General features: G+C 48.0%; 47 protein-coding genes (1 of these 47 running past the window's edge). 30 read left to right on the top strand and 17 right to left on the bottom strand.

Annotated features, from left to right (window positions below; all coding sequences use genetic code 11):
- Positions 1-552: the 3' portion of a DNA repair protein RadA gene (gene radA, locus M2404_RS18510; RefSeq protein ID WP_259241307.1), read on the top strand. It extends 810 nt beyond the left edge of the window; only the last 552 of its 1,362 coding nucleotides appear in the window; its start codon lies beyond the left edge, outside the window; its stop codon occupies positions 550-552.
- Between the two features lie 41 nt (positions 553-593).
- On the opposite strand, the gene M2404_RS18505 is transcribed toward radA, so the two are convergent.
- Positions 594-1,343, bottom strand: a complete 750-nt coding sequence (locus tag M2404_RS18505) for an outer membrane protein assembly factor BamD (RefSeq protein WP_259241306.1) — start codon at positions 1,341-1,343, stop codon at positions 594-596.
- Between the two features lie 123 nt (positions 1,344-1,466).
- Between M2404_RS18505 and rluD the strand changes: the two genes are divergently transcribed.
- The 4 genes from rluD to pssA all read left to right on the top strand — a co-directional run bounded on the left by rluD (position 1,467) and on the right by pssA (position 6,918).
- Positions 1,467-2,441, top strand: coding sequence for a 23S rRNA pseudouridine(1911/1915/1917) synthase RluD (gene rluD / locus M2404_RS18500; RefSeq protein ID WP_259241305.1), 975 nt, complete (start codon positions 1,467-1,469; stop codon positions 2,439-2,441).
- A complete protein-coding gene (pgeF, locus tag M2404_RS18495; protein ID WP_259241302.1) occupies positions 2,434-3,171 on the top strand; it encodes a peptidoglycan editing factor PgeF in 738 nt (245 codons plus the stop codon). Before rluD ends, pgeF begins: the two co-directional genes overlap by 8 nt.
- Before the next feature lie 93 nt (positions 3,172-3,264).
- Positions 3,265-5,844, top strand: a complete 2,580-nt coding sequence (gene clpB / locus M2404_RS18490; RefSeq protein ID WP_259241301.1) for an ATP-dependent chaperone ClpB — start codon at positions 3,265-3,267, stop codon at positions 5,842-5,844.
- A 240-nt stretch (positions 5,845-6,084) separates the two neighbouring features.
- Positions 6,085-6,918, top strand: coding sequence for a CDP-diacylglycerol--serine O-phosphatidyltransferase (gene pssA, locus M2404_RS18485; RefSeq protein WP_259241298.1), 834 nt, complete (start codon positions 6,085-6,087; stop codon positions 6,916-6,918).
- Positions 6,919-6,979: 61 nt separating this feature from the next.
- Here the strand turns inward: pssA and M2404_RS18480 are convergent, their stop codons facing one another.
- Complete coding sequence (locus M2404_RS18480; RefSeq protein ID WP_259241296.1) at positions 6,980-8,524, bottom strand: methyl-accepting chemotaxis protein; 1,545 nt, start codon at positions 8,522-8,524, stop codon at positions 6,980-6,982.
- 226 nt (positions 8,525-8,750) lie between these two features.
- Here M2404_RS18480 and gshA point away from each other — a divergent pair, with 226 nt between their 5' ends.
- Both gshA and M2404_RS18470 read left to right on the top strand, forming a co-directional pair.
- A complete protein-coding gene (gshA, locus tag M2404_RS18475) occupies positions 8,751-10,355 on the top strand; it encodes a glutamate--cysteine ligase (protein ID WP_259241293.1) in 1,605 nt (534 codons plus the stop codon).
- Positions 10,356-10,425: 70 nt separating this feature from the next.
- On the top strand, positions 10,426-11,058 hold the full coding sequence (locus M2404_RS18470) for a transglycosylase SLT domain-containing protein (protein ID WP_259241292.1): 633 nt from the start codon (positions 10,426-10,428) through the stop codon (positions 11,056-11,058).
- A gap of 51 nt (positions 11,059-11,109) precedes the next feature.
- Here M2404_RS18470 and M2404_RS18465 read toward each other — a convergent pair whose 3' ends face one another.
- Both M2404_RS18465 and M2404_RS18460 read right to left on the bottom strand, forming a co-directional pair.
- The gene (locus M2404_RS18465) at positions 11,110-12,378 is read right to left on the bottom strand and encodes an HlyC/CorC family transporter (protein ID WP_259241291.1); all 1,269 of its coding nucleotides are present in this window, start codon (positions 12,376-12,378) and stop codon (positions 11,110-11,112) included.
- A 65-nt stretch (positions 12,379-12,443) separates the two neighbouring features.
- Positions 12,444-13,250, bottom strand: a complete 807-nt coding sequence (locus M2404_RS18460; RefSeq protein WP_259241288.1) for a cytochrome C assembly family protein — start codon at positions 13,248-13,250, stop codon at positions 12,444-12,446.
- A 149-nt stretch (positions 13,251-13,399) separates the two neighbouring features.
- Between M2404_RS18460 and ffh the strand changes: the two genes are divergently transcribed.
- The 8 genes from ffh (at position 13,400) to tyrA (ending at position 20,038) form a co-directional block, all read left to right on the top strand.
- Complete coding sequence (ffh, locus tag M2404_RS18455; protein WP_259241287.1) at positions 13,400-14,767, top strand: signal recognition particle protein; 1,368 nt, start codon at positions 13,400-13,402, stop codon at positions 14,765-14,767.
- A 191-nt stretch (positions 14,768-14,958) separates the two neighbouring features.
- Positions 14,959-15,210 (top strand): 30S ribosomal protein S16, encoded by a 252-nt coding sequence (gene rpsP, locus M2404_RS18450; RefSeq protein WP_166835971.1) that lies wholly within the window; start codon positions 14,959-14,961, stop codon positions 15,208-15,210.
- A 30-nt stretch (positions 15,211-15,240) separates the two neighbouring features.
- Positions 15,241-15,768 carry a ribosome maturation factor RimM gene (gene rimM, locus M2404_RS18445; protein WP_259241282.1) on the top strand — a complete coding sequence of 176 codons (528 nt, stop codon included), beginning with the start codon at positions 15,241-15,243 and terminating at the stop codon, positions 15,766-15,768.
- Entirely contained in the window at positions 15,768-16,556 is a 789-nt protein-coding gene (gene trmD, locus M2404_RS18440; RefSeq protein ID WP_405047798.1) for a tRNA (guanosine(37)-N1)-methyltransferase TrmD, read from the top strand. The genes rimM and trmD overlap by 1 nt, the downstream gene beginning before the upstream one ends.
- Positions 16,557-16,578: 22 nt before the next feature.
- Entirely contained in the window at positions 16,579-16,938 is a 360-nt protein-coding gene (gene rplS / locus M2404_RS18435) for a 50S ribosomal protein L19 (RefSeq protein ID WP_259241280.1), read from the top strand.
- A 58-nt stretch (positions 16,939-16,996) separates the two neighbouring features.
- Positions 16,997-17,611: a DNA-J related domain-containing protein gene (locus M2404_RS18430; RefSeq protein WP_259241278.1), complete on the top strand. Its 615-nt coding sequence runs from the start codon at positions 16,997-16,999 to the stop codon at positions 17,609-17,611.
- A 233-nt stretch (positions 17,612-17,844) separates the two neighbouring features.
- Positions 17,845-18,903 (top strand): 3-deoxy-7-phosphoheptulonate synthase, encoded by a 1,059-nt coding sequence (locus M2404_RS18425; RefSeq protein ID WP_259241274.1) that lies wholly within the window; start codon positions 17,845-17,847, stop codon positions 18,901-18,903.
- Between the two features lies 1 nt (position 18,904).
- Positions 18,905-20,038 carry a bifunctional chorismate mutase/prephenate dehydrogenase gene (gene tyrA / locus M2404_RS18420; protein WP_259241273.1) on the top strand — a complete coding sequence of 378 codons (1,134 nt, stop codon included), beginning with the start codon at positions 18,905-18,907 and terminating at the stop codon, positions 20,036-20,038.
- Between the two features lie 19 nt (positions 20,039-20,057).
- Here the strand turns inward: tyrA and M2404_RS18415 are convergent, their stop codons facing one another.
- The 5 genes from M2404_RS18415 to M2404_RS18395 all read right to left on the bottom strand — a co-directional run bounded on the left by M2404_RS18415 (position 20,058) and on the right by M2404_RS18395 (position 25,196).
- Positions 20,058-20,528, bottom strand: a complete 471-nt coding sequence (locus M2404_RS18415) for a spore coat U domain-containing protein (protein ID WP_259241271.1) — start codon at positions 20,526-20,528, stop codon at positions 20,058-20,060.
- Positions 20,525-22,807 carry a fimbria/pilus outer membrane usher protein gene (locus M2404_RS18410; protein WP_259241269.1) on the bottom strand — a complete coding sequence of 761 codons (2,283 nt, stop codon included), beginning with the start codon at positions 22,805-22,807 and terminating at the stop codon, positions 20,525-20,527. Before M2404_RS18410 ends, M2404_RS18415 begins: the two co-directional genes overlap by 4 nt.
- Before the next feature lie 2 nt (positions 22,808-22,809).
- Positions 22,810-23,526: a fimbrial biogenesis chaperone gene (locus M2404_RS18405; protein WP_259241266.1), complete on the bottom strand. Its 717-nt coding sequence runs from the start codon at positions 23,524-23,526 to the stop codon at positions 22,810-22,812.
- 11 nt (positions 23,527-23,537) lie between these two features.
- On the bottom strand, positions 23,538-24,044 hold the full coding sequence (locus M2404_RS18400; RefSeq protein WP_259241264.1) for a Csu type fimbrial protein: 507 nt from the start codon (positions 24,042-24,044) through the stop codon (positions 23,538-23,540).
- 270 nt (positions 24,045-24,314) lie between these two features.
- Positions 24,315-25,196, bottom strand: coding sequence for an LOG family protein (locus tag M2404_RS18395; RefSeq protein ID WP_259241262.1), 882 nt, complete (start codon positions 25,194-25,196; stop codon positions 24,315-24,317).
- Between the two features lie 157 nt (positions 25,197-25,353).
- On the opposite strand from M2404_RS18395, the gene M2404_RS18390 reads away from it, so the two are divergent.
- From M2404_RS18390 to M2404_RS18375, 4 genes are all read left to right on the top strand, one after another.
- Positions 25,354-26,760, top strand: coding sequence for an MBL fold metallo-hydrolase RNA specificity domain-containing protein (locus tag M2404_RS18390; RefSeq protein WP_259241260.1), 1,407 nt, complete (start codon positions 25,354-25,356; stop codon positions 26,758-26,760).
- Positions 26,761-26,864: 104 nt separating this feature from the next.
- The gene (locus M2404_RS18385) at positions 26,865-27,845 is read left to right on the top strand and encodes a tetratricopeptide repeat protein (RefSeq protein WP_259241258.1); all 981 of its coding nucleotides are present in this window, start codon (positions 26,865-26,867) and stop codon (positions 27,843-27,845) included.
- A gap of 47 nt (positions 27,846-27,892) precedes the next feature.
- Positions 27,893-28,288 (top strand): SMU1112c/YaeR family gloxylase I-like metalloprotein, encoded by a 396-nt coding sequence (gene gloA2, locus M2404_RS18380; RefSeq protein WP_259241256.1) that lies wholly within the window; start codon positions 27,893-27,895, stop codon positions 28,286-28,288.
- Between the two features lie 83 nt (positions 28,289-28,371).
- Positions 28,372-29,478, top strand: a complete 1,107-nt coding sequence (locus M2404_RS18375; protein ID WP_259241255.1) for a hypothetical protein — start codon at positions 28,372-28,374, stop codon at positions 29,476-29,478.
- Between the two features lie 34 nt (positions 29,479-29,512).
- Here the strand turns inward: M2404_RS18375 and M2404_RS18370 are convergent, their stop codons facing one another.
- Together M2404_RS18370 and M2404_RS18365 are read right to left on the bottom strand one after the other, a co-directional pair.
- A complete protein-coding gene (locus M2404_RS18370; RefSeq protein ID WP_259241253.1) occupies positions 29,513-29,830 on the bottom strand; it encodes a CcdB family protein in 318 nt (105 codons plus the stop codon).
- The gene (locus tag M2404_RS18365; RefSeq protein WP_405047797.1) at positions 29,830-30,078 is read right to left on the bottom strand and encodes a type II toxin-antitoxin system CcdA family antitoxin; all 249 of its coding nucleotides are present in this window, start codon (positions 30,076-30,078) and stop codon (positions 29,830-29,832) included. Before M2404_RS18365 ends, M2404_RS18370 begins: the two co-directional genes overlap by 1 nt.
- Positions 30,079-30,379: 301 nt before the next feature.
- Between M2404_RS18365 and M2404_RS18360 the strand changes: the two genes are divergently transcribed.
- The gene (locus tag M2404_RS18360; protein ID WP_259241250.1) at positions 30,380-32,428 is read left to right on the top strand and encodes a tetratricopeptide repeat-containing diguanylate cyclase; all 2,049 of its coding nucleotides are present in this window, start codon (positions 30,380-30,382) and stop codon (positions 32,426-32,428) included.
- A gap of 71 nt (positions 32,429-32,499) precedes the next feature.
- On the opposite strand, the gene M2404_RS18355 is transcribed toward M2404_RS18360, so the two are convergent.
- Both M2404_RS18355 and M2404_RS18350 read right to left on the bottom strand, forming a co-directional pair.
- Positions 32,500-33,654, bottom strand: a complete 1,155-nt coding sequence (locus M2404_RS18355) for a chorismate mutase (RefSeq protein WP_092795497.1) — start codon at positions 33,652-33,654, stop codon at positions 32,500-32,502.
- A 179-nt stretch (positions 33,655-33,833) separates the two neighbouring features.
- Complete coding sequence (locus M2404_RS18350; RefSeq protein ID WP_259241249.1) at positions 33,834-36,185, bottom strand: penicillin acylase family protein; 2,352 nt, start codon at positions 36,183-36,185, stop codon at positions 33,834-33,836.
- Between the two features lie 55 nt (positions 36,186-36,240).
- Here M2404_RS18350 and M2404_RS18345 point away from each other — a divergent pair, with 55 nt between their 5' ends.
- Positions 36,241-36,891, top strand: a complete 651-nt coding sequence (locus tag M2404_RS18345; protein ID WP_259241248.1) for a cytochrome b/b6 domain-containing protein — start codon at positions 36,241-36,243, stop codon at positions 36,889-36,891.
- Positions 36,892-36,908: 17 nt separating this feature from the next.
- On the opposite strand, the gene M2404_RS18340 is transcribed toward M2404_RS18345, so the two are convergent.
- The gene (locus tag M2404_RS18340; RefSeq protein WP_259241247.1) at positions 36,909-37,361 is read right to left on the bottom strand and encodes a c-type cytochrome; all 453 of its coding nucleotides are present in this window, start codon (positions 37,359-37,361) and stop codon (positions 36,909-36,911) included.
- A gap of 109 nt (positions 37,362-37,470) precedes the next feature.
- Here M2404_RS18340 and M2404_RS18335 point away from each other — a divergent pair, with 109 nt between their 5' ends.
- The 4 genes from M2404_RS18335 (at position 37,471) to M2404_RS18320 (ending at position 46,625) form a co-directional block, all read left to right on the top strand.
- Positions 37,471-40,422 carry a bifunctional diguanylate cyclase/phosphodiesterase gene (locus tag M2404_RS18335; protein WP_259241246.1) on the top strand — a complete coding sequence of 984 codons (2,952 nt, stop codon included), beginning with the start codon at positions 37,471-37,473 and terminating at the stop codon, positions 40,420-40,422.
- A gap of 21 nt (positions 40,423-40,443) precedes the next feature.
- Positions 40,444-43,563, top strand: a complete 3,120-nt coding sequence (locus M2404_RS18330) for an amidohydrolase family protein (RefSeq protein ID WP_259241245.1) — start codon at positions 40,444-40,446, stop codon at positions 43,561-43,563.
- Positions 43,564-43,574: 11 nt separating this feature from the next.
- Complete coding sequence (locus M2404_RS18325; RefSeq protein WP_259241243.1) at positions 43,575-44,879, top strand: amidohydrolase family protein; 1,305 nt, start codon at positions 43,575-43,577, stop codon at positions 44,877-44,879.
- A 66-nt stretch (positions 44,880-44,945) separates the two neighbouring features.
- Complete coding sequence (locus M2404_RS18320) at positions 44,946-46,625, top strand: M28 family metallopeptidase (protein WP_259241241.1); 1,680 nt, start codon at positions 44,946-44,948, stop codon at positions 46,623-46,625.
- A 150-nt stretch (positions 46,626-46,775) separates the two neighbouring features.
- On the opposite strand, the gene M2404_RS18315 is transcribed toward M2404_RS18320, so the two are convergent.
- Positions 46,776-47,174, bottom strand: a complete 399-nt coding sequence (locus M2404_RS18315; RefSeq protein WP_259241239.1) for an SUI1 family translation initiation factor — start codon at positions 47,172-47,174, stop codon at positions 46,776-46,778.
- A gap of 156 nt (positions 47,175-47,330) precedes the next feature.
- Between M2404_RS18315 and M2404_RS18310 the strand changes: the two genes are divergently transcribed.
- Complete coding sequence (locus M2404_RS18310) at positions 47,331-48,041, top strand: GAF domain-containing protein (RefSeq protein ID WP_259241236.1); 711 nt, start codon at positions 47,331-47,333, stop codon at positions 48,039-48,041.
- 41 nt (positions 48,042-48,082) lie between these two features.
- Positions 48,083-49,279 (top strand): amino acid aminotransferase, encoded by a 1,197-nt coding sequence (locus M2404_RS18305; RefSeq protein ID WP_259241235.1) that lies wholly within the window; start codon positions 48,083-48,085, stop codon positions 49,277-49,279.
- 79 nt (positions 49,280-49,358) lie between these two features.
- Here M2404_RS18305 and M2404_RS18300 read toward each other — a convergent pair whose 3' ends face one another.
- Positions 49,359-50,102, bottom strand: a complete 744-nt coding sequence (locus tag M2404_RS18300; protein WP_259241233.1) for a YciK family oxidoreductase — start codon at positions 50,100-50,102, stop codon at positions 49,359-49,361.
- A 225-nt stretch (positions 50,103-50,327) separates the two neighbouring features.
- On the opposite strand from M2404_RS18300, the gene M2404_RS18295 reads away from it, so the two are divergent.
- Positions 50,328-52,685, top strand: a complete 2,358-nt coding sequence (locus M2404_RS18295; RefSeq protein ID WP_259241231.1) for a VolA/Pla-1 family phospholipase — start codon at positions 50,328-50,330, stop codon at positions 52,683-52,685.
- A gap of 95 nt (positions 52,686-52,780) precedes the next feature.
- The gene (gene sohB, locus M2404_RS18290) at positions 52,781-53,776 is read left to right on the top strand and encodes a protease SohB (protein WP_259241227.1); all 996 of its coding nucleotides are present in this window, start codon (positions 52,781-52,783) and stop codon (positions 53,774-53,776) included.
- Between the two features lie 53 nt (positions 53,777-53,829).
- Here sohB and M2404_RS18285 read toward each other — a convergent pair whose 3' ends face one another.
- Positions 53,830-55,164 (bottom strand): dicarboxylate/amino acid:cation symporter, encoded by a 1,335-nt coding sequence (locus M2404_RS18285; RefSeq protein ID WP_259241226.1) that lies wholly within the window; start codon positions 55,162-55,164, stop codon positions 53,830-53,832.
- Between the two features lie 639 nt (positions 55,165-55,803).
- Between M2404_RS18285 and M2404_RS18280 the strand changes: the two genes are divergently transcribed.
- Complete coding sequence (locus M2404_RS18280) at positions 55,804-57,552, top strand: Ig-like domain-containing protein (RefSeq protein WP_259241225.1); 1,749 nt, start codon at positions 55,804-55,806, stop codon at positions 57,550-57,552.
- The last annotated feature ends 119 nt before the right edge of the window (positions 57,553-57,671 follow it).

Raw genomic sequence — 57,671 nt, 5'->3', positions numbered from 1 at the left:
CAGGGCATGAAAGAGGTAAAAAACCCGTCTGCTATATTTTTAACCCGCGGCAAGGAAGATCAATCCGGCAGTATTGTTATGGTACTGTGGGAAGGTACCCGGCCGTTGCTGGTAGAAATACAAGGGCTGGTTGATTACTCACCCCTAAATAATCCGCGCCGTGTAACGCTTGGCATGGAGCAAAACCGGATATCGATGTTACTGGCTGTTATGCACCGCCACGCCGGTATACAAATGGCCGATCAGGATGTGTTTGTTAACGTGGTGGGTGGCGTAAAAGTAAACGAAACCAGTGCCGATTTAGCCACTTTGCTGGCGCTGGTGTCGAGTTTTCGCGATAAGCCTTTACCAAACGATTTAGTGGTGTTTGGTGAAGTAGGGCTGGCTGGCGAAATAAGGCCGGTACCAAGTGGTCAGGAACGCTTACGTGAGGCGGCTAAACATGGTTTTAAACGGGCAATAGTGCCACAGGCAAACTGCCCGAAAGAGCCGATTGCCGGTATGGAAGTCATAGGGGTTAGTAAACTGGCAGAGGCACTAGAGGCTATTTAGTGCAAAAAAAGCCCCGCGCTGGCGGGGCTGGGCTGTCAGGCTTAGAATTTGGTATTTTGCGGAAAGTTAAGCTTTAACACCTGGTAAGTGTCTTCTTTTAGCTTGCTCAGGCCAAGCCTGTCGTAGCTTTCAACCATAATTTCAAGTGCCTGTTCAACTAGCGGCGAATCACGGTAAAACTCAACGATATATTTGCCACGGTTAGCGGCAGCAAGATAAGCACCGCGGCGCATATAGTAATCAGCTACCAGCAACTCATGCCGTGCCAGTGCATCTTTAATACTTAACATGCGTTTTTTCGCTTCAGCAGCGTATTTGCTGTTAGGAAAGCTGCTTACCAGCAACTTAAAATCATCAAACGCCTGGCGGGTACTGGCCAGATCACGGTCTGCGCGGTCAATGCCCAGCAGGTTATGCAGTGTATTTTCATCCGCTTTCATATTGCTCAGGCCACGCATGTAGTAAACGTAGTCTAGCTCAGGGTGGTTAGGGTTCAGGCGGATAAAACGGTCAATGCCTGCAAGTGCTTTTTGCACATCACCAGCCTGATAATGGGCATAGATCAAATCCAACTGCACCTGCCTGGCCAGCGGCCCGAACGGGTAACGGCTTTCTACAGCCATTAACAGCTCAATAGCGCGGTTATACAAGCCGTTATCTAATACTTCTTTGGCTTGCTGATACATAGTTTGGGCGGTTTGCGTATTACTGGTATCCGCGTCCTTCGGTTTACCGGCACAGGCCGTAAGGGTTAATGCCAGTAAAGAAATCAGTAAAAAATTCGCTTTCATTTAAAAATCCGTTACTACTTGAGCTAAATGGCTGTCTAGTCTGGCGTAAAATCGCTAAAATACACGCTATTGCGATTCTACCCCAGACCTGCCGGGGTTGCACACAGGATAACTGCTTCCGTTATGACAAAACAGCTAAAACTTTCAGAAATTGTACCAGACCATCTTTTTGGTAAGCGATTAGATCAGGTCCTGGCCGAAATGTTCCCTGATTATTCCCGTTCCAGAATAAAAGAATGGATCCTGGCGGATGCAGTTAAGGTTAACGGCATAGTGCAAAATAAGCCACGCGAAAAAATGCTGGGTGGGGAGTCGATAGATATTCTGGCCGAACTACCAGAAGACGAGCGCTTTGAAGCCGAAGCCATTGACCTGAATATTATTTACGAAGATGAACATATTCTGGTGATCAATAAACCCGCCGGACTGGTTGTGCATCCTGGCGCTGGCAATGCCGATGGTACTTTACTTAACGCTTTATTACACCATTGCCCTGGTATTGCGGAAGTGCCACGGGCTGGCATTATTCACCGGCTTGACAAGGATACCACCGGTTTAATGGTGGTAGCCAAAACCATACCGGCGCAAACGCATTTAGTAGAAGCCATGCAGGCGCGTGAAATTACCCGTGAGTATGAAGCGGTATGCCATGGCGCCATGACAGGCGGCGGTACCATTGACGAGCCGATAGGCCGCCACCCTACCAAACGTACTCATATGGCGGTAAGCCAGTCAGGTAAACCTGCTACCACTCATTTTCGCGTGATGGAAAAATACCGGGCCCATACCCGCTTGCGCTTGCGGCTTGAAACCGGCCGTACGCATCAAATCCGCGTACATATGACTTATGTGAATCATCCATTGGTGGGCGATCCTGTTTATGCTGGCCGGCCACGGCCACCGCGTAAAGCAGATGAGCATTTGTTGGGTATTTTACGCAACTTCAGGCGCCAGGCCTTACATGCCGCCATGTTGCGTCTGGCGCACCCCATTACGCTGGAGCTTCTGGAATGGCATGCGCCTATTCCGGATGACATGGTACAGCTAACTGCAGCGCTGCGGGCCGATACTGCTGAGCATGGCCTGGATTATGTCTGACAACCCGCTGTTACTGCCTGACTGGCCGGCCCCGGCCAATGTGCAGGCAGTATGCAGCACCCGTAACGGCGGTTGCTCAACGGGTGTGTATGCCAGTTTAAACCTTGGTAATCATGTGGCCGATAACGCAGAACAGGTGGCTGAAAACCGTCGGCGTTATCAACAGCTGGCAAAGATGCCGGCAGTACCGGTCTGGTTAAATCAGGTGCACGGCACTGCAGTATCTGTGCTGAGTAAAACATCTGGGCCGGATGATACCGCCGATGCCAGTGTAACCTGCGAGCAAGGTGTTGTGGCCACGGTTATGACAGCCGATTGCCTGCCGTTATTACTGTGTGATAAAGCTGGTACTCAGGTAGCCGCAGTACATGCTGGCTGGCGAGGTTTATGCGATGGTGTTATTGAAGCCACACTGGCACACTTTAGCAAACCTGATGAGGTGTTGGTGTATCTTGGCCCGGCTATCAGCCAAAGCGCATTTGAAGTAGGGCCAGAGGTACGGGCTGCTTTTATTAATCATAGTACGCAGGCAGAGCAGGCTTTTATCAGCGGCAATAATAACAAGTGGCAGGCAGATTTATATCTGCTGGCACAACAGCGGCTGCAAGCTTGTGGTGTACAACATATTTATGGTGGCCAGTACTGCACTTATCAGCAAAATGAGTTGTTTTTTTCCTACCGGCGCGATGGCCAAACCGGCCGTATGGCCAGTTCAATTTGGTTAATCTGATCTAAGTCAAATTTTTGACGTTTGTTTGCTTGAATTTGCAGCAATAACGCCCAATCTTATAACGCAACAGTGTTGTGCTTGTAGGAGCCAGAAATGCGTCTTGAAAAATTTACCAGTAAGTTCCAGGAAGCGATAGCCGATGCGCAGTCGCTGGCGCTTGGCCGTGATCAGCAGTTTATCGAGCCGGTGCACCTGATGTTTGCCCTGTTAAATCAGGAAGGTGGCACAGTACGTGAGCTGTTAAACAAACTGGCGATTAATTTTAATGAACTGCGCTCTAAGGTCAGCCAGGCGATAGATAAGCTACCGCGGGTTGAAGGCGAGGGTGCTAACCTGCAGCTATCATCAGCCACTGCACAACTGCTGCAGCAGTGCGATAAGCTGGCACAAAAACGCAAAGACCAGTTTATTTCCAGCGAGCTGTTTGTGTTAGCGGCAACGGAAGATAAATCTGATCTGGGCAAAATTTTACGCTTAATCGGCGTTAGCAAAGACAACGTAGAAACTGCCATTACACAAATGCGCGGCGGCCAGAAGGTTGACGATGTAAATGCCGAAGATACCCGCCAGGCATTAACGAAATACACTATAGATTTAACTGCCCGCGCTGAGGCCGGTAAACTGGATCCGGTAATAGGCCGGGATGAGGAAATTCGCCGCTGTATTCAGGTATTACAACGGCGTACTAAAAATAATCCGGTATTAATTGGTGAACCTGGCGTGGGTAAAACCGCTATTGTTGAAGGTTTGGCGCTGCGCATTATCAACAAAGAGGTACCCGAAGGCTTAAAAGATAAACGCGTATTGTCGCTGGACATGGGCTCTTTACTGGCCGGTGCCAAATACCGTGGTGAGTTTGAAGAGCGGCTAAAAGCAGTATTGAATGAGCTGGCCAAAGAAGAAGGCCAGGTAATTCTATTTATTGATGAAATTCATACCATGGTGGGCGCCGGTAAAGCCGAAGGCGCGATGGATGCCGGCAATATGTTAAAACCGGCGCTGGCACGCGGCGAACTGCACTGCTTGGGGGCTACCACTTTAGATGAATACCGCAAGTACATCGAAAAAGATGCGGCACTGGAGCGGCGTTTTCAAAAAGTGCTGGTAGAAGAGCCTTCGGTAGAAGATACCATAGCTATTTTACGGGGCTTAAAAGAGCGCTATGAAATCCACCACGCGGTAGAAATTACCGATCCGGCGATAGTGGCAGCGGCTACCTTGTCGCACCGTTATGTGTCAGACCGGCAGTTACCAGATAAGGCGATCGATTTAATCGACGAAGCGGCATCAAGCATCCGTATGCAAATGGACTCTAAACCAGAAGAACTGGACCGGTTGGAGCGGCGTATTATTCAGCTAAAACTGGAAGACAATGCGCTGGCAAAAGAGTCTGACGAAGGCAGTAAAAAACGCCGGGATGCTATTCAGGAGCAAATTGCTGAGCTAGATGCCCACTACAACGAACTGGATGAAGTGTGGGAGTCAGAAAAAGCTGCGCTGCAAGGCACGCAAAATATAAAAACCGAGCTTGAACAGGCCCGGCTGGATTTAGAAGTTGCCCGCCGTGCCAGCGATTTACAGCGCATGTCTGAGCTGCAATATGGCCGTATTCCGGAGCTGGAGAAAAAGCTCGATTTAGCCTCACAGGCAGAAATGCACGAAAATACTCTGCTGCGTAATAAGGTGACAGAGCAGGAAATTGCCGACGTATTGTCTAAAGCCACCGGCATACCTGTGAATAAAATGCTTGAAGGCGAGCGCGACAAACTACTACGTATGGAGCAGGCACTGCATGAGAAAGTTATCGGCCAGGATGAAGCCGTAACTGCTGTGTCGCATGCTATCCGCCGCTCGCGGGCTGGCCTGGCAGATCCAAATAAACCGATAGGCTCTTTTCTGTTTTTAGGCCCTACCGGGGTGGGTAAAACTGAGCTGACCAAATCGCTGGCCAACTTTTTGTTTGACAGCCCCGATGCGATGGTACGCATAGATATGTCAGAGTTTATGGAAAAACATGCCGTATCACGTTTGGTTGGTGCACCACCGGGCTATGTCGGCTATGAGGAGGGTGGCTATTTAACTGAAGCTGTGCGGCGTAAACCCTATTCGGTAGTGCTGCTGGACGAGGTAGAGAAAGCCCACCCGGATGTATTTAATATTCTGCTGCAGGTGCTTGATGATGGCCGCTTAACCGACAGCCAGGGCCGTACTGTCGATTTTAAAAACACAGTTATTATTATGACGTCGAATCTTGGCTCGGATCTTATTCAGGAGCATTACCGTGAATACAGTTACGGCCAGATGAAAGATATGCTGATGGGCGTACTAAGCAAGCAATTCCGGCCGGAGTTTTTAAACCGGCTGGACGAAACCGTAGTATTTCATCCGCTGGATAACGTGCAAATTCGCAGCATTGCCAAAATTCAGCTGGCGCGATTGGAGCAGCGGCTGGCCGAGCGGCAGTATCGTTTTAGTATTACTGAGGCGGCACTGGATAAACTGGCCGAAATAGGTTTTGATCCATTGTATGGTGCCAGGCCGCTGAAGCGTGCTATTCAGCAGTATCTGGAGAATCCGCTGGCGCAAGCGTTGCTGCAAGGCGATGTAGTGCCCGGTAGCACAGTACTGTTGGATCATAACGGCACCGATTTTGTTGTTAGCAGTAAGGTTTAATCTGGTATTGGGATATACCCAATGGATTTCAACATGCACGTAGGCGGCAAGTGAGTGAATCCCCATGAGCATAGCAATACTATGTGATTGGGGGGGAGTGAGCGCAGCCAACACCCGTGCATGTTGAAAGACGAAGGGTATAAAAGTGGCCGCTTTTGCGGTCACTTTTGCCTTCAGGCTATCCATGTTAAGGTATGTCCCTTATAATCCTTTGTAAATCCATAACGTAGAAGTTGCTTTATGCCTGAGTCAAAAACACATGATACCAGCCCGCGTAAGGGCATTTACCTGCTGCCTAATTTACTGACAACGGGCGGCTTATTTTCTGGTTTTTTTGCCATAGTGTCGTCAATGAACGGCCGCTTTGAAGCTGCTGCAGTAGCCATTTTTATCGCGATGATTTTTGATGGCCTGGATGGGCGGGTAGCGCGCTTAACCAATACTCAAAGTGAGTTTGGCGCCCAGTACGACAGTATGTCTGATATGTTGTCGTTTGGTATTGCGCCTGCACTGGTTGCCTACAATTGGGGCCTTGCAGAGTACGGCAAGTTCGGTTGGCTGGCTGCCTTTATTTATGTAGCCTGCGCGGCACTGCGTCTTGCCCGTTTTAATGCCAATCTGGGCGTTACCGACGGCCGCTTTTTTCAGGGTTTAGCCAGTCCAGCTGCGGCAGCTATTATTGCCGGTATGGTATGGAGCGGCAGTATTTATCAGGTCGATGGTGACAACATCGGTTATCTGGTGGGGCTGCTGACGATTGTTACCGGCTTACTGATGGTCAGTAATTTCCGTTATAACTCGTTTAAAGATCTTAACTGGCGTGACAGGGTATCCTTTTTAACCATTTTGATGGTCGTGCTGATTTTTGTCGTCATTGCTGCCCGTCCGGCAGAAATGCTGTTTGGTATTTTCTTTATTTATGCCTGCTCTGGTCCGATAACGACAATTCGCAGTGTACGCAAACTTAAACTTGAGCACGTATTGGGAGACTCTGACGACGCTGACTTTGCCGATGCAGATAAAGACCCAAAGGCAACAGACTCTGCTGCCAAAGACGACAACAAGAGCTTGTAAACCAGTAATACATTAAAACGTTATGCATTAAAAAACTCCGCCGCGGCGGAGTTTTGTGTTTTTAACCAAAGCTTTTATTCATATCAGCAATTTTGCCGGCTTGCTGCTGCAAGGCTGAACTGTTGTCAGATACTATCTGAATATTGTTCAGGTTGGTTTGGGCAATTTGCTGTATATGTTCAACGCTTTGTTGCACGTCGTTGGCCACGACACCTTGCTGGGTTGCGGCAGTGGTAATTTGCGACGACAGTTGGGCAATATGATCAATCATGCGCGAAATTTCGGCCAGTTGCTGCTCGCTGTGCCGGGTTTCGGTTACGCAGATATCTACTTGCTGGCGGCTGTGCAACATAACCTTGCCCCAGCTTAGTAAGGTTTGCTGAATTTCACCTATCGATTGTTTAATTTGCTCTGTAGCGTTGTGTGTGCGCGATGATAATGCTCTTACTTCGTCGGCAACCACCGCAAAGCCGCGGCCATGCTCACCGGCACGGGCCGCTTCAATGGCAGCATTTAATGCCAATAGGTTGGTTTGATCGGCAATGCCCTGAATTTCAGTCATTACGACACCAATCCGCTCAGCTTCAACCGCCAGGCCATCCGCTGTTGCTGCTGCACCCTGAACTTCTGTTGCCAGTTGCTGCACTGTTTTAGCTGTGTGTTGCATGGTGGTTTTTGCGGCTTCACAGATTTTGTGTGTTTCGTTTACCTGTTGGTGCGTGTCCTGAGTGCGCTCAGCTATATCCTGTACCGTGCCGTAAAGCTGAGACGTAGCTGCAACAATACTGCTTAAGCGGTCATGCTGTTGGTGAATACCTTGTTCTGTCATATGCACGGCTTCAGCCTGCGTTTCTGCAATAATGCTCAGTGCTGCGGTGCTGTCGGTGGCGCGGCCTAAAACCGTACGCAGCCTGGCCTGAGACATTTTTTGCTGAAAATCTGCAATGCCGTAAGGGCCAAAACCAGAGTAAATCCAGCGCGATACACTGTCGAATTTTGCTTTGGCCTGTTGTAATTGCGCCGGAATGATAAAGAGTTCGTCGTAACAACAAAGCAACCACACCAGCGGTAACAGTAACGCCAGCAAAAAATGCCAGCCAAAAACGGCGACACCAATAGCGGCCAGCAGCAGGCTAAACGTTGCTGCCAGCAGGCGCTTTAAGCCAAAGCGGCTGCGCCAGTCTGACGGAATTTTACCGGCTGCTATGGCTGGATAACTTTTATTGGCCCGTTCTATCATGGCTGCATCGGGTTTTACCCTTACCGACTGATAGCCCACCAGTTTGCCCTGTTGATAAATGGGTGTAACAAAGGCATCCACCCAGTAATAGCGGCCATCTTTACAGCGGTTTTTAACCAGGCCACGCCAGGATTGGCCTTGTTTAAGTTTGTGCCACAGATCAGCAAAAGCTGCTGCCGGCATGTCAGGATGACGTACAAGATTATGGTTGTTACCCACTAATTCTTCTTCGCTGTAACCTGCAACCTTGCAAAAGGCCGGGTTGGCATAGGTGATAACACCGCGCAAATCTGTGGTAGAAACCAGCTCCTGCTCAGCATTAAATTTAACTTCTTCATTAATAGTGCTTATGTTGCGACGGTTCATGTCACCTGCTTATTTAAGTAGTTGCTATTTTGTTCCTGATCCGGCAAGTCTAATGTATTAAAGTAATAATTGCAGCCATAGCTGTGGCGGTTTAACCCATAAGAGGGTTAAGCGACCAAATCTTCGATTGTTGAAAATGAAATTGCAGGCTAAATTAAGCAGCAGTCTTGAGATTGGCCTTAGCGCCCCAATTTCTGCACAATCAGACACCATTTAAGGAATTATCTTGGGCTCAACTTTACAACAACGTCTGGCTAAGCTGAATGCCGTGCCTAGTAAACATGCCATCACAGGTATTCAGCGTGGTATAGAGCGGGAGACGTTGCGGGTTAAACCGGATGGCAAACTTGCATTAACTCCTCATCCGCAAGCCCTTGGTGCAGCGTTAACCCATCCTTGGATCACGACCGATTTTTCTGAGTCCTTGCTTGAGTTTATTACCCCGGTCAGCGACAGCATTGATACCACATTAGCGCAGCTGGCAGATATTCATCGTTTTACCATTAAAAACATTGGTGAAGAGCAGTTCTGGGCAGGCAGCATGCCGTGTTTTATTGACGATCAGAAGCAAATTCCGTTTGCGCAGTATGGCAGTTCTAATATCGGCAGAATGAAAACGCTGTACCGCAAAGGCTTGCATAACCGCTACGGCAGTATGATGCAGGCTATTAGTGGTGTGCATTTTAATTTTTCTTTTTCACAGGACTTCTGGCAGCAATATCAGCAAATTCTGGGGCGAAGTGGTGACTTACAGGCGTTTATCTCTGAACAGTATCTGGCGTTAATACGTAATTACAAACGTTATGTCTGGCTGATTGTATATTTATTTGGTGCTTCACCGGCGATGTGCAAGTCGTTTCTGGAAGGACGCAGCAGCCGTTATAATTTTCAGGCACTGGGTAAAGGGTCGTTGTATCTGCCTTATGCCACTTCATTGCGTATGAGTGATTTAGGTTACACCAACAGCGCGCAATCCAGCCTGAATATTACTTATAACAGCCTGCCTGAGTATATTGCCGGCCTGCATCAGGCGATTAGCATGCCGTCTGAGGAATATAAAAGTATTGGTGTCAGGGTTAATGGTGAATACCAGCAACTTAACGCTAATGTGTTACAAATAGAAAATGAGTTTTATTCTACTATCCGTCCCAAACGTACCACCCAGTCTGGTGAGCGGCCAACCTGCGCGCTGGCGAAGCGGGGGGTTGAATATATCGAAGTGCGTGCTCTGGATGTTAATCCGTTCAGTAGCGTGGGTATTAGCGCAGATCAGATGCGTTTTCTCGATGTTTTCCTGTTGTATTGCCTGCTGCAGGACAGCCCGTCAATGTCTGCCAGCGAGCAGAGTATTACCGAGCAAAACTTAAAAAAAGTGGTTACAGATGGCAGGCGTACTAATCTGGAGATCCAGCAAAATGGCCAGCCCCGTTTAATGCTGGATTGGGCAGAAGAGTTGTTTGCCGATCTGATGCCTTTAGCACAGTATCTGGATTCTGCCTATTTAACGCAGGGCTATAGCAGCGCTTTAAAACAATTTTATCTTGGCCTGTTGGACCCGTCCCAGACATTTTCCGGTAAATTACTTAATCAGTTACTGGCGAAACAACAGGATAACAGCAGCTATACCTTGCAGTTATCGGCAACCTACCGCCAACAGCTGCTGCAGGAGCCTTACCAGTATTATTCTGCTGAGCAGTTTACTGAGGCCGCTGCACAGTCAATTCTGGCACAGCAGCAGGTTGAGCAGTTGGATAACATGAGCTTCGATCAGTATATTGCGCAGTATTTTGCTGAAGTACCACAATGTGAGGATAAAAAAGCGGCTACCTAAAGGTAGCCGTAACAGTATCCAGGGAGAATAAAACTTGGTTGCATCCGTGCACCTTGTTAGAATCGGTCGGATGAAAAAAGTTCATACACAAATAAAACCATTTATCTTCGCCACGGCAGCAGTACTGTTTATCAGTGGTTGTAGTACACCGCCGCCACAGAATAGCTCCAATCTGTGTGAGATCTTCTATGAACACCGCGACTGGTATGATGCAGCAGCGAAAATGCGTGATAAGTGGGGCGTGCCAATTCATATACCCATGAGCATTATGTATCAGGAAAGTAGCTTCCGGCATAATGCCCGGCCGCCAATGCGCTGGTTTTTAGGTTTTATCCCTTATGGCCGTGCCAGTAGTGCTTACGGTTATTCACAAGCAAAAACAGTTACCTGGGACGAGTATGTTAAGGAAGCTAATCGCTTCTGGGCCAGTCGTGACAATTTTTCTGATGCCATGGATTTTATGGGTTGGTATCTGGATAAAACCCACCGCGTAAATAAAATATCCAAATGGGACGGTTACAACCTTTACCTGAATTACCATGAAGGTTGGGGTGGCTACCGGCGTGGCACTTATAAAAATAAAACATGGCTTGTTAACGTTGCCAAACAGGTAGATAGCCGCGCCAAAACCTATGCCGCGCAGTTAAACCGGTGTGAGGATGATCTGAAACGTGGCTGGTTATGGCGGCTGTTTTTTGGCTAAGAAGGCATAAAGCAGTAAAAACCGGCACTGCCGGTTTTTTTAACTGTGGTTTCAGGACTTTTTCAAATGTGGCAACAGACGCACGGTCTTAATCATATTGTCCTGTACGTCTACCACTTCAAGCGGGTAACCGGCCAGCTTTATACTTAGTTTACCCTGGGGGATTTCTTCCAGATACTCTAAAATCAGGCCATTTAAGGTTTTCGGGCCATCAGTGGGCAGCTCCAGGTGCATTTCGCGGTTTAAATCACGTAAATTAATGCCACCATCAATCAGGTATGAACCATCAGGCTGGGCAAGAATATCTTCGTTGTCGTTGCTGGCGATATCTGTCGTAAATTCACCCACCACTTCTTCCAGAATATCAGCCAGAGTTACCAGGCCCTGAATATCGCCATATTCGTCTACAACCAACCCAACGCGGTCTTTGGTGCGCTGAAATTTTAACAGTTGCGTATTGAGCTGGGTGCCCTCAGGAATAAAGTAGATGTCACTTGCTGCACGCATCAGAGTAGATTTAGCCAGTTGTTCTTTAATCAGCAAGCGCATCAGCTCGCGCGGGTGAACAAAACCAATAGCATCATCAATGTTGTCCCGGAACAACAAAATACGGCTGTACTGCATATTCGCCAGCTGGCGCTCTATATCTTTCCAGTCGTCGTTAATATCAATGCCAACTATTTCATTGCGCGGCACCATAATATCTTCAACCGTGGCGTTCTCCAGATCGAGCACACCCACCAGCATGTTCTGATGTTGCTCCGGTATCAGGGCGCCAGCCTCATGTACTACGGTACGCAATTCTTCGGCGCTTAAGCTGTTACCCTGGTGCTTTTCCGGGCTGATACCCATAAGCGCCAAAATGCCGTTAGTAATAAAATTAACCAGCCAGACCAGCGGATAGAATATTTTAAGTAGTAATTTAAGCACAGCAGAGCTGGGGAAGGCGATGCGTTCGGGGTGCAGTGCCGCAATGGTTTTTGGTGTGACTTCAGCAAACACCAGCACCACCATCGTTAACGCCACTGTTGCAATAGCGATACCGACATCACCGTACAAACGCATACCAATAATAGTGGCAATAGCAGAGGCGGCAATATTTACCAGGTTATTACCAATTAAAATAAGGCCAATTAAGCGGTCAGGCCGTTTTAACAGTTCGCTTACGCGGATAGCACCCTTATGATTTTCGTTTGTTAAATGTTTCAAACGATAAGGATTAACAGACATCATGCCCGTTTCTGATCCTGAGAAATAGGCAGATAAAAATAAGAGCACGCCAAGAATGATAAATAGCGTACCCGTCGATATGTCGTCCAAGAGTCAAATACCTGTATTGCCAAACACCTGTACTTGATATTACGAAGTAGCAGGTGAGTCAAGAATTAAAGTGTATTTAGCAGCACTTCGCGTACAAAACGGCTGCCAAAGTAGCCAAGAGTTAACAAAGCTGCACCGGTGATTGTTAAAATATTGGCGGTTTTACCACGCCAGCCTTTACGGGCATGGCCCCAGCACAGCACTACGAAGACGGCAAAACCAATTAAACTGAACACATTTTTATGCAGGTTTTCTTTAGCCAGCCAGTTATCCATAAATACGGCCGCTATCAATAGCGCCAGGCCAAGTAACACTGTGCCTGCCAGTAAAATACGGAACTGCAGCACTTCTGCCTGCACTAAAGGTGGCATATGTCGTGTCATGGCGGCAAAGTCTTTTTGCTTCAGACGGTTGCTGATATAACTAACCTGAAACGAATACAGCATAGCCATAATTAAAATAGCGTAGGCAATAAAAGCCAGCATAATATGCAGCAGCAGAATAATGTTTTGCTCAAAGTGTTGTAGCTGTACGTTGTGAGGTAAGGTTAATACAGCCAGTTGCATCAGGCTGGCAAAGCCATACACGACCGGTAACAGTAATATAGTTGGCGTTCGCAGGGCGGTAAGGGTTATTGCCACAGTGATCAGCCAGCACATCAGCGAGCTGACATTAAGCAAACTGAAGTTTTGCCCCTGCTCAGTAAACAACATGGCTGCCAGTACCAGCATATGTAGTACAAGGCCAATAATGGCTGCGCTGAAGGTGGTTTTAAAATGCGGCCCGTTTGGGTGAAAAATGCGCAGCAATACCGAGCCGGTAGCAACCAGATAGGCAATTAAAGCAAGTGCAGTTAACAGCACTGTAGACATTAGCAGCATTTCCTTTTGTTTTAATGGCTAACCATTGTATTGCAACTTTTGCCGGATGCCCATAGCTGCGATCAACAGTTTCTTAACGGCTGCTTATACCGCGCGACTTTGATATAATCGGCCGTATTATGGCTGTTGAGTGAAAAACCATGTTTGAGAATCTTTCTGATCGTTTAAGCGCCACGCTGAAAAATATTACCGGCCGGGGCCGTTTAACTGAAGACAATGTTAAAGATACGCTGCGCGAAGTACGTATGGCCCTGCTTGAGGCCGACGTAGCGCTGCCGGTAGTACGCGATTTTGTTGCTAACGTTAAAGAGCGTTCAGTAGGGCTGGAAGTAAGTAAAAGCCTGACTCCTGGCCAGGAGTTTCTGAAAATTGTCCGTAAAGCCTTAGAAGAGGCGATGGGAGAGGCCAATGAAGAGCTGGCACTGAATACGCAACCGCCAGCAGTAGTTTTAATGGCGGGCTTGCAAGGTGCCGGTAAAACGACGTCGGTAGGTAAACTGGCTAAGTTTTTAACTGAGCGGAAAAAGAAAAAAGTGCTGGTGGTATCTGCTGACGTATATCGTCCGGCAGCAATTAAACAGTTGGAAACCCTGGCTAAAGATATTGGCATAGAGTTTTTCCCCAGTGACATTTCACAAAAACCAATAGATATTGTTAATGCCGCTATTGCGCATGCCCGTACCCGCATTTTTGATGTGTTGTTGGTTGATACTGCCGGTCGCTTGCATGTCGACAGCGACATGATGGACGAAATTAAAGCGCTGCACGGTGCAGTAAAGCCTATTGAAACCCTGTTTGTGGTCGATGCCATGACAGGCCAGGATGCTGCCAATACTGCCAAAGCTTTTAATGACGCTTTACCACTTACCGGGGTGATTTTAACCAAAACCGATGGCGATGCGCGGGGTGGTGCTGCATTGTCTATCCGCCATATTACCGGCAAACCAATTAAGTTTTTAGGTACCGGTGAAAAAACCGATGCACTAGAGCCGTTTCATCCGGACAGGGTGGCATCGCGTATTCTCGGTATGGGCGATGTGCTGAGCTTAATTGAAGAGCTTGAGCAAAAAGTAGATAAAGAAAAATCTGCCAAAATGGCGCAGAAAATGATGAAAGGCAAAGGCTTTTCATTAGAAGATTTTCGTGAGCAACTGGTGCAAATGCGCGGTATGGGCGGCATGATGTCGATGATGGATAAACTGCCGGGTATGAAAAACCTGCCTGCTGGTGCGATGAACCAGATGGGGGATAAGCAGTTTGTAAAAATGGAAGCCATTATCAATTCAATGACACCAAAAGAGCGTGAGTTCCCGGATTTGCTTAAAGGCTCGCGTAAAAAACGTATTGCTGCCGGTTCCGGTACTCAGGTGCAGGATATTAATCAACTGCTTAAACAGTTTACCCAGATGCAGAAGATGATGAAGCAGATGTCGGGTAAAGGTGGCTTAATGAAGATGATGCGTAGTCTGGGGGGTAAGCTGCCACCAGGCATGCTGCCACCACGTTAAGCAGCAAACAGCTTACGTAACCCCGTTTTGATGCGGGGTTTTATTTATCTGCACAATAACGCTGTAATAGCAGCTAAGCCGCGAAATACCTTGCAATTGAGCCTCAAATCAGTAAAATGCTGCAGCCCTTCGGTCTGACTGGGGGCTTTGTTATTTTTGATAAAACCTGAACGATAAAATTAGAGGGCCTTATGGTAACTATTCGTTTACAACGTGGTGGCGCGAAAAAGCGTCCATTTTACCAAGTTGTGGTAGCGGACAGCCGTTTTGCTCGTGATGGCCGTTTTATTGAGCGCGTGGGTTTCTTTAACCCAATCGCTGGCGGTACTGAAGAGAAACTGCGTCTGGACCTGGACCGCGTTAACCACTGGGTAGCACAAGGTGCTTCACTGAGTGATCGCGTGGCAACTTTGGTAAAAAACGCTAAGAAAGCAGCTGCTTAATTAGCTTAAAGGTCGTGTGGAGTAGTCAGCTTGAGTGAGAAAGATTTAGTCGTTCTTGGCAAATTTGGTGCAGTTTACGGCATCAATGGCTGGCTGAAAGTTAACGCTTACACCGACTTCCCGGAAGGGATTTTTGATTACACACCCTGGCAAATAAAATTTCAGGGTAACTGGCAACCAGTGCAGGTTTCCAGCTGGAAGCGCCATAGTAATGGCCTGATAGCGAAACTGGACGGCGTCAATGACCGGGATCTGGCACAACAGTATGTTAATGCTGAAATTGCCGTAGCAAGCCAGGCACTGCCTTCTTTGGAAGACGGTGAATATTACTGGAAAGACCTGATGGGTTTAGCAGTAATAAACGAGGCGGGCTACCACTTAGGTGAAGTAACCGACATGATGGAAACCGGTTCTAACGACGTATTAGTTGTTAAAGCCAACCGTACCGATGCATTTGGTCAGAAAGAAAGGTTGTTGCCGTTTTTAACCGATACCGTGATTAAAAGCGTCGATTTAACCGAGCGTCGCATTATCGTAGACTGGGATCCCGCGTTTTAATGCCGGATGACACTAAGCTGTGGCTAGGGGTTATATCCTTATTCCCGGAAATGTTTCAGGCAATAACGCAGTATGGGGTAACCGGCCGTGCTGTAAAGCAAGGTATTATGCAGCTGCAATGTTGGAACCCGCGTGATTTCACAACGGACAAACATCGCACTGTAGATGACCGGCCTTATGGTGGTGGCCCCGGTATGCTGATGATGGTGCAGCCGCTGCGTGACGCTATACGCGCTGCCAAGCAAGCTGCAGGTGAAGGTGTACACACGGTGTATTTGTCGCCGCAAGGCCGCAAGTTAGACCAACAAGGTGTCACTGAACTGGCGACGTATTCTAAGCTGCTGTTAGTAGCTGGCCGGTATGAAGGCATTGATGAGCGCGTAATAGAAAGCGAGATTGATTCAGAATGGTCAATTGGTGATTACGTGTTAAGTGGCGGTGAATTGCCGGCGATGACACTGATAGATGCAGTGGCGCGTTTAGTACCTGGTGTACTTGGGCATGAGCAGTCAGCAGAGCAGGATTCTTTTGCATCCGGTTTGCTGGATTGTCCACACTACACAAGGCCGGAAGTGTTATCAGACAAACAGGTACCAGCAGTATTACTGAGTGGTAACCATGAAAATATACGACGCTGGCGTTTAAAGCAGTCTCTTGGGAGAACCTGGCTTAGACGACCGGATATGTTAAATCTCCTGGCTCTGACTGAGGAGCAACGACGGTTACTGGCTGAGTTCCAACGTGAACATCAGCAAGAGTGCCGGACGGGGCAGCAAGAAGACAGTTAATTCCAGGTAAAGTGAGATTGTTATGAGCAAAGTTAGCCAAAACATTATCAAAATGCTTGAAGACGAGCAGTTAAAGAAAGACGTTCCAGCGTTCGCGCCGGGCGACACTGTCGTAGTTCAGGTAAAAGTAACTGAAGGTGATAAAACCCGTCTGCAGGCTTTTGAAGGCGTAGTTATCGCAAAACGTAACCGTGGTCTGCACTCTGCATTCACTGTACGTAAAATCTCTAATGGCGAAGGTGTTGAGCGTGTATTCCAGACGCACAGCCCATTGGTAGACAGCATCACTGTTAAACGTCGTGGTGCTGTACGCCGTGCTAAGCTTTACTACTTACGCGATCGTTCAGGTAAATCAGCGCGTATCCGCGAAAAGCTTAACTAAGCACCCCTTAAAAGGCCGGCACTTGTCGGCCTTTTTTCTTTTTGGCATAGTGCTCACTATGACCGATATTCAAGCCCCGCTTACCATCGCTATTCTTAACTTGTTGCAAGGCCAGTTAGAAAGCCTGATCCTGTCATATACGCCAGCTAACAGCCTGATAGAAGAACAGTATTTATTATCACGGTTAGGGTTAAAACTACACAGCGACGTGCAGCAAAGCGCTGATCTTGCCCGCTTTCAGCAACATTTTGTACTGTACCACCTGTTATACCGTATTCAACAACACTGGCTGGCGCAGCATCACGGCTATTTAGCCATTGGCCTGGCCAAACTACAGTTACTGCCGCTAAATGAAGCCTTGCCACCAGAGTCAGACTCCGGCCGGCAAGGATATTATCTTAACTGGCAGAATTTTTATGCCATGACAGAGCAATTACTTGACCAGCATCTGGATGCTTTCTGGCAACAATTGCAGCGGCCGGTAGCGCCGCAAAAAATTATGGCACACACCGAAGCATTGGCTTTGCTCGGCCTGCCAGCTGCATTTACGCCGCAACAACTAAAAAAGGCCTATCGTAGCAAGGCGTTACAACTACACCCGGATCGTGGTGGCGAGCAACAGCAATTTATTTTACTGCAACAGGCTTATCAGCAATTACAGTTACCCGGCTGATAGCTTTCTGTACACTTAAATGTACGTATTTTAGATGGTGCAATTATTTGCTGCTATGTTGATTTTATTGGCCTGTGGTGGGTTGACGCGCTGCTTTATGATCTTTATTATTCGCAAATCGTATTTAAATGATTACGTGTTGTATAGTAAAGTTTACGTAAGGGCGCGGCTTAGCAAATTTAGCGTTTTTACCTATGCTTAATGCCTGCAACACCGCACACCGGAGTTTTAGCATGAGTAAAATAGTAGACGACCTGCGCATAGTGGCAGAAAAGCCATTAAGCCCCCCGGCAGTATTAAAAAAAGTGCTGCCATTGTCAGAGCAGGGCGCGCAGTTTGTACAACAGGCGCGTAATACCATTGCCGACATTGTGCATGGCCGCGATAAACGCCTCTTAGTGGTAACAGGCCCTTGTTCCATCCACGACCCTGTGGCCGCAATTGAATATGCGCAAAAGTTAAAACAACTGCAGCAGCAATATGCTGACAGCCTGTACATTGTGATGCGGGTTTATTTTGAAAAGCCGCGCACGACAGTGGGCTGGAAAGGCTTTATTAACGACCCGCATTTAGATGATTCATTCGATCTGGAAACCGGCTTAACCTGGGGACGTGAATTACTGCTAAAGATGGTTGAGATGGAGTTACCTACAGCAACGGAAGCGCTTGATCCGATCAGCCCGCAATATATGTCGGATTTAATCAGCTGGTCTGCCATTGGTGCCCGTACGGTAGAATCGCAAACCCATCGTGAAATGGCCAGTGGCCTGTCGATGCCGGTAGGCTTTAAAAACGGCACCGACGGCAATTTAAATATCGCGCTTAATGCGCTGCAATCGGCAGCCAGCGGCCACAGCTTTATTGGTATTAATCAGCGCGGCGAAGTAAGCCTGGTGCAAACTGCCGGTAATCCGGATGGCCATATTATTTTGCGTGGCGGTGCCAAACCTAACTATGACGAGCAAAGCATTGGCGAGGCGTTGGCTAAGCTGGATAAACTGAAACTGCCGCGCGGCATAGTGGTTGATTGCAGCCACGGTAACTCTAATAAAGATCATAACCGTCAGGGCGAAGTAGCACACAATGTGCTGGCCCAGCGACTGGCCGGTAACGACGCTATTATCGGTATTATGCTGGAGAGCCATCTGTTTGCCGGGCGCCAGGATTTAATTGATGGTAAAGCCGAAAAGTATGGTGTATCGGTAACGGATGCCTGCATTGATTGGGATACTACCGCTCAGCTATTAGCAGCACTACACCAACAAATGCAGCCGGCAGTGGTGGCTGCCTGAGATGACAAATTTGACAGCACAGCAGGCTCTTGCGCCACTGCGTCAGCAAATAGACAACATTGACAGCCAGTTAGTGGCGCTGCTTGCCGAGCGCGCTAAAGTAACCGCGCAGGTAGGCAAAATTAAGCAACAGTTTGCCTTGCCGGTATATGTGCCTGAACGTGAGCAGGCACTGTTAAGCGCAAGGCGCGAACAGGCACAAGTGCTGGGTGTATCGGCAGACTTAACTGAAGATGTGCTGCGGCGTATTATGCGCGAGTCATACCAAACTCAGGAAAGCGGCTTTGTGTGTTGCCGCGAAGGTGGTGGTAAGGTGGTTGTAGTTGGCGGCGCCGGTGCGCTGGGTGCCCGTTTTGTTAGTCTTTTTCAGCGCTCTGGCTACGAGGTTGCAGTGCTGGAGCCGCAAGACTGGCCGCAGGCGGAGGCTCTATGTGCCAATGCCGCCCTGGTGTTAATGGCAGTGCCTATTACGTTAACTGAGCGGCTAATCAATCAATTACCAGTTTTACCGGCTGGCTGCGTACTGGCTGATATCACCAGTATTAAGCAGCTGCCAATATCAGCCATGCTGGCAAAACATAGCGGCCCTGTGGTAGGGCTACACCCGATGTTTGGCCCTGACATTACTAATCTGGTAAAACAGGTGGTAGTGGTATGCCATGGCCGGGACGAAAACCGCTACCAGTGGTTATTGAAACAGCTGAATGTTTGGGGCGCTGAGTTGGCGGTAAAGCAGGCGGCAGAGCACGATAGCGCCATGCAGCTTATTCAGGCAATGCGGCACTTTTCTTCCCTGGTGTATGGTGTGCATTTGGCTGATGAGAATGCCGATCTGGATGAGCTATTGCAGCTAAGCTCGCCAATTTACCGGTTAGAGCTGGCGATGGTAGGGCGCTTATTTGCGCAAAATGCCGAGCTGTATGCCGATATTATGTTGTCATCCTGTGAAGTTACCACCTTGCTCGAGCGTTATCAGCAGCGCTTTACTGCATTGCTGCAGCTACTTAAAGCTAAAGACAAAGCCGGTTTAATGGCGCAGTTTGGTAAAGGCCAGCAGTTTTTTGGTGACCTCGCCGGGCAGTTTTTGCAAGAGAGCAAACAGCTGCTGCAAAAAGCTGCTGATAGCCGCAGCTGAGCGGTCATTTAGCGCTGGGTTAATAAGTCACGGTAATAGTAATGATATCAGTATAACTCCCCACGCGAACGTTTTGTCCGGCCGGAATCCGGCCATATACAGCGTAGTTTCGCGTGAGAACGCCAAGGCTCAATAAATATCCGTCACTAATAAACACAGTGCCAGCGGTGCCATTTCCAAGCACACTGGTACGGGCAGCATTACGATAAAGGTTATAGTTTAAATTATTGCCTGCATATTGTAACTGCCTTGCAGTATAGGTACCCGACTGGCCGGTAGAGAGACGTATTTCATAACTTACCAGTAAGCCGATAATTTGCAATAACTGGCATGAGACGGCTATATTGCCATTATTATCTTGCGGTAGCAGGCTAAATGGCCGGTATTGGCCGAAGTTAAGCCCAGTAGTACTGACACTACAAGAATATATAGCGTTAGCGTGGCTGCTAAAGAGCAGCGCGGCTGCAGCAGGAGTATATCGCCATTTCACGGTGCAGTTTCCTGACAATATACCCTGCCAAGATCGGGGATTTGCTCTGTGTCTTGTGGTAAAGCCAGTATGGCGTAACATTGTTTATCTTGCCAGCTCACCTGTAATACTGCCTCAGATGGTAACTGTTCCAGATAGGTTCTGCCATTGCTGGCAACGGGGAAAGTGCGTTGCTGCTGATTTATCCGAACCTTGGCACCAGCCGGCACCGTGCTGCCGTCGGACAGGTGTAGCTGAATGACAGCATTATTGCCTTGTTGCAGATAAAAGTTGGCTACTGCCCCGGCGTTAATTGCTGGCGTAACATTAAGCTGCAGTGAGTGCACTGAGGTATTTATCGGTAACTGGCTGTGTTCGATCGACAGTTCATTTTTATCATAGGGCATCAGGCCACTAACCAATGCATTGCCTTTACTGTTTGTTTTTGCAACAACCTGATTTTCCAGCATAACACTGACACCTTCAATGTCACCGACATTTACCAGGGCAAAACTATTTGTAATCCATCTGGCGCTATGTAAGTTATTGTCCAGCAAAATAACGCTGCCACTAGCTGTAAGGCGGCCAGCAACGTGGCCGTCAAAAGCCGATATGTTTGCGCGATACAAACCTTTACTACGTTGCAGCAACCATTCGCCATCAAACCAGTTTTGCCTGGCTTGCTCTGCAGCCAACCGGTAACCAAAGCTGTCACCCATCGTCAGGTTACGCTGCAATTGCGCCTGATTACGGCTGTCACCTCGCTCATGTCGCAAACTTACCTGACCGCTGTCGCGGCCACTAAAGTGGCGTGATAATGTCAGCCCCACAATATAATCGTTGCTGCTATCTATCGCCTTGCTGGCGGATACACTTAATACCAATTTGTCAGTGACTCGCTGATTATAATTTACTGATATTAAACTAAAATTCTCACCATCCCATTGCTTTCGGCGAATAAGTGCTGCAGCCACACTGCTGCCGGAAGATAACGGTGCGCCAACGTTTAGGCCTAATTCATTGCGTAAGCGTGGTGTTTCTGGCATCTGGCCTAAAGCACTGAAATATTTTTCGGCATAAGATGCATATAAACCAAAGCTAAAATCCGGGCTTTGCCGGCTAATGCCACTACGCCATAAAGTACCCGAAACACCACCGGTTTTACTGGCAGCAACAGCGATATCGGCAACAGCATAGTTTGCCAGCAGGTAGCTGACTGCGGCTCCAGCGGCCTGATAATCATGGCTTAACTCAGCCCGTAGTTCGGCAGTAACATTGTTGCTGATACCATACCGATGCGTTGCGGACGCAAACGTGCGACCATAATCGTTGCTGCGTAAACCATAATTTTGCCGCAGCCAGCCCGCTTCATACGAATAACTACTTAAACCTTCAGCCAATAACTGGCTGGCGATATAAAATGGCTGGTTATAGGTTTGTGTTCTGCCCATCACGTCAGTAATTTGTAACTGTAACTGGCCACTGCCTGTAATGGTGGGAAACTGCTGTAATTCAAATGGGCCTTGCGGCACGCTTTGTTGATGTTGTCTGACATTGTTAATCAAAATATCTACTGAGGAGGGTAATACTGCTTCACCCGAAATAGACGGTAAAGGATAAGCCACAAAGCCGGGATCCAGACTGAAATCGCTGCTGTAGCGTATTCCGCTAAACTGCGCTGTGCGGCCCCAGCTCCCCGGTTGGTTAAAGCTGTCGCCCAGATAAAGCCGGCTACGCCTGGTCGGGTTATCAATAATAAGGGTTGAGTCCAGCCGCATTAAAGATGTGGGGCTGTTGCTGTTATAAATAACGGTATTAGTAAAATTACTGGTACCGGAAAAAGCGGTAAACTGCATTAAAGCCGCCTGCTCTTGTCTGCCTTCAGTATATTGTGTTTGTACGTCGTAGTTAATATAAGCGCCAATCAGGCTATCGGTGGTTAACTGCTGGCGTTGGTATCTGTTTTGATACGCTTCAAAGGCTGCGGGGGCTGCATTTAGTTGCAAATGTTGCGTTTGCGGGTGTAATTCAACAGTAACATTATCCATTTTAGTCAGCGGATAATAGTTTAGTTGGTCATAACGTAGCACCTCAGATTGATTCGGCTTTAACCGTAATTGCTGCAAGTCAGCTTCGTGCATATAAAAGTGTTGTTGATAGTATAAAAGCTTCATAGTGTTATTTTGCGTTTGACCGTTTAACGACAATGTTAACCAGCGCCATTCTGCTGACGGTGGCAACTCATCCGCCTGCACTGCACCGATCCATACCGCGAGCAAAAGAGCCCGGCATAAAAGCATGCTCAACGCCCTTGTATAGGGAGTGTATGTTCGCCATTTAACTGGGCACTGCTATAACGAATGGTTAATTCTGTATTCCCGCTGTTTAAGGCGATATGCCAGCGTTGTGACTCTTGCGGAAAAATACGCTGGTGTGAACGGTAGTCGATACTGTCGACGCTTTGGTAAGTTGCGCTTTGCGAAGAGTAAAACTGCAACTGCTCCAGCTGAATATGGCTGTTACCGGTATTTTGTACCGTTAGCTCTACCATGCCGCTGCTGATGGCTGTGGCTTGCCAATCTAACCGGTAAACCTCACCCGCTGCCGGTGAAATAAAAACCGGTATGCCGATAGATAACACCACCTGGAGTTGCTGCTGTGGCTGCTCTGTGGCTACTTCGGTTAAAAATACTCGATAACTGCTCTCAGTAGCCGATGGTCTGGCAGTATTTAGGCCTACCCTGACAATTTGTGAGGCGTAAGGAGCAACTTCAAATACCGGCGGATTAGCAAGAATATCCCGGGTGGGGCTGTAACTATCCTGATATTCTGCTCTTTGCCATAACACCGTGCTAACCTCAATTAATCTGGGCTTAACTGTGCGGTTAGTTAGTGTTAAAGCTGCGCTGGGCGTTGTAGAGGATAACTGCAAACGGATCGGAGAAACGTCAAAGCCGGCATTGGCTTGAACCAATCCGCAATAGCACAACAGTATACGGCAGCAGTATCGCAGCAGCATCGCAGGCAAGACTAAAAAGTAACGGTTACAGTAATAGTGTCAGAGTAAGTGCCTGTGGCTACATTCTGGTTAGGCGGAATACGGCCATACACCTGGAAATTCTGGCTAACACCGGTGCCGGTACCAGCTACGGTATCGCTGGTTAAGGTGTTCCCCCAGTTCTGAGTGCGGCCTGGATCGCGGAACAACTGATAACTCAGCTCGTTTGCACCTTGCAGCATTTTTCTATCGGTGACAGAAGAGCCACCAAGCCCCTGATCAAGGCCAATCTCATATGCGGTAGCCAGAGTACATCGCACGGCGACAGTAGAATTAGCATCCAGTTCGGCAGCTGTTACCGCTCTGTAGTCGCCAAAGTCAATGTTGGTAGCACTTACCTGGCAATCATCAACAACATTTGCACCTACATTAAATGTGGTGGTAACGGTAGCGCCCCGGGTTGGTGGGCTTAAGATTAGTGCGGCCAGCGCAGCTGCGCCCAAAAATAAAGTCGGAAATGTATGGGTTATTTTGAGCATGGTACTGACCCCTGCAGTTGCTTATTGGTACCGATTGATATGAATTTATTGTTGATAAGTAAAGCGTATATATCCAATTGGGGCAAATATAGCGGACTTATAAATTTTATGTAGAATTTTTGCAGGGGCAAAGCCGGTTTAATGGCGCAGTTTGGTAAAGGCCAGCAGTTTTTTGGTGACCTTGCCGGGCAGTTTTTACAAGAGAGCAAAAAGCTGCTGATAGCCGCAGTTAGCGTGCTGACAGCAGGTTCTGCTGCAATCAGTTACCAGTTAAACTTTCAACTGATAGTAATCCAGAATCAGCTGCCAGGCTTGCCCGGGTGTATCAGCGTACTGGATCAGTTCCAGATCTGAGGCGCTGATCACGCCTTCTTCTACCAGCATGTCAAAGTTAATCAGTTTTTGCCAGAAGGCTTTGTCGTATAAAATTACCGGCACCCGCGCGGCTTTTTTGGTTTGAATAAGGGTGAGTGTTTCAAACAGCTCATCTAAAGTCCCAAAACCACCGGGAAAGGCTACTAAAGCCCGGGCGCGCTGTAAAAAGTGCATTTTACGAATAGCAAAATAGTGAAACTGAAAACAAAACTGCGGTGTAATGTAAGGGTTAGGTTGCTGCTCTCTTGGCAGCACAATGTTTAAGCCTATACTTTCGCCACCGGCGTCCATTGCGCCGCGGTTTGCCGCTTCCATCACGCCAGGGCCTCCGCCGCTGATAATCGTCATGGCGCAGTCTGGGTTGCAACAGCTGTAACGGGCTGCTAAAGCAGAAAAATGCTGGGCTGCTGCATAATACCTGCTGTTAGCCTGCTGCTTTTGGGCCCGCACCAGTGCCTGCTGGTTGTCAGGGGTATTGTTTTCTGCACATTGTTGTTCTGCAAGTGCTACAGCCGTTTTGGCCTGCTCCGGCGATAAAAACCGCGCGCTGCCAAAAACTACTATGGTAGCGGTGATATTGTGCTGCTCTAGCACCAGCTGTGGTTTTAAATACTCCAGTTGCAGGCGCACATGGCGTAGCTCGTCCTGCATTAAAAATTCATTGTCGGCAAACGCCAGCCGGTAAGAGCTATGGTCCTGCAACCTGGATATTGCGTCCAACGATTGCTGTGCCGACGCCAGATGGCGCTCGTGTAGTTGATGCGGATCAGTTGTCATAACGGCTCCTTTAACGCTACGTACTTTAGCGACTAACTATACAGATAATCGGCAGGGGTAAAAATGTAAAAACTGCCATCTTGTTTGATATAGGCTAACCTTTAGGCCTGACTGTTGCGGTATAACTGACGTTAGTCAATTGAAAAGGATACCCCTTATGCCCCTTTCTGCCACGCTTAGTTTTATCGGAGCTGCTCAGCAGGTTACCGGCTCTTGCTATCTTATACGCGTTAATAATCAGCAAATTTTGCTGGACTGCGGTATGGTGCAGGGCGCTGATCAAATTCGGGAGTGGCATAAATTTCATTTTGCCTTTAGGCCCAAAGATATTGATTTAGTTATTTTATCCCACGCCCATATCGACCATAGCGGCCTGCTGCCGCTGTTGGTTGCTCGCGGTTTTGACGGCAAAATACTTTGCACTCCCGGCACCGCTGAGCTGTTGCCAATACTGCTGAAAGACTCCGTGCATCTGTATTTAAAAGATCTGGAATGGCAAAACAAAAAAGCGGCGCGCTCGGGTAAAAAGTTGCAAGACCCGGTGTTATCACTAGCTGATGCCGAGCGCGTAGCGCAGTTGTGTGAAACACTTAGCTACAAAAAGCGTGTTACACCACTGCCGGGCTTAGAGCTGGAGTTTGCCGATGCCGGGCATATTCTGGGCTCGGCTATAGTGCAATTATGGCTTAAAGGCAGTAAAGCCATGCGAAAACTGGTGTTTTCCGGTGACTTAGGTAACCCGGCAACAGTGCTGATGCACGACCCCACTGACATTGGTCAGGCTGATATCGTGCTGATGGAAAGCACCTACGGTAATCGTAATCACCAGAATATTGATAACTCGCTGGAAGAGCTGGCTACTGCGCTGGAGCACGCTAATAAAGATGGTGGTAACGTGTTTATCCCGGCTTTTGCGCTTGGCCGTTCGCAGGAGATCTTGTATTACCTGGCACTGCTGCATCATCAGGGCCGGTTAAAACAGCGGCTGGTGTTTCTTGATAGCCCAATGGCTATTAGCATTACCAGTATTTATAACAACTACCTGCACAGTCTGGAGCAAAAAGACTTAGCCGCTATTGGTTTTAGAAAAGGCATGCTGTTGGAAGATTTACTGCCTATGCTACGTTTGACTGAAAGCGTGGAAGAATCAATGGCGATAAACCGTGTTAGCGGCGGGGCTATTATTATTGCCGGTAGTGGTATGTGTAATGGTGGCCGTATTGTGCATCATTTAAAACACAACTTATGGAAAAGCTCGAACCATCTTATTTTTGTTGGTTTTCAGGCGCAAGGCACTTTAGGCCGACGCCTGGTAGATGGCGAGCGGCGGGTAAAACTGTTTGGTCAGGAAATAGTAGTAAAAGCCAAAGTACATACCATTGGTGGTTTTTCGGCTCATGCTGGCCAGAGTGAACTGTTAGACTGGGCGCAGGCCATCGGCGGGCAGCCACAGTTTTATTTAGTACATGGCGAGCCAGAGGCACAAGCAGTGCTGCAACAGGTGCTGGCACAGCTTGGCATAGTGGCAAAAATTCCGGCTAAAGGCGATGTTATTGAACTATAAGCGTTAACATACATTTTGTTACTTTTGGGCTATGGTCAGGGGCGCGTGCTGTGGCTTATAGTGTTTGCTACCTGAATGACAGCAGCGCGATACGGAGTAGCACAATGCGTAGCATCCTGTTTTTTTCCGGCCTGATACTCAGCAGTAGCGTGCTTGCTAATTCTCCTGATCCGCAGGCATTGACCGCACAGGTTAAAGCTCTATGGCAAGCCAAAGATGCTCAGGCGGCACACACATTATTGACGCCTTTGGTCACTAAAAAAACCAAAGATGCCCAGTTGCTGGCCTTGCTGGGGCAAACCGAGGCACTGTTAAACAACGCAGACAAAGCAGAAGACTTGCTGGAAAAAGCCGTAAAGCTTGATAGCAAAAACGCAGACTATCAGCATTGGTATGCTACGGTAAGCTGTAATCTGGCGTCTTCTGCCAGTATGTTAAGTGCGCTGGGGTATGCTAAGCGCTGCAAAAAAGCCTATGAAACCGCCCTTAAACTGGCACCGGAAAATCCGCGCAGCTATATAGCGCTGGGTAGCTTTCTTGCCCAGGCACCCGGTATTGCCGGTGGCGATAAAGACAAAGCTTTACAACTTGCAGAGCAGTTAAAGCAGATTGATCCCTTACAAGGCGCTTTATTGCAGTTAAATGCCTCTAACTTGCAGGATGATGCGGTGTTTGATGCGATTTTAGCCAAAGATGAGCTGCTAACGCAGCGGCCGGAAACCTACCTGCAGCGTGGTATTGCCTTTTCCCGCGTTGATGAGCATGTTAAAGCAATAGTATTGTTTGACCAGGCGTTGGCCACGCCTGCAAGCGATGATGAAGCCGCCGCTGCGCAAGCTCAGGCGCTGTATCAAATCGGCCGTTCGGTAGTAAAAGGTGGGCTAGCTGTTGATAAAGGCATTAGCGCTTTACAGCAGTTTATCGCGCAGCAGCCAGCGGCAGATAATATCGACTGGGCAAAGTTGCGTTTAGGCCAGTTATATATAGCGCAGCAGCAACAGGCTAAAGCAGAAGAAATTTTAAAACCGCTGCTGGCATCAACACAGGACAAAGAGTTAAAAGGTGAGCTGCAAAAGTTGCTCTGATACACTTAAGGCCTTAGCTTACTGTACCAGAGTATCAGGGCTTTTTTATGCCACGACCAACGCTTAGCGCCATTCACCATGTGGCGATAATTTGCAGCGATTATGCCCGTTCAAAGCAGTTTTACACCGGGTTGTTGGGCTTAACTGTTCTTGCTGAAAACTACCGCGCTGCACGCGATTCCTGGAAGCTGGATTTAGCCTTGCCAAACGGTAACCAAATTGAGTTATTCAGCTTTCCAAATCCGCCGCCCAGGCCAAGTAAACCCGAAGCGCAGGGCCTGCGCCATCTGGCGTTTGTGGTAGACAGCGTGGCAGAATTTGCTGATTACTTAACGCAAAACGGCGTAGCGGTAGAACCGATCCGCACCGACGAGTTTACCGGCAAAGCCTTTACCTTCTTTCAAGACCCCGACGGCCTGCCGCTGGAGTTGTATCAGAGATAAAGTAAGTCCTGAATAACTAAAATATTGTTTTCAGCGAAAACTGATCGTTAGATGTAAGAGCAGTATGAAAAGGTGGTGTTGTTATGGAAAACGAATGGTTGGCATACAGAATTGTTCATTCTGCGGGAGGAATTAGGTTGATCAATGGATACGGGCCTTCGGTAAAGATAAGTCCAAATGCCATTAATGGTAAAATAGCTACCTTTCAAACATCTAGTTATAGGGCTCTATTCAGCAGTATTGAGGAGGTGGGGCTACCTATACTGGGAATAGAATTTTTTACACATTCAGGCCAGTTTAAAGGTACCGATATTCCGGAGTGGGGTTCTTACTACAAATCAGTAAACAAAATTTGGAGCAGCGAAGAAGCCGTTCATCTTTGGGGGGATATCGGTACTGGGGCGCATAAGGCTGAAAATGGACGTTTATGGGATGTCGCTAGTAGAGTCTCGCAGCAACTTCGTGTGTGTGGCTGGAGACTAAAAGAACTATCAGATAGTTACTATGCGCAACTTCTCTCTATCGCTGAACAAAAAGATTTTTCGCGAAATAGCAGTTTCCTGAACGGTTATACTTGGCTTTGTTATTTAGCCATACAATCTTTCCTAATTGACATCTGTATTCTGAGAGATTATCTGGCTGAATTTTCAGCAAATTTTCTGTTTCCTTTACCGAAAAATCAGAAAAGTCTAAATATCACTACAATGGCCGGATTAAAAAAACACTGTATGAATGGAGAGAATCTTAACGATCCGTTGATTCAGATGCTTGACAAAATCACAAGCAAATCGGGGTGGTTAAAGGAGCTTGGAGAATACAGAGATCTGGTGGTTCACTCTGCTCCATTGGCTCAGGCAGAAAGAAAGCTATTCGTAATAACTAAAACGAAAAATATATCAGGGGGGGAAATTCCCAGCATATGTTGTCCGATACCAAAAAATCCTCATGAAATTTCAATATCTAGAGCAAATGGGAGTATGTTCAAAAGTTTTGAAGAGCAGCTTAATAAATACATAGGTGTCGGGAAGGATGACGGCGATCATATAGATGGACTTGAATATTGCTACGATGTCTTAGGCAAAATATCTTTATTAGCGCTTCAATTCGCAGATCGAAGTCCTGTAAAACCACAGAGAATAATATTTGATAGCTCTAATATAATTGGAGGCGTACAAACATCTCACGAGTAAAGCTACACACAGCATCAAGGAATTAACTCAGTGGTTATATACCCGACAATATAAAGTCTAACGCAGCAATAATATCAGCGCGATAGGTAGATAAATCGCCCGCTGCAGCGCCGAGTTGGCGGCGATCAATTCCTGCCAAATCCTGTGTCATGGCGATAAGCTGTTCACCGTTTAGTATCAAATTAGGGTTAAGCTGGCTCAGGCTGATAGCGGCAACCTGTTTGGCGGGGGATAGCGGTATCACTACTGTGGTTTTCAGCTCGCTTAATAAGTCGCTTTGAATATCCAGCAAATACGGATACTGCTTTTGCGTAACCGGGTTACTGTTAGCGTAAGCAGTAAACTGCGCCATTAAAATTTCCTTACGCTGTCACTAAAAGTGCCGTTGGCTTCAACAAACTGGTTATAAGCTATAATTGCGTCTTTATTTTCGCTTAGCCATTTTGCGCGCTGGGCGCTGCGTAATTGCTCTGCTAACGCTTGCTCTAGCGTGGCGGACAGATTGATATTTAAGCCACGTGCTTTTTCTAGTAAGTCGCTGTTTATACTTACATTAGTTGGCTTTTTGGGCGCCTGAGTGTTGTATGCATGGTTCATCATGGTGTCTCCATGTGTTGAATGCATATATGGTATGCGCATATAGGATGACTGGCAAGTTGAGCAACCAACTACACAGCTTACTGGTTTTGTTTACCGGCAATATGGTAGTGCCTGTGTGGACACAGCACCTTGACGTTAATAAGAATTTGAATATGAAAATGCGTTGCTTATAAAAGCATTTTTAAAGGTTACTTTGTGCAAAATATCTTTTATGAATATGCTCAATAGCTTATAAACTAAAGTTGTTATTGTCTGAGACTTATCAGACGGCTTATATTGGCCGCTACGCAGGAATTTTAAAGTGAAAATTGTCAGCCCTGAACCATTCTCTCTTTCTCGTCGGGTAGTATATTTTTGCTGTATTTGTTTGCTGTTCAGTATCAGCCACAGTTATGCTGCGGGGCAGGAAACTGATGCTGCACTTGAGCAGCAGTTGGACAAGCTTATTGGCTTTGCCAACTACCCGGAAGATAAGGTTACACTTAGCAAAATTATTGCAGCGTTAAATGAATCTACTCCGGTTGAAAGCTATGCCAGAGCAAGAGGCTATCAGGTTTTGTCGCTGGCGCTTGGCGATAAGGATACTGCCGCAGCACTGGCATTGGCTGACAGTTTTCTCAGTTTACCAAGAATACAATCCTCGCCAGCGGCTACGGCAGAACTGCTGGCAGTAAAAGCCGAGATTTACTTACAAAATAACAATACAGATAAAAGCCTGGAGCTTATACCTGCTATTGAGCAACAGTTAGAAACGGTAAACAGCAGCCATACACGCTATTACACTCATAGTGTTATCGGACAGGTACTGCAAAATAGCAGACAGTTTGCTGCTGCATTGGAGCATTTTCTGCAAGCTCATGCTGCTATCAATAATACTGATGATGTCAGCACACACCGGCGCAGGCAATTTCTCAACCTGCAAATTGCCAGAGTTCAGTTATCACTGCAAAATTTTAAAGCGGCGCTGGAGTTGCTGGATAAAACCATTGAAGACTCATTAAAGCATGATCTGCGACAGCGCCTGCCAGAGCTCTATCTGAACCGGGCTTATGCCGCGCGCGAACTAAATGGCCTGTCGCTTGAAATTATTGACACTTTTTTGCAGGCAGCACAGATTGGCAAAGAGCAGGGAAATCTGCGGGTAGAGCTTGCCAGTTACAATAATGCCGGGGCATCGTTATTGTTGCTAAAACACTATGATAAGGCCGAGCAATATTTGCAGCGCGCCCGAGACATAGCCACAGCCACAAATAATATTACCGAAGGCACCGTTATTGATTTCAATCTGGGCTATATCAAGGTATTACGTGGTAACCATGATACCGGGCTTAATGAGATGCGAAGTGCTATAGAAGTATTCAGCTCTTTTGCACCAGCAAGCCAGGTTGCGCAGATTAAAGGGCTGCTTGCCGATGCTTATGAAGTTGCCGGTCGCTACGAGTTGCAGGCACAGGCATTGAAGGAGCAAATACGGCTGAAAGATGAGTTTTTTCAGTCAGAGCGCGATAAAGTATTTAGTGAACTGCAAATTCGTTATCAGGCGGAAGAAAATGCGCTGCAAATTAAGTTATTAGAGCAGCAAACCGAGTTACAGCGCAAGGAGCTGGACAACCGTACACTGAACCAACGATTGATCCTGCTTGCGGTATTACTGGTACTGTTAATGGCTGCTTCGTTATTTTTTGCCTATATCAGTAGCCGCAAAGTTAATCAGCTACTGAGTAAAAACAACGAAATGCTGCAGCAGCAATCTTTGCATGACCCCCTTACAGGGCTATTAAACCGCCGCGCACTGCAGAACTATATGCCGGAAGAGCGGCGGCAATTAACAGATAGCCATGCTATTTTTCTGCTTGATGTTGACCACTTTAAACATATTAACGATGTATCCGGCCACGACGGCGGAGATGAAATACTGATCGAAGTTGCTAAAAAGCTCAAAGCACTGTGCCGTGCCGATGATTTAGCTATCCGTTGGGGTGGTGAAGAGTTTTTGTTGGTGTTGCATCACAGCCAGGCCGAGGCTTTGCCAGAGCTGGCAAAACGTATTTTGTATGATATTGGTGCCCAGCCACTATATACCAATGGTAATCCCGTCAGAGTAACCATGAGTGGCGGTTATATTTATTTGCCGGTTAAACACTTAGAGCAGCAAAGTCTGTACTGGGAAACAGCCTTGAAACTGGCTGATCACCTGCTGTATCAGGCCAAGACAAAAGGGCGTAATCAAATTATCGGTGTAGCATCTTTAAATATGGGCAATGAACAGCAGTTGTTATCCGGCCATGAACTGCTGCAACGCCTGATATCAGGGCAATGTACTACGCTTACTATTAACGGCCCTGTTTAATAACATCAGGTGCAGGTTTACTAGGGTACAGCAGAGGGGCCAGGTGCCAGCCCCTGTGCTTTACATAATTATCAACCGGCAGTGACCTGAGTGGGCTCAATATCTTCACTGGGATAACAACCCAGTACCTTAATAAATTTAGTGATTTTATTCAGCTCTTCCAGGGCGCGGGTCATGGCGTAGTCGTTCAGGTTGGCAAATACGTCAACATAAAACATCTCTTCCCACGGGTTACCATTAATGGGGCGGGATTCCAGTTTGCCCATACTGATGCCATGTTGCTTTAACACCAATAAGGCATCTACCAGCGCGCCGGGTTGCTGGCCGGTGTACATAATAAAGGTAGTTTTTGCCGGTATCGCTTTGGCTACGGTTACCGGTTTACGCGCTACGACGATAAAACGGCTGACGTTGTCTTTCTGGTTAGCCAGATCACGGGTAAGCACTTGCAAACCGTATAGCTGGCCGCCTTCTTCGCCACCAATTGCTACGACTGTTGGGTCTTGTTGCTGTTTAATGCGGTTAAAGGCGTCTGACGAGCTGTCGCAGTATTCAATTTTTACTTGCGATAACCCCTGCAGATACTGGCTGCACTGGGCAATAACCTGCGGGTGGGCACACACCTGGCGGATTTTGCTTAAATCGGTGCCTGGTAAACCCAGCAGGCAGTGGGCGATAGGGTGCGTCAGCTCACCAACAATAGATAACCGGGTATGCTGCAGTAAGTCGTACACCTCGTTAATACTACCCGATGAGGTATTTTCAATTGGCAACAAGGCATAATCGGCATGGCCGGTTTCAACTGCCTGCACTATTTCGTTAAAGCTGTCGCAGCCTTGTTCAATAATACGCTCGGCGCGGCGGGTAAAATACTTTTGTGTTGCCCAGTAACTGTATGAACCCTGGCCCCCCAAAAAAGCCACCCGCACTGCCGGGCTGTTGGTGCCGTTTAGCTGGCCTTGAATTTTGGCCTGCTGCTGCAACACAGAATCTTCAATTATCACATGGTACAGCCGGGTTACGTATTGGGCGTCCAGCGCCAATGGCTTGCCTTGCTCAATTAGCGACAGCAGCAGTTCTTGCTCGCGCTTTTGGTCACGTATCGGTTTGTTTTGTGCCAGTTTGGCGTCGGCTACCGCCAGTGCCAGTTGCCGCCGTTTTGACAATAAAGCCAGTAACTGCTTGTCGGTGTCAGATATTGCGTGGCGTATTTCATCCAGTTCCATGTTAATTCTCTTTGTTTGAGCTAAAAGTAAGCAAAAAAAAACCTCCCGGCGTGGGAGGTTTCTGGTATTACTGCGCGCGCAGCTTACCGCCTCCCGTGTAAGGTGGTAAAGCGAAAAAAGCTGAGCGCGGTATTAAGTATTTTCATGGCGTCTAACATAGTCCGTCTGGATGGCTAAAGTCAACCCTGTGGTGTTAGCAGCAGCTGATATTTTTTCTCACCGGGTAAAAAAGGTAAGGCTACTTCGTTTAGCCAGTACTGGTGATCGCCCCGGTAAAACGGTGAAAGCGGATGACCCGACTGCCCGGCCGGTATGGTTAAAATGCCTTTATGCTCTTGCCCCGGCGCCACGACCATACGCTGCGACTGACCAAAACCGGGCCGCTGTACCCTTGGCATATGGCTGTCGCCGTTAAGTGCTGTGGCGGGCATATTAAGCCAACCGCCCAATAGAGGTATAGCGCCGGATAGCGGGTGGTTGATGCGGGCCTGATTAATATAGCCCCAGTTACTCTGGCTAAGGCTGCCGTTGTTCTGCTCCAGTTGCTGCTTGCTTTGCAGCACAGCAGTGAGCAATAACTCGGCCCAACTGCTGAAGTTTGCCGGTAAGGTATCGGCACGACGTTGCTGCAACATGGCCCAAAGCGGTGTTTCCAGAGAGTATTTCAAATCCTGGCTGCGGGCACCATGGCGCTCCAGATAGGCTGACAGCGGAGCAAACTGCAGCTCAAGTAATTGCTGGCGAAACGCCCGTACCAGGCTGTAACCCACAGCATCAACGCTGGCGCTTTGTGAGCTGGTTAACACATGCTGGCGGTACGATTGCAACTGATGCTGCTGCACGGTGTCTTTGTCCAGCACCTCTAACAATAATTGTTGCCAGCGTTCCAGCATTAATGCGCGGTTGTCCAACTGAATTTTATGCAGTGCCTGTTCATCGGCACTGTGTAACTGGTTAAGCCCCTGTTGTATTTGCCAGCCTCTGGCGCCCAAGTCGTAGCCACCGTTACCAATTAACTGATAATCAGCTGCGCCGATAACCCGCGAATTTGCTGTCCATAATCGCTGCCCGACGGGGTTTAATAACTGGGGCTGGGCATCAGGCTGAATATAACCAAACCAGCCATACTCTGGATTGCTCCAGTCTTGTGCGGTATCCAGATCCGGCAGGTTGCGTTTGGGTATGCGGCCCATCAGGCTCCAGCCAATATTGCCTTTATTGTCGGCTACCAGCAGGTTTTGCGTGGGTATACCTACCTGTGACGCCAGTTGCAGAGCATCTTGTGCTGTAGCTGAGGTTTCCAGTTGCAGCAGGTTAAAATTAACTGCCTTAATATCATAAGCAACCCAACGTAAAGCATAGGCAGGGCTGTCGCCAAAGCGTACCAGCGGCCCCCATTGGGTTTGTGCCAGTTGTAAGGGCTGATCAGGCCCACCGGCTACTTTAATGGTGTCGTATACATATTCCAGTGCTTGCCAGCCATCCGGCGTTAAGTAGCGTTTGCCATCATCTGACAGTTGCAAAGCCACTAAATCGTGCCAGTCGGCGGTGCTGTTGGTAAAGCCCCAGGCAATATTACCGTTAGAGCCTGCCACAACAGCGGGAGTGCCGGGCAGCGTAAGGCCGCTAACTGTACGTAGCCTGGTACCATCGCGCCAGTTTAGCTGGGCTTTATACCAGGTGCCGGGTACGCGGATACTCAGGTGCATATCATCTGCCAGTATAGCGCTGCCGTGGCTGGTTAAACTGCCTGCTACGGCAAAATTATTACTGCCAATGTCAGTAGCATCTTTTACCGCACATTGGTTGCAGGCCGTTAGGTTATCGGTTAACTGTTGTGGGTAGGTTGAAGCGGGCATAGGCACAGCGTCAATCTGGCTGTTGTCTATGGCGGCTTGCCAGATATCAGAATGTTGTTGCAGAAAACGGTACCATTCATCCGGCACGCTTTGTTTTAACAGGGTCATTGCGTAGTCGTCGCGGCCTAATTTGCTTTGTAAATCCAGATACATGCTGTAAATAACTAAAAACGAATCTGCCTCTTGCCAGGGAGCGGGCGTTTGTTGCAGCACAGTGTATTCAAAGGGCGGCATGCTAAGGGCCGCAAGGCCTTCATTAACACCACGGCTGTAGTTACCCAGCAAGTGTTTTTCTTCTGCAGGCAGGGCAGCCAGCGCTTGTGCGGCCCGGCTGCGAAAGCGGTGTTGGCGTAATGCCTGGTCTGCCTGCAGTGCGCGCTTGCCAAATAACTCTGCCAGTTCGCCGGCGGCATTACGGCGCAGAAGATCCATTTGAAAGAAGCGCTCCTGAGCATGAGCAAAGCCCAGCGCAAAGGCCGCATCGCTGCGGTTTGCTGCATGAATGCTCAGGTAGCCCAGCGCATCGCGTTCCAGCCGGGCGGTGTTACTGATACTGCTTGGCCTGGTGCCGTCGTAACTTGGCAAACTCAGGTACAACACGGTATAAATTGCAGCAGCAGTGAGGGCCAGCAATAAGGTTAGTATGGCAAGGATCCACTTCCACCAATTCATCTTTTTGTGTCTCTGGTATAAAATCAAAAACTTAGCATAACGGAGACTACGCACAATGTCACAAAAAGTAAAAGTCTGGGATTTTGCCGTCCGGTTTTTCCACTGGAGCCAGGTATTGTTACTGGCGGGGCTGTGGTATACCGGTGAAGAAGGGTTAATGGCACAGCATCAGTTACTGGCTTACACCCTGCTGGCGCTGCTAGTGTCACGGCTGGTTTGGGGTTTTATTGGCAGTAAAACCGCGCGTTTTAGTCAGTTTGCTGCTACCCCTGCGGTGGCGGTGCGGTACCTGCGCAAGCCTTATGTGGTTAACGGCCATAATCCGGCGTCTTTTTATATGATAGCGCTGCTGATTGTATTGGTGCTGGTGCAATTACTTACCGGGCTGGCTACCTTTGATAACAGTTATATGAGCGACGGCCCGCTGGTAAGTTTGTTACCGGCAAGCTGGGTTGATATGGCATCGGACATTCATAAGATCAATATCAATATTCTGCTGGCGGCGGTTGCGGTGCATATTATTGCGGCTATCTGGCACAGTGTGCGGGTACATAATGTGTTGTGGGTTATGCTAACCGGCAAAGATAACGCAACAAGCAGCTATACCGGCGGTGTAAAACACAGTGCGGTTTACTTTATTCTGTTTGGGCTGTTATTAGTGGCATTGTATTTCTGGCAGGGGCATAAATTACTGGCGCTGCTGTAAACAGCGCCAGGCTGCTATTAGTTTTTGTATTCGTCGTGGCAGGCTTTACAGTTGCGGGCAAAGCTGCCAAAGGCTTTGCGTACCTCGGCCTGATCCATACTGTCTGCCGCGGTTTTTAACGCCAGCGCATCAGTTGCCAGCTTTTCGCCACGGCTTTGAAAATCGCTGAGGTTTTTCCATACCGCAGCCTTGGCATCACCACCGCCTTTCTCTGCACCCGGCACGGTAAAGGCTTCCCATGGCAGAGTTGTCAGCGTAGCCAGAGCAGTGGCACGTTTGTTAACACGCTCTGCATCGTAATTTACGTCGCCTTTGAGCATATCAGCAATATCGGCCATATTATGGCGGATTAACTGGAATGCCGACTGACGGTATTTCACGCTATCTTTGGCTTCAGTAAAGGCGCTGCCAGCATAAGCAGAGGCAGATAGCAGTGATACTAAAACGACAGTTAACAGGGGTTTTTTCATTGTTTCGTTCTCTTTTGATGAATTAACATGCAATAATGGCTGCGACATGTCGTTATAAAAAGCGATATCTTGCCAATAATCAATAGTTTTTTCAAAATCAGGCAGAGTAGTGAAGGACGTAAACTTTATTAAACCAACAGGAATGGACTCGCTGGGGCGCAAATTTGCGTTGGTGGTATTTCTTGCCATTGTTACTGCCGGTTTTGCTATAGGCTATGCGGTTATTTTGCTGCAGGAGGCTAATGAATTTGAGCAACAACAGGCTGCTCTTAAACACAGCGCGACAAATCATGCTTTGCAACTGAACAAAAATTTTCTGCAAAAAGAGCAAAAAGCTATTGCGGCTAATCAGGTAATAAGCCGCAGCCTTAGCCTGGCAACGCTTGCAGGCGCTGCTACTATGAAAGCTGCTAACGATGGCAGTATCCGGGTGCAGGATGATTACTCCGGGGCATTTGTCGCCGGGCAAAATTATAATGCCCGTGTTGCTGCATTGTTTGATAAAACCGGTTTGTTGTGGCAGCAGCTTTCGCCACTGATGCTGCAGGAATTTTACAACTTCTATTTTATTTCCAAAGAGCATTTTATCCGTATTTCTCCGGCTGACTGGGCGCTGCAGGTTAGCAGTCAGCATGATTTTAATCAGGATCTGTTTTACAGCATTGCCACACCAGAGCAAAACCCGGCACGCCAGCCGCGCTGGACACCGCTTTATTACGACAATATCTGGAAAAAATGGATGACGAGCCTGATCATTCCGGTGTATGTCAATGATGAGTTTATCGGTATTACCGGTACAGATTTTATTTTGCAGGATATACTGGCCATGTTGCCGCGCCAGGAAGGCCGTCATAGTATGATTTTTGACAGCCAGGGCCAGATTATCAGCTCAGCCTGGCAGTTTTTACGCACCGATCCACCAATGAATACCCCTCTGCAGGCAGGCGAAATCAACGCCGACAGCCTTAGCCAGTATGCGCGCCAGTATGCAGCCAACCCGCAGCAAGTTATGCAGGCTCAGGCCCTGGCACCGGAAAAACTCATTGCGACAGATGTGGTAGAGCGCGCCGACTGGTATTTAAGTGTGTATGTTGATAAAGCCGATATCTCTACTGCTTTTAGTTCAGTGCGTTCCCGCCTGGTGTTGATATTTACTGCTGTAGCACTGCTGGTGGCATTGTTTTTACAGCTGGTTATTTACCACTTTATATTAAAGCGGATAAACCGTTTGTCCGGGGCTATCAGCCGTTTGTCCCGTGGTGATCTGGAGCAGGTGCAGCTGGATACCCAAAACGATGAAATAGGTTTGCTTAATCAGGCATTTGGCCGTATGTCTGATGAAATTTCTACCTTAGTCAGTGGTTTAAATGCCCGTATTGAAGAAAAAGAACAGGCAGAGCGCTCAGCCAGAAAACTGAGCAAAGCGGTGTCTTTTTCCAGCTCGGGCATAGTGCTGACCGATCAGTTGTTACGTATTGAATATGCTAACCCGTTTTTAACCGAAATGATTGGTATCACCACAGAGCAAATACAGTTGCAGCCGCTTAGTGCCTTATTTGCTGAGGAAATGCACCATGTGGCAGAGGAAATTCAGCATACGCTGGTTGAACGCCAGCATTGGCGAGGCGATATGTTATTGCAACATGCCGATCGCCAGTTATGGGTGTCGCTGGCAATAGCGCCTATCCGTGATGAAAAAGGCGGTATCAGTAACTATGTTTGCGCCATGCAGGACATTTCTTTTATTAAACAAAGCCAGAAAAAGATGGAGCAACTGGCATACTACGACATGCTGACCGGGCTGGCTAACCGCAGTTATTTCCGTGATCAGTTGCGTAAAGCCATTGCTATGTCACACCGTGGTTACTACAGCTTCGCGTTGTTATATTTTGATTTGGATGAATTTAAACGTATTAACGACACTCTGGGCCATGATGCCGGTGACGAGTTATTAAAAGAAGTGGCCAAGCGGCTGATTAGCCGTTTACGCGAAGAAGATACTATTGCCCGCTTGGGCGGTGATGAATTTGCCGTTATTTTAAGCGGCATTACAGACCGGGGCCAGGCGTCCGCTATTGCTGCTAATTTGCAACAGGCTTTTGCTGCGCCGGTAAAACTGGGCAACCATGAAGTGTCTATCAGTGCCAGTATCGGTATTACCGTAGCGCCGGAAGATGCCTCAGAAGAAGAATTGCTGCTCAAACATGCAGATTTAGCCATGTATGAAGCTAAAGCCCGTGGTAAAAACACCTTTCATTTTTTCAGCCACGACTTAAACGAAGCCGCCAACGAGCGGCTGCTGATTGAAAACCAACTGCGTGAAGCCATCCGCGAGCACCAGTTTTTGCTGTATTATCAGCCAAAAATTGATATCCGTGATAACAGCATTGTGGGTTATGAAACACTGCTGCGCTGGTTACGGCCGGACAATACCCTGGTGCCGCCGTTGCGGTTTATTGCCGTGGCTGAAAGCACCGGGCTGATTGTGCAGATTGGCGAGTGGATTATCTGGGAAGCCTGTCGGTTTTTATCACGGCAGCATAGCCGCGGCCATAATGTTACTTTGTCGATTAATTTGTCGGTGCGGCAGTTTAAAGACGACAACCTGCCGGAAATTGTTGAACGGATTTTATTGCGTACCGGTGCCAGCCCCGGGTTTTTAGTCTTTGAAATTACTGAAAGTATGTTAATGGGTGACACCGATGCGGCTATTAACCAGTTAAATCAGTTAAAGCGGCTCGGGGTGTCTTTATCTATTGACGACTTTGGTACAGGCTATTCTTCGCTTAGTTATTTAAAGCGTTTTCCGGTAGACGAGCTGAAAATAGATCGCTCGTTCGTCAAAGATATTCCTGATGATCGTAACGATATGGATATTGTTGCTGCGATTATCGCTATGGCGCAAAAGATGAATCTTCGCGTAGTAGCAGAAGGGGTGGAAACTGCCGAACAAGTTGAATTTCTAAGAAAAAATGCTTGCTACCAGGTTCAGGGCTATTACTTCAGCATGCCATTGGCTGAGCAGGAGCTTAGTCGCCTGAACTACGTTATTAACAGTTAAACCTTAATTCAGGAACATGTTATGACTTCAGAGCGTTTGTCGCTGTTAAGCGCTGCGCTGCTAACGGTATTTGCCGCCAGCAGCCACGCCGACCAGACTAGCCCCTTGCAAGGTATCCAGGATAAAACCCCTAATTTAATCGCCCTGACCGGTGCCACGGTATACACCGAACCCGGTAAAAAACTGGAAAATGCCACCGTATTAATAGCCGATGGCCGGATCAGTGCAGTAGGCACCAGTGTAAAGGTGCCAGCGGGCTATCAGCAAATTGATGCCAGCCGTTATACGTTATATCCGGGTTTTATCGACCCTTATACCCAATATGGTATTGAGGCAGCCAAGCCAGCCAAACCCGGCAGCTACCGTGATGCGCCGGTGTATAAAAATGAGCGCAAAGGTGGCAATGCCAGCAATGACGCCATCCATGCCCAGCAGCGCTGGGTAAGTGAATTTAAGCCTGATGCCAAAGCTGCAGAAGCTTTACGCAAGCTCGGTTTTACTGCTGCGCAGTCTGCCCGTTTTGATGGTATTTTCCGCGGCCAGGCTTTTGTCAGCTCCTTAGGTGAAGGCTTGCCCAATCAGTTGGTGTTAAAAGCCGATGGGCCGCAATTTATGGCCTTTAGCAAAGGCACATCAAAGCAAAGTTACCCATCATCGTTGATGGGCAGTATGGCGCTTATCCGCCAGACATTAAGCGACGCTAACTGGTACAGCCAGGCTTACGGTAAAACCGATGTGCGTTATTTTAACCAGCCGGTAGAGTTTAATGTTGCATTGCAAAGCCTGGCCACTATTAACCAGCAGGGCGCGGTGTTTGAAACCGGTGACGACAGATCATTATTACGTGCCCACCTGTTGTTAAACGAGTTTAAGCTGAATAACGCCGCTATGGTTGGCTCTGGTTTTGAATATGTGCGGCTGGATGAAATTAAAGCCACCGGGCGCAGCCTTATTTTACCACTTAACTTCCCTGCTGCGCCTGCGGTAGAGCAGGTAGCTGATCAACTGGATGTTAATCTGGCCGATTTACGCCACTGGGAGCGGGCTCCGGCTAATGCCGCGGCGCTGGCGCAGGCTGGTGTGCCTTTTGCGCTTACCACCTACAAGTTAAAAGATACCAAGGATTTCTGGCCTAATTTACGCAAAGCTGTGCAGTATGGTTTATCTGCCGATACCGCTTTGGCGGCATTAACCACCGTACCGGCGCGTTTGAGTGGCGTAGCCGACAAGCTGGGTAAAATTGCTCCCGGTTATCAGGCTGACTTAGTACTGGCCAGCGGCGATTTATTTGCCGATGGCGAAATTGTGGCTACCTGGGTGCGAGGCCTGCAGCACAGCATTAAAGCTATTACCCCGGTAGATTTTGCCGGTGATTACCAGCTGTCTGTTGCGGGTAAGGCAGTTAAAGTTAGCTTAACCGGCCCGGCAGATAAACTCAGTGGTTCTGCGGTGTTACAGGCTGGCGGCGCTGAAGCAAAAAGCGTTAAGTTAGAGCATATTCACAGCCAGCAGCAACTGTTGCAGTTTAACCTGAACCTGGCTGAGCTGAGCGGCGCTAAGCAGATAGCGCAGTTTAGTGGCCAGTTAACCGATAACCGCCTGACAGGTAAATGGCAGCTGGGCAGCAGCACTGAGTTGGTTACGGCACAGCGCCAGCCGCTGGCAGAAAGCCCGGCCAAAACCACAGCCAGCAAGCCTGATACGGTGATGCTGTCTAAGTTAACCTTCCCTAACCGCGCATATGGCTTACCGGCCCTGGCTAAGCAGCAAAATGTGCATATTAAAAATGTTACGGTTTGGACGGCAGAGAAAGACGGTATTCTTGAAAATACCGATGTAATAGTGCGCGATGGCAAGTTTGATAAAATTGGTAAAAACCTGGGTACACCGCGTGGCTTTGATGTGATCGACGGCACTGGCATGCACCTTACGCCAGGTATTATTGATGAGCACTCACATGTTGCTATTGAAGCCGGTGTGAACGAAGGCACCGACGCGGTAACCTCAGAGGTGCGTATTGCTGATGTAATAAACCCGGAAGATATTAATCTTTACCGTGGTTTAGCCGGTGGTACCACAACGGCGCAGCTGCTGCACGGCAGTGCAAACCCTATTGGTGGCCAGGCGCAGGTTATTCAGTTCCGTTGGGGCGAAAATGCCCAGGGGCTGAAAATGAAAGCCGCACCGCCAAGCATTAAATTTGCCTTGGGTGAAAACGTTAAACAATCTAACTGGGGCGATGCGTTTACCGAGCGTTATCCACAAACCCGTGTGGGCGTTGAAACCACCATTCGTGATGCTTTTGTTGCCGCCAAAGAGTACAAAGCCAAACTGGCCGCTTACGACAAACTGTCTAAACGCCAGCGCGAGCAGGTAGCACCGCCCCGTATTGATTACCGCTTAGACGCACTGGTAGAAATTCTGGATAAGCAGCGCTTTATTCATACTCACTCTTATGTGGCATCTGAAATTTTGATGCTGATTGAGCTGGCCGATGAAATGGGCTTTAACATCACTACCTTTACCCACATTCTGGAAGGCTATAAAACCGCTAAAGAAATGCAGGCTCACGGTGCCAGCGCGTCTACCTTTGCCGACTGGTGGGCGTATAAAATGGAAGTACAGGATGCCATTCCAACTAACGCCTGCTTAATGGCCGAACAGGGGATGAATGTCAGCATTAACTCAGACGATGCCGGTTTACAGCGCCGCCTGAACCAGGAAGCGGCTAAATCTGTGATGTACTGCGGTATGGATGAGCATGAAGCGCTGAAAATGGTTACCATTAACCCGGCCATGCAGCTGAAAATAGACAAGGTTACCGGTTCAGTTAAAGCCGGTAAGCAGGCTGATTTTGTGCTGTGGAACACCCATCCGTTGTCGGTATACAGCCAGGCACAGCAAACCTGGATTGAAGGCACCAAGTATTTCGATATCAATACAGACAAACAGCTGCAACAGCAATTGGAAGCTGAAAGAACTGCGTTGATCCAAAAAGTGCTGAATGCCGGCGACAGCGCCAAAGCAGGCAGCAAAGATGCGTATAAACAGGATGAACCGGAATGGCACTGTGAAGATCAGGGCGATTGGTGGAACATCGGCAGTTATATTCATAGCCACGCCCATGGCCATAAACACTAAGGAGCAGCAGTATGAAACTTTCTAAAACCTGTTTAAGCCTGTTTGCTGCCTTAGCTGGCAGCCTCAGCAGCGCACAAGCACTGGCACACGATATGGTGCCGGGTAAAGCCGCCGAAGACCCGTTACTGTTAACCGGCTTAACCATTCATACCGTAACCGATGGTATAAAGGCTGACAGTGATGTGTTAATTGTGGACGGTAAAATTGCGGCCGTTGGCCAAAACCTGAGTGCTCCGCAAGGTGCAACAGTGCTGGCGCTGGACGGCAAGCATCTGTATCCGGGCCTGATAGCCCTGGCTAACCAGTTGGGCTTAATTGAAATAGAGGCTGTACGCTCTACAGACGATTCGCGTGAGGTAACCCAGACTAACCCGGATATTAAAGCCAAAGTAGGTTACAACGCCGATTCAGAGGTTATTCCTACCATTCGCAGCAATGGTTTTGCCTACAGTATGATCTACCCGGACGGCAGTATGCTGATGGGCCAATCCAGCCTGATGCAGTTAGATGCCTGGAATTACCAGGATGCCTTAGTAGCCGACGGTACCGGCCTGCATGTACGCTGGCCAAACGCCAGTACGCTGGGTTCGCGCTGGAACCCAAAACCGGCTGACGAAGTACGCAAAGCCAATGCTGAACAACTGGCGAAACTGCAGCAGTATTTTCAGGCAGCAAAAGCCTATTATGATGCTGAGCAGGCCGGGTTAAACAGAGGTATAGACTCGCGCTGGCATGAAATGATGGCCGTGTTTAACGGTGAGCGGCCATTGTTTGTGCATGCCGATGACGAGCGGCAAATTCGCCAGGCTATGTTGCTGGCCAAAGAGTACAATCTTAAGCTGATTATTGTTGGCGGCCGTGACAGCTGGCGCCTGGCCGATGAGCTGGCAGCAGCTAAAGTGGCGGTTATTTACACAGCACCTTATGGTTTACCCAGCCGTGCTGATGAAAACTACAGCCAGGCGTTTACCGTGCCGAAAACCTTGCAGGATGCCGGTGTTAACTACGCGTTGTCGCTTGATGGTTACTGGGATACCCGCAATCTGGTATTTGCCGCAGGCCAGGCCATAAGCTTTGGTTTAACACCAGAGCAGGCGTTACGTTCTGTTACTATTAATGCCGCGCAAATTGCCGGTGTTGCCGATAAAATTGGCAGCATTGAGGTAGGCAAAGCTGCCAGCCTGGTAGTGTCTGAAGGTGATATTTTCGACTATCTTGGCCACAAGGTAACCCACCTGTGGATTGATGGCCGGGAAGTTGACTTAAACAACCGTCACAAGCAGTTACACGACAAATACAAACAACGGATAAACTAAGCTGAATCTGTTGTCGTAAAGTCAGTGCCAGCTTATGCTGGCACTGTTGTTTTTAAAGGAAACCCTATGAAAAGCAAATTTATACCTGCAGCCTTGCTATTGGCTGTAATAGCCGGTTGTGCTGCAACACAGTCTTCAGCGCCAGCACCTGCGGGCACGGCAAATGCTAAAGCCATTGAAGCCCATATGCAGTTTTTAGCGGCAGATGAACTGGCCGGGCGTGAAACCGGCAGCAAAGAGCATGAAATTGCCTCTTTGTATATTGCCACTCAATTACAGGCCCTCGGCCTGGAGCCTGCCGGTGATAATGGCAGCTATTACCAGCGTGTGCCGTTGCGTCAGGCGCGTTTAGCACAGGAGAGCGCAAAATTTACCCTACATACCGACGGCAAAGATACCCAGCTTAGTTACCCCAAAGCTTTTTTTACCGGCCCGAGTTTGCAGTACACGCAAACTGATATTACCGCATCTTTGGTATTTGCCGGTTATGGCATGGTATCGGAAGAGTTTGGTTTGAATGATTACGCTAATCTGGATGTAAAAGGCAAAATAGTGGTACTGCTGACGGGCCGGCCGGACAGCCTGCCAAGCGAAGAGGCCGCACACTTAAGCAGTCAGAAAACCCGTTTAGCGGCAGAGCGGGGCGCGGTAGGTATTATTACCGTGCATACCCCGGCACAGGAAAAAGTGCGGCCATACGCCAGCAGCTTATTGTATTTAAACACCCCCAGTATGGAGTGGTTGCAAGATGATGGCACACCGGCTGACAGCTTTCCGGACTTAAAAGGCGGAGCCTACGTACACCATGAAGCTGCGGCAGCATTGTTTGCCAAAGCGCCACAATCGCTGGCTGATATTTTTACGCAACTGGACAACAAGCAAAACCCGGTGGGGTTTGAGCTTGGTGTATCGGCGACATTAAGCCGTAGCAGCAGCCATGAGGATATTTCCAGCCCTAACGTTATTGCCGTATTACCGGGTTCGGATCCTGTGCTGAAACACGAATACGTGGTGGTCACTGCGCATTCTGATCATATTGGTTACAGCAACGACTTACGTAACGACGATAAAATTAATAATGGCGCTATGGATAATGCCGCTGGCGTGTCTATTTTGCTGGAAACCGCGCGTTTATTTGCTCAGTTACCGGTAAAACCAAAGCGGTCGATTTTATTTGTGGTGGTTACAGGCGAAGAAAAAGGTTTACTGGGTGCTGACTATTTTGCTCATAACCCCACTAAGCCTATCGATAAGCTGGTAGCAAATGTAAACCTGGATATGCCGGTGTTGCTGTATCCGTTTGCCGATATGATAGCCTTTGGTGCTAACCATTCGTCACTGGGTAAAGTGGTGGAAAAGGCCGCTGCGAAAGAGGGCATAGCGTTAAGCGCCGATCCTATGCCGGAGCAGGCTATTTTTACCCGCTCAGATCACTATACACTGGTGAAAAAAGGCGTACCGGCAGTATTTTTAATGACCGGTTTTAAATCGCAGGATCCAAAACAGGACGGCGGTAAAATCTGGGCCAGTTTTTTTGCCAAACACTATCATAAGCCATCAGATGATATTCCAAGCCTGATTAAAGACTACGGAGCAATCCGCTATGACGCTGGTGCGGTGTTTGCCAATATTAACTTTAATATTGCGCTGGATATTGCCAACACCACGCAGCGGCCTTACTGGTTAAAAGACAGCTTTTTTAACGGCGCCGTTGGCCAGCCGTATAATCGTGAAGTAGCAAAGTAAGGTTTAAATCGCGCTGATAGCACAAGGTGAGAATCGACTTACCCTAAACCAACCGTTGACGGCATGGATGCCGGAGTCGAGCCTACAGGGATGTATTCACGGCGCGTTGGTGTGGGTAAGTCGGTTCGTTTCCTGCTTCCTAGGGTTGGATTATCCACCGGCCCATTTAGTTTTAAAACCCTCGGCTTGCAATAACTGCTCTACCAGCTCGCGCTTATCACCCTGAATTTCAATCACACCATCTTTTACTGCACCGCCGCAGGCACATTTTTTTTTCAGCTTAGCTGCCAGGGCCGCCAGTTCGTCGTGGGGTTTGGCAATGCCGCTAATAGTTAATACCGCCTTGCCACCACGGCCTTTGGTTTCGCGCCTTATACGCACTGCGCCATCGGCAAAAGCTTCTGCCACCGGTTTGGCAGCGCTCTTAGCGCTTATTTTGCCGCTATCGGTGCTGTACACCAGATTAGGATCGTCTTTTACTGATGCAACTGTACCTGCCGGGTTTAATTTGGCCTGCCAGTCGGCCAGAGAAATTTTATTGCCTGCCATAAGTGGGTTCGCTTGCTTTGCTTAGTTTACAAAACTGTCAGCTTAAACATCCGCAGATGTAGCGGCAACAAATTCCTGAACTTGTTACCGGCTGGCTTGGTTTTTTAGCCGCTTCTGGTAGAATGCTTACCAATTTTAGAAATCTGGATGGCTATAATGTCGCGAGATGCTGTTTCTGTATCAGACTATGTTGAACGCGCCGGTATAAAGGCGTATCTGGGTGATACTTCACTGGTGGCTTTTGCTGAAAAAGTACAACAGCGCCAGGCTGAACTGCAGGCTTTTTTAACTTCAGCTGCCGTGCCAGCAGTGCAATGGCAGTACAAAGTGCCGGAGCTTGGTGAAGGCGGTGCTTGTTCACTGTTTGGGCAACTGGCCGACGAGCCTTATGATTTAACGGCAATTCTGGGTGGGCAAAATGCCGCTAATCAGCATGCACTTGCCCGGCTAAGCCTTATTAGCGCATTTTACCGCGAACATTCTGCACTGGACTGGTTTGGTATTTATCAGACCCGTACCAACCTTAGCGGTGAGCCGGTGCTGGTAAAACTGGCTTATTATGGTGCGCCGTCGCGGGCTGAATTTCCGTTAAACAGCGAATTTGCCAAAATAAGCAATAACAGCACGGTAGGTTTAAGCGGTAAAGCCAAAGTGATTAATGATGTGGCGGCTTACCTGGGCAAAGGCGGGGAGTATTACACCTGCGATCCTAAAGTACAGGCAGAAGCCTGTTTGCCTCTGTTTGACCAATCAGGCAAAATAGCCGGCATTGTCGATGCCGAAGATTTTAATAAAAACGTATTTACGGCAGATGCTCTGGCGTTGTTGGTAGCGGTATGTTTAACCGTACCGGCGTATTTACCCTAACCGTAGCTTTTTTCATGCAACTTTAACTCAGGTAGAACACTATGTTTGCTCAGTTACAACCGGTGGCAACCGATCCAATTCTAGGTTTAATGGCAGCCTATAAAGAAGACCCAAACCCGAACAAAGTAGACCTCGGTGTAGGCGTATATAAAGACGAGCAAGGCCATACGGCAGTACTGAAATGCGTAAAAGAAGCAGAAGCACTGCGCCTGAAGCAGGAAGACAGCAAAACCTATATCGGTATGGCCGGTGATTTAGGCTTTAATGCCCATATTGAAAAACTGGCGTTTGGCATTGGCCATAAAGCATTGCTGGCCAACCGTGTTACCACGGCACATACGCCGGGTGGTACCGGTGCACTTCGCGTAGCGGCTGAGTTTATTAAAAAAGCTAACCCGAATGCCACTATCTGGGTAACCAGCCCTACCTGGGCAAACCATATTTCTATGTTTAAGGCCGCTGGCCTGAATGTAAAAGAATACACTTACTATGATTACGACACCAAAGGCCTGAATGAAGAAGCGATGTTTGCAGAGCTTGCTACCGTGCCTGCCGGTGATGTGGTGTTGGTGCATGCTTGTTGCCATAACCCCAGCGGGATGGATTTAACCTTCGCCCAGTGGCAGCGCTTTACCGATATTGCCAAAGAGCGTGGTTTTACGCCTTTAGTTGATATGGCGTATCAGGGGTTCGGCACCGGTCTGGATGAAGACGCCAAAGGCTTGCGCTATCTGGCAGATAACGTTGATGAGATGATTCTTTGTAGTTCGTGCTCAAAAAACTTTGGTTTGTATCGTGAGCGTATTGGCGCGGTATCTATTGTTGCAGCAGATAACAAAGTAGCTGATGTTGCCAGAGTAAACCTGTTAAGTGTGGTACGCAGTATTTACTCTATGCCACCGGCACATGGTGCCATTATTGTCTCCAATATTCTGGATAGCGCCGAGCTAACCAGCTTGTGGCATCAGGAACTGGCCGAAATGCGCGATCGCATTAATAACTACCGCCAACTGATTATCGACACCCTGGCAGCTGAAGGTGTGCAGCAGGATTTCAGCTTTATTACCCGTCAGCACGGTATGTTCAGCTTTTTGGGCATTAACAAAGCGCAAATTGACCGCCTGCGCAGTGAGTTTAGTATTTATATGGTGGGTTCAAGCCGGGTGAGCATTGCAGGTTTAAACCACAACAATATTAATTACTTCGCTAAATCTGTGGCAACGGTATTAAAAGGCTAGGCTGGTTTTATACAGCAAAGTAAGTAAATTAAAAACAGCCCTTTGCGTCTTACAGCGAAAGGGCTGTTTTACTATGCAGTTATTTTACCTGAGCATCTATAGTCTGGCCGTTAACAGCAACGCTGTCGTCACTCATCAGATAAACATAAAGCCACATTAAATCTGCCGGTGTTTTTAACAGGTTAACATCTTCGCCCGGATAGGCGCGGCTGCGCATTTTGGTGCGGGTAGCGCCCGGGTTTATACAGTTTACCCGCACAGTGCTGTTGTCGTACTCATCTGCAATAACCTGCATCAGCCCTTCAGTAGCGAATTTAGATACCGCATAAGGCCCCCAGAACGCACGGCCTTTACGGCCAACACCGGAAGAAGTAAAAACAACAGAGGCATGAGCAGATAATTTTAATACCGGCATTAAAGCCTGTGTCATCAGCATTGGTGCAGTAACATTAACCTGCATAATGTCCTGCCAGGTGGGTAGGTCGATATGCTCAAACGGGCTTAATACACCTAAAATGCCTGCGTTGTGCAGTACGCCATCCAGTTTGCCAAATTCAGCAGTAATAGTGGCAGCCATATCACGGTAATGTTTGGCGGTGGCACCTTTTAAATCAAGTGGCACTATGGCTGGCTCTTTGCCACCACTGGCCACTATTTCATCATAAACCGCAGTTAGCTTGCTTACTGTTTTGCCCAGCAGAATAACGCTGGCGCCGAAACGGGCATAGGTTAACGCTGCTTCTTTACCAATACCATCACCGGCACCGGTAACTAAAATTACTTTATCTTTTAATGCATCTGTAGCTGCTTGATAATTGTGCATAAAATATCACCTGTTGCTGCAAAAACGGCGAAAGCATACGCTCAAACGGGGCTATTTGCACCTTTCTTCGTTTATTCTGTATTTTTCAGCTAGCGATTTTGGCTGGTTTGAGTTAACTTTAACTGGTCGTAGCTGTTATAGGCTATATGTACAACAGGCTTCCGATAAGCAAGGTAAGTTTTTGCTTTGCATATAAAAAATAAGAGACAGGATAGGGGAGAAACTATGAATAAGCTGACACTGAGTGTGGCTGTTGCTGTTGCATTAGGTTTAACCGGATGTGGCGGTGATTCTTTAGATGATATTAAGCAAGATACCGGCAACAACACGGTTAAACCATATTCCAGAGTAGTATTCGATCCGGGTGCCGCCACACCAAGGCTGTCTGTGCCAAATGATTTATTATTTCAAGGCACAACTGATGGTACTTTAACCACCGATTCTGGCGCAGAGCCTGATTATACTAACCCGCAGGTAGCGTTAGGCGCCCTTGATGGCTGGTCTACTCAAAGCCCGTATTCTATTGCGATAGATATGGCACCGGGCGCAACATTGGAACCAAGCTCAGTACAGCAATCCGGCGCTGTACGGATTTTTGAAGTGGTAATGCAGGGCCCAACATCGGCTGTTGAAGAATGCAGAACCGCCAATCAGGGTTTTGCTTGTGATGTCGTTGGAGAGTTAACTTTCGGCCAGGACTTTGTTACTGCAGTAAGTGGTAACAGTGTTGCCGTTGTGCCGCTGCGGCCGCTAAAACCTGCAACTACCTATATGACAGTACTGACGTCATTAATTGAAGATAGCAATGGTAACTCTGTTGCGCCCTCAACGTCTTATGAACTGGTAAAACAAGACGACGAAACGTTGCCGTTAAGCACACCATCACAGCTCTCATTGCAAAAGCTGATTAATAGTTTTGAAGATGTTATTGAGGCTGAAGGCGTTAACCGCGACAACATTATTTATACTGCGGCAATGACCACACAATCGATCTCTAATGTGCTGGCAACGGTAAAATCTCTGATGGCAGCACCTGGCTCACCTTATGCACCTTCTACGCTTGAAGTGGCAGCTGTTGCACCGGTATCAATGATCCCAGGGACACCGCTTACCGGTAATCCGTCTTTTGATAATGTGATGCTGTATAGCGGCAGTTTTAACCTGCCATATTATTTAGGGGCACAAACTGCAGATGCAGCCTCTGCACCATTAAGCACCCGCTGGACAGCCGCCTGCGATAGCGGTGCTATTATTGCTCAGGCACCTGCCGGTACTATTCCTGCTGCACCGCAATCTCAGAACGATGGTGTCTGTATGGCATTAACCGCGCAGCAGGCAGTGCAGCTACGTGACCTCGGTCTGGATAGCCGCCGCCACCTGACTAAGTTTAACCCGATCCCAAAAATTAATTCGTTTGAAACGGTTGACGTTATTATGACGGCGCCAAATGCACCGGCACCTGCTGCTGGCTGGCCGGTTGTGATCATGTCGCACGGTATCACCTCTTGCAAAGAAAATATGCTGGCGGTTACCGCAGCCTTAACGCAACAGGGTTTCGCTACAGTTGCAATTGATCAGCCATTACATGGTTCACGTGGTTTTATTAATATTAATGCTTCCGGTGAAAGTTGTGGTGTAGCCAATGGCAATGCTACCGTGTATATGAACCTGTCTAACCTGCTGGTTACCCGTGACAATTTACGTCAAAGTATTGCTGATACCCTGGCGCTGCGTTTAGCACTTAACAGTATTGATGGTATTAGCCTGAATATGGCTAATGTTCAGTTGCTGGGTATGTCGCTGGGCTCTATCACCGGCTCGTCAGCGGTAGCCGTGGCTAATGCCCCCTCAGGCGTCACCGCCATTGATGCGGCCTACAATATGAAATCTGCGGCCTTATCTGTTCCTGGTGGTGCTGTAGCGAATTTCCTGCTTGAGTCTGCCAGCTTTGGCGCATTGATCCGCGCCAGCGTTATTTTAGGTGCAGAAACACTGAAAGCGGGTTTTGTTGACTATCTGGAAGATGAAAGCCCCTGTATGGCAGTGGCAGCCAATCCGGCCAGTTTTACCGGCTGTGCCGCGCAATATGTTGATGCCTATTTAGCCAGCCTGGCTGAGAGTGAAAGCACTGCGGCAACTCTGGCTGCTATCAGGGCAACAATCTCTCAATTTGCTTTTGCTGCGCAAACTATTACTGATGCAGGCGATCCTAACAACTATGCTCAGTTATTGGTTGCCAGCGAGACTCCGGTGTATATCGCAGAAGTGGTAGGTGCAGGTATTAACTCAGCGACTTCTGATCGGGTTATTCCAAACCAAACGGTAGGAATGCCGTTGGGCGGAACTGAGCCGCTGGCCAGGCTGCTGGGTGCCACTGCACTTAACGCTGTTGCCGGGCCACAGCAGCTTGCTGGTAATGTAATTGCCCGCTTTACAGCTGGGTCTCACAGCTCGTTACTTGATCCGGCTGCCGGTAGTGCAGCCGCTACGGTTGAAATGCAAACCCACGTAGCATCTTTCCTGGCTACTCAGGGGGCAGCAGTGGTTGTTGCTAACCCAGCGGTATTAGCACCAGCTAACTAAGTTGTACTGTTCAATCATGTAAAGCCCGGTTCGCCGGGCTTTTTCTTTTTGTTAAAGCCGTTACAATGCAGCAAAACCTTATTAAGGAGCCTGTCTTGGAATTTATATACGAATATGGAATGTTTCTGGCCAAAGCGGTCACGCTGGTAGCGGCCATAGCTGTGATTATCGGTTTAATTGCCGGTGCTGCTGCGGGTAAAGCCAGGCCGAAAAAAGGCCAGTTGCAGTTTACTGATTTAACGGCACAGTACAAAGCGGTAACGGAAGATATGCAGCAGCAGTTGCTGGATAAAAAGCAGTTTAAGCAATGGCAAAAAACACAGCACAGCAAAAAGGCAGAAACTAAACCCAGACTGTTTGTGGTGGATTTTCATGGCAGTATGGATGCACGTGAGGCCGAGTCGCTACGCGAAGAAGTAACAGCAATACTGGCGGTTGCTAATAACGAAGATGAAGTATTACTGCGCCTGGAAAGTGGTGGTGGTGTAGTGCATGGCTATGGCCTGGCCGCATCGCAGCTGGACCGCTTGCGCAAAGCTGACGTAAGCCTGACGGTTGCCATTGATAAAGTTGCGGCCAGCGGCGGTTATATGATGGCGTGTATTGGCCATAAGATACTGGCAGCACCTTTTGCCATTGTTGGCTCTATCGGCGTTATTGCACAATTACCCAACTTTAATAAGTTATTGAAAAAAGGCCACATTGATTTTGAGCAATTTACCGCCGGAGAGTATAAACGTACCGTAACCCTGTTTGGTGAAAACAACGACAAAGGGCGGCAGAAGTTTCAGCAGGAACTGGAGCAAACACATCAGCTGTTTAAACAATTTGTGCAGGACCACAGGCCACAGCTGGATATAGATCAGGTTGCCACCGGTGAACACTGGTTTGGTTATCAGGCTTTGCCGCTTAAACTGGTAGATGAGATCCAGACAAGCGATGCTTATTTGCTGTCGCAAATGCCACAACGGGATCTGTTTCAGGTGCGGTATCAACTGCGTAAAGGTATTGCCGAAAAAGTTGGTGTAGGCTCGGCAAATATTTTATCGGTGTGGTGGCAAAAACTGATGCAGCAATCAAGGCTTGGATAGCAGGCAGCGTAAACTGCCTGCTTAGCGACTAACGCAGATAGGTTGTTCAGCGATTAGCGCAAATGATGAAAATCGACATCTTCTTCTTTGCTTCCGGCGTTAATGTCGTTAAATACATTAACGTCGAACTCATTCTCACTTTTACCCACAATACATGACACCATCGCATCACCGGTAATGTTCACTGAGGTGCGGGTCATATCCAGTAAACGGTCAACGCCAATAATAAGTGCAATACCTTCAACCGGTAAACCAACCTGTTGCAACACCATAGCCAGCATAATCAGGCCGACACCAGGCACACCTGCGGTGCCGATAGAGGCCAGCGTGGCGGTAACTATTACCATTAAATAGTCAGTTAATGTCAGGTCTACCATAAACACCTGAGCAATAAATACCGTGGCTACGCCCTGCATTATTGCTGTACCGTCCATATTAATAGTGGCGCCAAGCGGCACGGTAAAAGAGGCTATGCTGTTTTTAACGCCCAGCTTTTTGGTTACCGCTTCCATAGTTACCGGCATAGTGGCATTGCTGCTGGAGGTGCTAAAAGCAAACAGAGCTGCGTCGCGCATTTTGCGGAAGAAAATTAACGGGTTCAGGCCGGTAAGCAACTTTAATATCAGGCCATAAACAACCAGGCCATGCAGTATCAGTACTGTCATTACCACGCCAAAGTACTTTATCAGGCTGGCAATGGTTTCAAAGCCCAGGGTGGTAAACAGTTTCGCCATCAGGAAAAACACGCCATAAGGCGCCAGGTTCATCAGCAGGGTTACCAGCTTCATAATCACTTCGCTAAGATCATTAAAAACCGACGCCAGCCGCTCACCAGCCTTGCCGCTTAATGCCATTGCCAGGCCAAACAATACGGCAAAAACAATAACTTGCAGCATGTTGCCAGAGGCCATAGATTCAATAGGATTACTGGGGAAAATATCAATAAATACCTGAGATAATGGCGGCGCTTCGCTAACATCAAAGCTGGCATCAGAGTGCATTTCGACGCCTTTTCCGGGGTTTATCAGTAATGCAGCAAAAATTGCCAGAGTAATGGCTATAGCTGTGGTGATCAGATAAAGGCCAATAGTTTTGCCACCAAGCCTGCCCAGGCTTGAGGTGTCAGACAGTGAACAGGTGCCACATACCAGAGAGACAAATACCAGCGGTACAACCAGCATTTTTAAACTGGCGATAAAGATTTCGCCGCCAATATGAAAAATACCATCAATAAAGAATGTTTTAAGTGGCAGTTCCATGCCCAGAATATGCAGTATCCGCTCATCCTGGCCTGCCAGCAGCCATTTGAAGAAAAAGCCGACCAAAATACCTGCCGCCATACCAATTACAATACGGGCAGTTAACCCAAGTTTTTTATTTCCTGTCATAACATCAGACTAGTTTTAATTAAGCAGTGGCGCTAAGCCTAACAGGTTGGCTGCCGGAAAGGCAGATTGTGCTGGTTTTTTTTTATAAATTGCTATCACGCTTGCCAGATTATTGGTTTAAGATGCAGAATTAACAAAAACTATATAATAAAAAAACAGCTTGGGAGAGTTTTAATGCGAAACATTCAGCAACTTATCGTTGCGCTGCTTTTAACAGTGTTAGCAGCCTGCGGTGGCGGTGGTACTCTTGACTCTGACGGCGGTACAGGCGGTGGCAATACTACACCAGTTTATAGCTTAGCCGTAACATTAACTAACTCTGCAGGCTCAGCTGCAACAACATTAGCCCAGGCCACACCGTTAACAATAACGGCAACATTAACTGCAACGAATAATGGCAGTGTTGCTAATCAGGTTATCAACTTTGCACTGAGTGACACCGAGCTGGCTGTTTTGGGTAATGCTGCCGGCACAGCACTTACCAATAGTAGTGGCGTAGCAACTATAAGCCTGTTGGTTGGCAACAAAAGTGGCGCAGGTGCTGTTACCGCTACTTTCTCTGGCGCAACAGCTAATACAGGCTTTACCTCTGCCGGTGATGGTGGTGGTCAGGTTGATGTGACTGTTGGCTCTGTTGCATTGATTGCTGATAGCTTGCTGTTAGGCTCAGGGGCGTCAGCTAAAGTAGAGTTGACAGCATTGGTTCGGGATTCTAATAACGTTGTCGTGCCGGGCGTGCCTGTTACTTTTGCAAGTGATTCAGGAGAATTAGTGCAGATTGATGCGATAACTGCAGCTAACGGCACTGCAAAGGCTACCCTGACAACTCAAACCAACAAAAACAACCGTGATATTGTGATTACTGCACGTGTACAACAGCAAACATCACAGTTAACAGTGGCAGTGTCTGGTACCTCAATTGAGGTCGCTGCTCCTAATTCAGTGGTGCTTGGGGATACAACATCAATAGATGTATTTTTAACAGACTCAAATGATATTGGTATTCCCAACACTGAAATTGAAGTGACGTCGGCTCTGGGTAACACCTTAAGCGATACCAGCCCTGAAACTGTTGGCTCTGCCGGTAAAGCCAGCTTTACTTATACCGCAGTGAACTCGGGTATTGATAGATTAACTGTTACCGCTTTAGGTGCAACCAGCACAATAACGCTGAATGTCAGCGCTGATGAGTTTGCATTTGTGGCAGGTGCAAATGAAGCTGAAATACCGGAAGTTAATCTCAATACTGCTAAGGAGCTTGTAGTAGAGTGGTTAGTTAACGGCAGCGCTAATGTCGGTGAAAATATCATATTTAACACAACCCGTGGTGCAATTGCAGATCAGGCCGCTAATCTGGGCAGCGCTGTAACTGCTCAGGGAATCACAGACGCTAATGGCCTGGCACAAACTTTTGTACGCTCACAATTTGCTGGTTTGGCGACAATTAGTGCAACGGGCGGCGTGGGCGGGGATGCTGTTAGTGCGAAGAAGGTAATAGAATTTGTTGCTGTTAACCCAACTAAAATTGAAACTCAGGCATTTCCGGCACAGGTTGGTGCCGGTGAGTCGAGTGCTGTACGTGCAATCGTTCGTGATGTTAATAATAATCCGGTTAAAAACCAGGTAGTTGTTTTCTCTCTGGATAATGCTGCGGGTGGCGTAATTAGCACTGGTACTGCTGTAACCAATTCGCAGGGCATTGCCTCTACGGTGTTTACAGCTGACGCTAATACCGGAGCAGGTGTAGAAAGCTTAAATCTGGTCATAAAAGCGGCATTACAGAGCAACAACGCTATATCGGATGAGACAGACATTGCCGTAGGGAAGCGCACATTGTTTTTCCGCTTTGGTACCGGTAACGTTATTACTAAACCCAGTATTAGTACTTATGCAAAAGAATTTTCTATTATTGTAACGGATAGTTCAGGTAACCCGGTAGCTAATCAATTACTTAATGTCGCTGTTGTACCAACCGGGTATCGCAAAGGTTTCTGGGTTGCTTCTCCACCTGCACCGGCAGCATTTAAGGTTTGGGAACCAAGTGTAACCGCCAGCTGTGCAAATGAAGATGCAAATCTTAATGGCATCTTGGATCCTGGCGAAGATCAAAACCTTGACGGCCAATTAACCCCAGGCAATGTGGCTGTTGTGCCACGAACTGTGACAGCAGACGATAGTGGCATAGCAGTATTTACTATAACTTATCCCCAGGACTACGGTGCTTGGATTGATGTTCGTTTGCAAGTGAGTGGTTTTGCTGCGGGGACAGAAAATGTGGCCTATAGAGATTATGGTTTGCCAGTTTCTTCTGCAGATGTGACTACAGAGACATCGCCTCCTCCTGCTAATCCATTAGGATTCAGCAATAATTGTGGTGATGCGCTGTAACTAACACTAGAAGGGAGCTAAATCAGCCTGTCTCTTATACACAAATCCCCCGGTTTTTACTGGGGGATTTTTTTGAACTCTTTCTAAAATCTCCGATCTGCTCTTTCACTGAATATTTA

The organism is Rheinheimera pacifica, assembly GCF_024809855.1.
GTDB classification, from domain to species: domain Bacteria; phylum Pseudomonadota; class Gammaproteobacteria; order Enterobacterales; family Alteromonadaceae; genus Alishewanella; species Alishewanella pacifica_A.
Note: the sequence above shows the minus strand (reverse complement) of the source record. Positions and strands in the feature narration are given on the sequence as shown.

What these genes read in the sequence shown, in the direction of transcription:
- M2404_RS18505 (WP_259241306.1), bottom strand. Translation starts at nt 1,343, where the DNA reads ATGAAAGCGAATTTTTTACTGATTTCTTTACTGGCATTAACCCTTACG.
- rluD (WP_259241305.1), top strand. Translation starts at nt 1,467, where the DNA reads ATGACAAAACAGCTAAAACTTTCAGAAATTGTACCAGACCATCTTTTT.
- pgeF (WP_259241302.1), top strand. Translation starts at nt 2,434, where the DNA reads ATGTCTGACAACCCGCTGTTACTGCCTGACTGGCCGGCCCCGGCCAAT.
- clpB (WP_259241301.1), top strand. Translation starts at nt 3,265, where the DNA reads ATGCGTCTTGAAAAATTTACCAGTAAGTTCCAGGAAGCGATAGCCGAT.
- pssA (WP_259241298.1), top strand. Translation starts at nt 6,085, where the DNA reads ATGCCTGAGTCAAAAACACATGATACCAGCCCGCGTAAGGGCATTTAC.
- M2404_RS18480 (WP_259241296.1), bottom strand. Translation starts at nt 8,524, where the DNA reads ATGAACCGTCGCAACATAAGCACTATTAATGAAGAAGTTAAATTTAAT.
- M2404_RS18470 (WP_259241292.1), top strand. Translation starts at nt 10,426, where the DNA reads ATGAAAAAAGTTCATACACAAATAAAACCATTTATCTTCGCCACGGCA.
- M2404_RS18460 (WP_259241288.1), bottom strand. Translation starts at nt 13,250, where the DNA reads ATGTCTACAGTGCTGTTAACTGCACTTGCTTTAATTGCCTATCTGGTT.
- ffh (WP_259241287.1), top strand. Translation starts at nt 13,400, where the DNA reads ATGTTTGAGAATCTTTCTGATCGTTTAAGCGCCACGCTGAAAAATATT.
- rpsP (WP_166835971.1), top strand. Translation starts at nt 14,959, where the DNA reads ATGGTAACTATTCGTTTACAACGTGGTGGCGCGAAAAAGCGTCCATTT.
- trmD (WP_405047798.1), top strand. Translation starts at nt 15,768, where the DNA reads ATGCCGGATGACACTAAGCTGTGGCTAGGGGTTATATCCTTATTCCCG.
- rplS (WP_259241280.1), top strand. Translation starts at nt 16,579, where the DNA reads ATGAGCAAAGTTAGCCAAAACATTATCAAAATGCTTGAAGACGAGCAG.
- M2404_RS18430 (WP_259241278.1), top strand. Translation starts at nt 16,997, where the DNA reads ATGACCGATATTCAAGCCCCGCTTACCATCGCTATTCTTAACTTGTTG.
- M2404_RS18425 (WP_259241274.1), top strand. Translation starts at nt 17,845, where the DNA reads ATGAGTAAAATAGTAGACGACCTGCGCATAGTGGCAGAAAAGCCATTA.
- tyrA (WP_259241273.1), top strand. Translation starts at nt 18,905, where the DNA reads ATGACAAATTTGACAGCACAGCAGGCTCTTGCGCCACTGCGTCAGCAA.
- M2404_RS18410 (WP_259241269.1), bottom strand. Translation starts at nt 22,807, where the DNA reads ATGCTTTTATGCCGGGCTCTTTTGCTCGCGGTATGGATCGGTGCAGTG.
- M2404_RS18405 (WP_259241266.1), bottom strand. Translation starts at nt 23,526, where the DNA reads ATGCTGCTGCGATACTGCTGCCGTATACTGTTGTGCTATTGCGGATTG.
- M2404_RS18400 (WP_259241264.1), bottom strand. Translation starts at nt 24,044, where the DNA reads ATGCTCAAAATAACCCATACATTTCCGACTTTATTTTTGGGCGCAGCT.
- M2404_RS18395 (WP_259241262.1), bottom strand. Translation starts at nt 25,196, where the DNA reads ATGACAACTGATCCGCATCAACTACACGAGCGCCATCTGGCGTCGGCA.
- M2404_RS18390 (WP_259241260.1), top strand. Translation starts at nt 25,354, where the DNA reads ATGCCCCTTTCTGCCACGCTTAGTTTTATCGGAGCTGCTCAGCAGGTT.
- M2404_RS18385 (WP_259241258.1), top strand. Translation starts at nt 26,865, where the DNA reads ATGCGTAGCATCCTGTTTTTTTCCGGCCTGATACTCAGCAGTAGCGTG.
- gloA2 (WP_259241256.1), top strand. Translation starts at nt 27,893, where the DNA reads ATGCCACGACCAACGCTTAGCGCCATTCACCATGTGGCGATAATTTGC.
- M2404_RS18375 (WP_259241255.1), top strand. Translation starts at nt 28,372, where the DNA reads ATGGAAAACGAATGGTTGGCATACAGAATTGTTCATTCTGCGGGAGGA.
- M2404_RS18370 (WP_259241253.1), bottom strand. Translation starts at nt 29,830, where the DNA reads ATGGCGCAGTTTACTGCTTACGCTAACAGTAACCCGGTTACGCAAAAG.
- M2404_RS18365 (WP_405047797.1), bottom strand. Translation starts at nt 30,078, where the DNA reads ATGATGAACCATGCATACAACACTCAGGCGCCCAAAAAGCCAACTAAT.
- M2404_RS18355 (WP_092795497.1), bottom strand. Translation starts at nt 33,654, where the DNA reads ATGGAACTGGATGAAATACGCCACGCAATATCTGACACCGACAAGCAG.
- M2404_RS18350 (WP_259241249.1), bottom strand. Translation starts at nt 36,185, where the DNA reads ATGAATTGGTGGAAGTGGATCCTTGCCATACTAACCTTATTGCTGGCC.
- M2404_RS18345 (WP_259241248.1), top strand. Translation starts at nt 36,241, where the DNA reads ATGTCACAAAAAGTAAAAGTCTGGGATTTTGCCGTCCGGTTTTTCCAC.
- M2404_RS18340 (WP_259241247.1), bottom strand. Translation starts at nt 37,361, where the DNA reads ATGAAAAAACCCCTGTTAACTGTCGTTTTAGTATCACTGCTATCTGCC.
- M2404_RS18330 (WP_259241245.1), top strand. Translation starts at nt 40,444, where the DNA reads ATGACTTCAGAGCGTTTGTCGCTGTTAAGCGCTGCGCTGCTAACGGTA.
- M2404_RS18325 (WP_259241243.1), top strand. Translation starts at nt 43,575, where the DNA reads ATGAAACTTTCTAAAACCTGTTTAAGCCTGTTTGCTGCCTTAGCTGGC.
- M2404_RS18320 (WP_259241241.1), top strand. Translation starts at nt 44,946, where the DNA reads ATGAAAAGCAAATTTATACCTGCAGCCTTGCTATTGGCTGTAATAGCC.
- M2404_RS18315 (WP_259241239.1), bottom strand. Translation starts at nt 47,174, where the DNA reads ATGGCAGGCAATAAAATTTCTCTGGCCGACTGGCAGGCCAAATTAAAC.
- M2404_RS18310 (WP_259241236.1), top strand. Translation starts at nt 47,331, where the DNA reads ATGTCGCGAGATGCTGTTTCTGTATCAGACTATGTTGAACGCGCCGGT.
- M2404_RS18305 (WP_259241235.1), top strand. Translation starts at nt 48,083, where the DNA reads ATGTTTGCTCAGTTACAACCGGTGGCAACCGATCCAATTCTAGGTTTA.
- M2404_RS18300 (WP_259241233.1), bottom strand. Translation starts at nt 50,102, where the DNA reads ATGCACAATTATCAAGCAGCTACAGATGCATTAAAAGATAAAGTAATT.
- M2404_RS18295 (WP_259241231.1), top strand. Translation starts at nt 50,328, where the DNA reads ATGAATAAGCTGACACTGAGTGTGGCTGTTGCTGTTGCATTAGGTTTA.
- M2404_RS18285 (WP_259241226.1), bottom strand. Translation starts at nt 55,164, where the DNA reads ATGACAGGAAATAAAAAACTTGGGTTAACTGCCCGTATTGTAATTGGT.